This is a genomic window from Cellvibrio polysaccharolyticus (assembly GCF_015182315.1).
Lineage (GTDB): Bacteria > Pseudomonadota > Gammaproteobacteria > Pseudomonadales > Cellvibrionaceae > Cellvibrio > Cellvibrio polysaccharolyticus.
The window spans coordinates 920132-977802 of record NZ_PRDL01000001.1; the positions used below are offsets into that span (position 1 = coordinate 920132).

Annotated in this window: 33 protein-coding genes (2 of these 33 running past the window's edge); 16 read left to right on the forward strand and 17 right to left on the reverse strand. The window is 52.3% G+C overall.

Features of this window, described 5'->3' with window-relative positions; translation table 11 throughout:
* From C4F51_RS04005 to pelA, 3 genes are all read right to left on the reverse strand, one after another.
* Positions 1-811 carry the 5' portion of an alpha/beta hydrolase gene (locus C4F51_RS04005; protein WP_193907361.1) on the reverse strand. It extends 200 nt beyond the left edge of the window, so only the first 811 of its 1011 coding nucleotides appear in the window; the start codon lies at positions 809-811; the stop codon falls past the left edge of the window.
* Positions 812-881: 70 nt separating this feature from the next.
* Positions 882-2030 (reverse strand): pectinesterase family protein, encoded by a 1149-nt coding sequence (locus C4F51_RS04010; protein ID WP_193907363.1) that lies wholly within the window; start codon positions 2028-2030, stop codon positions 882-884.
* Between the two features lie 161 nt (positions 2031-2191).
* Entirely contained in the window at positions 2192-3424 is a 1233-nt protein-coding gene (gene pelA / locus C4F51_RS04015; protein ID WP_193907365.1) for a pectate lyase, read from the reverse strand.
* 330 nt (positions 3425-3754) lie between these two features.
* Between pelA and C4F51_RS04020 the strand changes: the two genes are divergently transcribed.
* Both C4F51_RS04020 and C4F51_RS04025 read left to right on the forward strand, forming a co-directional pair.
* Positions 3755-4840: a Gfo/Idh/MocA family protein gene (locus tag C4F51_RS04020; RefSeq protein WP_193907367.1), complete on the forward strand. Its 1086-nt coding sequence runs from the start codon at positions 3755-3757 to the stop codon at positions 4838-4840.
* A 491-nt stretch (positions 4841-5331) separates the two neighbouring features.
* Positions 5332-6756: a DUF4013 domain-containing protein gene (locus C4F51_RS04025; RefSeq protein ID WP_193907370.1), complete on the forward strand. Its 1425-nt coding sequence runs from the start codon at positions 5332-5334 to the stop codon at positions 6754-6756.
* Here C4F51_RS04025 and C4F51_RS04030 read toward each other — a convergent pair.
* The 10 genes from C4F51_RS04030 to dksA all read right to left on the reverse strand — a co-directional run bounded on the left by C4F51_RS04030 (position 6753) and on the right by dksA (position 18701).
* Positions 6753-8213, reverse strand: a complete 1461-nt coding sequence (locus C4F51_RS04030; RefSeq protein ID WP_193907372.1) for a rhomboid family intramembrane serine protease — start codon at positions 8211-8213, stop codon at positions 6753-6755. The genes C4F51_RS04025 and C4F51_RS04030 overlap by 4 nt on opposite strands.
* A gap of 34 nt (positions 8214-8247) precedes the next feature.
* The gene (gene panB / locus C4F51_RS04035; protein ID WP_193907373.1) at positions 8248-9075 is read right to left on the reverse strand and encodes a 3-methyl-2-oxobutanoate hydroxymethyltransferase; all 828 of its coding nucleotides are present in this window, start codon (positions 9073-9075) and stop codon (positions 8248-8250) included.
* Positions 9076-9111: 36 nt separating this feature from the next.
* The gene (locus C4F51_RS04040; RefSeq protein WP_193907375.1) at positions 9112-9795 is read right to left on the reverse strand and encodes a deoxynucleoside kinase; all 684 of its coding nucleotides are present in this window, start codon (positions 9793-9795) and stop codon (positions 9112-9114) included.
* 21 nt (positions 9796-9816) lie between these two features.
* Positions 9817-10320: a 2-amino-4-hydroxy-6-hydroxymethyldihydropteridine diphosphokinase gene (gene folK, locus C4F51_RS04045; RefSeq protein WP_193907378.1), complete on the reverse strand. Its 504-nt coding sequence runs from the start codon at positions 10318-10320 to the stop codon at positions 9817-9819.
* Positions 10321-10325: 5 nt separating this feature from the next.
* Positions 10326-11678, reverse strand: a complete 1353-nt coding sequence (gene pcnB, locus C4F51_RS04050) for a polynucleotide adenylyltransferase PcnB (protein ID WP_193907380.1) — start codon at positions 11676-11678, stop codon at positions 10326-10328.
* Between the two features lie 948 nt (positions 11679-12626).
* Positions 12627-14048, reverse strand: coding sequence for a sigma-54-dependent transcriptional regulator (locus tag C4F51_RS04055; protein WP_193907382.1), 1422 nt, complete (start codon positions 14046-14048; stop codon positions 12627-12629).
* Between the two features lie 50 nt (positions 14049-14098).
* A complete protein-coding gene (locus tag C4F51_RS04060) occupies positions 14099-17059 on the reverse strand; it encodes an ATP-binding protein (RefSeq protein ID WP_193907384.1) in 2961 nt (986 codons plus the stop codon).
* Positions 17060-17084: 25 nt separating this feature from the next.
* Entirely contained in the window at positions 17085-17267 is a 183-nt protein-coding gene (locus C4F51_RS04065; RefSeq protein WP_193907386.1) for a hypothetical protein, read from the reverse strand.
* Entirely contained in the window at positions 17264-18289 is a 1026-nt protein-coding gene (gluQRS, locus tag C4F51_RS04070; RefSeq protein ID WP_235992272.1) for a tRNA glutamyl-Q(34) synthetase GluQRS, read from the reverse strand. The genes C4F51_RS04065 and gluQRS overlap by 4 nt, the downstream gene beginning before the upstream one ends.
* Positions 18258-18701 carry an RNA polymerase-binding protein DksA gene (dksA, locus tag C4F51_RS04075; RefSeq protein ID WP_193907394.1) on the reverse strand — a complete coding sequence of 148 codons (444 nt, stop codon included), beginning with the start codon at positions 18699-18701 and terminating at the stop codon, positions 18258-18260. Before dksA ends, gluQRS begins: the two co-directional genes overlap by 32 nt.
* A gap of 345 nt (positions 18702-19046) precedes the next feature.
* Here dksA and sfsA point away from each other — a divergent pair, with 345 nt between their 5' ends.
* The 11 genes from sfsA (at position 19047) to C4F51_RS04130 (ending at position 52143) form a co-directional block, all read left to right on the forward strand.
* Positions 19047-19784, forward strand: coding sequence for a DNA/RNA nuclease SfsA (gene sfsA / locus C4F51_RS04080; RefSeq protein WP_193907396.1), 738 nt, complete (start codon positions 19047-19049; stop codon positions 19782-19784).
* A 913-nt stretch (positions 19785-20697) separates the two neighbouring features.
* Positions 20698-28641: an IPT/TIG domain-containing protein gene (locus tag C4F51_RS04085; protein WP_193907398.1), complete on the forward strand. Its 7944-nt coding sequence runs from the start codon at positions 20698-20700 to the stop codon at positions 28639-28641.
* A gap of 416 nt (positions 28642-29057) precedes the next feature.
* Entirely contained in the window at positions 29058-29585 is a 528-nt protein-coding gene (locus C4F51_RS04090; RefSeq protein ID WP_235992273.1) for an aspartyl/asparaginyl beta-hydroxylase domain-containing protein, read from the forward strand.
* A gap of 86 nt (positions 29586-29671) precedes the next feature.
* Entirely contained in the window at positions 29672-31660 is a 1989-nt protein-coding gene (locus C4F51_RS04095; RefSeq protein WP_193907402.1) for a phytanoyl-CoA dioxygenase family protein, read from the forward strand.
* Positions 31661-32024: 364 nt separating this feature from the next.
* The gene (locus tag C4F51_RS04100) at positions 32025-33188 is read left to right on the forward strand and encodes a sulfotransferase family protein (RefSeq protein ID WP_193907404.1); all 1164 of its coding nucleotides are present in this window, start codon (positions 32025-32027) and stop codon (positions 33186-33188) included.
* The gene (locus C4F51_RS04105) at positions 33181-33681 is read left to right on the forward strand and encodes a GNAT family N-acetyltransferase (RefSeq protein WP_193907406.1); all 501 of its coding nucleotides are present in this window, start codon (positions 33181-33183) and stop codon (positions 33679-33681) included. The genes C4F51_RS04100 and C4F51_RS04105 overlap by 8 nt, the downstream gene beginning before the upstream one ends.
* A 490-nt stretch (positions 33682-34171) precedes the next feature.
* Complete coding sequence (locus tag C4F51_RS04110; RefSeq protein WP_193907408.1) at positions 34172-34768, forward strand: phage tail protein; 597 nt, start codon at positions 34172-34174, stop codon at positions 34766-34768.
* Positions 34769-34862: 94 nt separating this feature from the next.
* On the forward strand, positions 34863-40847 hold the full coding sequence (locus C4F51_RS04115) for a beta strand repeat-containing protein (protein ID WP_193907411.1): 5985 nt from the start codon (positions 34863-34865) through the stop codon (positions 40845-40847).
* A 1036-nt stretch (positions 40848-41883) separates the two neighbouring features.
* Entirely contained in the window at positions 41884-42480 is a 597-nt protein-coding gene (locus C4F51_RS04120; protein ID WP_193907413.1) for a phage tail protein, read from the forward strand.
* A gap of 622 nt (positions 42481-43102) precedes the next feature.
* Positions 43103-51295 carry an autotransporter-associated beta strand repeat-containing protein gene (locus tag C4F51_RS04125; RefSeq protein ID WP_193907415.1) on the forward strand — a complete coding sequence of 2731 codons (8193 nt, stop codon included), beginning with the start codon at positions 43103-43105 and terminating at the stop codon, positions 51293-51295.
* Between the two features lie 155 nt (positions 51296-51450).
* Positions 51451-52143 carry a TVP38/TMEM64 family protein gene (locus C4F51_RS04130; RefSeq protein ID WP_193907417.1) on the forward strand — a complete coding sequence of 231 codons (693 nt, stop codon included), beginning with the start codon at positions 51451-51453 and terminating at the stop codon, positions 52141-52143.
* Here C4F51_RS04130 and C4F51_RS04135 read toward each other — a convergent pair.
* From C4F51_RS04135 to C4F51_RS04150, 4 genes are all read right to left on the reverse strand, one after another.
* Complete coding sequence (locus C4F51_RS04135) at positions 52116-52460, reverse strand: Rieske (2Fe-2S) protein (protein ID WP_193907419.1); 345 nt, start codon at positions 52458-52460, stop codon at positions 52116-52118. The two genes, C4F51_RS04130 and C4F51_RS04135, sit on opposite strands and share 28 nt — an antisense overlap.
* 5 nt (positions 52461-52465) lie before the next feature.
* Entirely contained in the window at positions 52466-53515 is a 1050-nt protein-coding gene (locus tag C4F51_RS04140) for a S1C family serine protease (RefSeq protein WP_193907421.1), read from the reverse strand.
* A 127-nt stretch (positions 53516-53642) separates the two neighbouring features.
* Positions 53643-54533, reverse strand: coding sequence for a protease HtpX (gene htpX / locus C4F51_RS04145; RefSeq protein WP_193907423.1), 891 nt, complete (start codon positions 54531-54533; stop codon positions 53643-53645).
* A gap of 510 nt (positions 54534-55043) precedes the next feature.
* Positions 55044-55322 (reverse strand): TfoX/Sxy family protein, encoded by a 279-nt coding sequence (locus C4F51_RS04150; RefSeq protein ID WP_193907425.1) that lies wholly within the window; start codon positions 55320-55322, stop codon positions 55044-55046.
* Between the two features lie 182 nt (positions 55323-55504).
* Between C4F51_RS04150 and C4F51_RS04155 the strand changes: the two genes are divergently transcribed.
* The 3 genes in view from C4F51_RS04155 to cysE are tightly spaced (at most 37 nt apart) and all read left to right on the forward strand, a layout consistent with a single transcriptional unit that may run on beyond the window.
* On the forward strand, positions 55505-56212 hold the full coding sequence (locus tag C4F51_RS04155; RefSeq protein ID WP_193907427.1) for a M15 family metallopeptidase: 708 nt from the start codon (positions 55505-55507) through the stop codon (positions 56210-56212).
* A complete protein-coding gene (locus tag C4F51_RS04160; protein WP_193907429.1) occupies positions 56209-57621 on the forward strand; it encodes an MFS transporter in 1413 nt (470 codons plus the stop codon). Before C4F51_RS04155 ends, C4F51_RS04160 begins: the two co-directional genes overlap by 4 nt.
* 37 nt (positions 57622-57658) lie before the next feature.
* Positions 57659-57671, forward strand: partial view of a serine O-acetyltransferase gene (gene cysE / locus C4F51_RS04165; RefSeq protein ID WP_235992274.1) — the 5' portion only. The gene runs 776 nt beyond the window's last position; the window shows 13 of its 789 coding nt (coding positions 1-13); the start codon lies at positions 57659-57661; the stop codon falls past the right edge of the window.

Below are 57671 nucleotides of genomic sequence, written 5' to 3' on the forward strand. Positions count from 1 at the left end.
GATACAGCACTGGCGGAGTGGTTTCGCCCACATAATAGGTGGGTGAGGCATCGTGCCACAAATCCCGTTTTTCGGCATAGTTGCCGCCGAACCAGGCGCCGGCGGCTGATTGCCCCGCCGGTAAGTCTTCGTGTTTGCGCGCTTCCGCCGAAGTGAAGTCGGAGAGGCCGTCAATGTTCAAAATCAATTGCACCGCGCTGGATACATCACTGTCCTGAGCCTGCGGGTCAAAGCGCAGCAAGTGATTGGTTACGCCGGTCAGGCTGGCAATTTGTCCGCCTGCGGAGGAACCGCCTACGGCAATGCGCGCCGGGTCAACGCCATAGTCAGCGGCGTTGCTGCGCAGCCAGCGAATCGCCGCTTTAACGTCATTCACTGCTGCCGGGTATTGTGCTTCGGGCGCCAGGCGGTAAGTAATGGTTGCTGCTACATAACCGGCTTTGGCCAGCTCTATGGCCATGGGGGTTAAATGGGTGCGATAGCCCGCCTGCCAGCCGCCGCAATGCACCAGTACTACGCCGGGCGTGGTGTTGGTGAAGCCAGCATCTGCCAGTTTTTTCGGGATGTAAAGATCCAGCTGCAATTCCCGATCACCGTAGCGCACGTAGGTGATGTCTTTTTTCTCAATAACCTCTTCGGGTACGGCGGTGCTGGCGATTCGGATCGACGGAAAGTTTTTCACGTCCTGGGCAAAACGGTTTTCAGCGGTATACGTATTTTCGTAAGCGGGCTTTGGCGCAGCCATGGCGCAGGGCGCGGCAACGCTCAGGCCGGTGAGCAAAACAAGCGAAGCCAGAGTTATCTTTTTCATTGGGCGGCTCATACAAAAGCGTCTTTATAAAGCGTAGCTCTCCATCGCTGAAGAGCTCGCCGGGTCTATATTATTTTTTCGGTTGCCAATCCTGGAAGATATTTTCCAGGGTGTAAGCGGCAGCTTCGCTATCGCTTAACTGAGGGCGTTGTGCATTAACGACAGCACCGGGGCCAGTGCTTTTATATTCAAAAAAGCGCGATTCTTCCGGGGTGAAAATTCGGCTCTTGGTGCCGTCCGGCGCGGTGCCTGACATGCTTGACCAACCCACCGGGTTAATGTGGCTGTCCATAAAGGTACGGATGAAAACTGCTTTGCCAATTGCGTCCGGGTCAGCGTAACGGCCATCGGCAAAGGTGGTGGTGGGGTGCCATGGGCGTCCGAGAGTAATGCTGTTATCCGGTACGCCATCTTCACGGGTCAGTTTGCTATCAATAAACGTCAGGCCATATTCCCGACCAATGTTGGTTGATGGCGCGGTAACAAAGCTGTGAATTTCTCCCTCTTCGAAGGTGCTGTTGCGCGGGCGGCTGACAATGGTGGATTGTTCAAACACTGTATTGGCCTGGCCGAAAATAAAATCGACGTTGCCGCTGATGGTGCTTTGGTAGAAATACGCGCGGTTGCCATGCACAAACAAGGTGTCCTGATAGCCGTGCAAACTCACCCGGTTGGCGCTGATGCGGTCACTGGCGGTATCCAGCAGCAAAGCCACTGCCTGGCTGTCGGCAACGGCATCCGGGTCATTGCGGGTTTTCTTCGCATCGTTGTCGAGAAAGTCAAAGGTGTTATCAATGGTCAGATCTTCAAGATGAATATCGGTGGTATTGATGGCCACCACCGCTGAGCCAGGTGTGCCCCAGCCATCTTCACGGTAGCCTTTGGAGTTGCCCGCATAGGTATCAAAGTGGATGACGGTTTTCGCCTCACCTTCGCCGCGTATTTCCATGTTGGGCCGGGTGATAACCAGTTTTTCTTTATAGCTGCCTGCGGTAATCAGGATGCGGTAGCGCAGGGTTTCATCTTTCGGGGCGGCATCCAGCGCGGCTTGAATCGTGGCAAAGGCGCCTGGCGCGTTACCGCCAACGATGGCGCTCTGGTCGGTGGTATGGGCATTGGCGTTGGTGACGACTGCATCCTGCTTCGCACCGCAGGCGCTCACGCCCAGCAGTGTTACCAGTAATGTCAGTGGTGCCATGGTTCGGATCATAAACAGCATGCGCGGTGCTCCGTTTTTATTAGAAAAATACGAGCCAAAGCGTCCGCCCGCTACTGCGAGCGGATATCTGCTTCGGGTCGGGGTGGTTGATCGGGAAGACCCTGATAGAAAAAGACGAATGGCGGAAGATTTTCCGCCATGGTGAAAGCATTTTTTGTAACTTATTGGCTGCTGGCAGCGCTCAGCGGAAATTGTTTGGCCCACTTCCGGTAGTGCTTCAGCGTTGTTGCCGGTGCTGTTGAGTACCAGGCATAACCGCGCAGGCGCTCGGCGGATACCTGGGACAGGTCGTAATAAACTTCCTTATTGCGGTCGCCAAACAGCCCCCGACCAGTATCTGCCTCCATAAAACGCGGCCACATGTCTTTCGCGTCACTGTCTGCTACGACCACGGACGTGCCACGCTCCCAGCGCATGCCTTCAATTTTGGTTTGTTCCAGCCAGGCCGCCGCAGAGTGAATTCCTTTGATAATCGCCGGGGATGGATTTTCCAGCGTCATCAGAAAATTCAACAGGTCCGCACTCTCGGCAGATGCCAGCGAAGCCGGTTCATAGGCGCGCGCCGCAGCGGGTTGCAGGCTTTTGGCCTCGTGCTGCGCGCCCCACAAGGTGAGCGTGCCGTGAATATCGCGCACTTGCAGCTCGGCCACATTATGCAGCGCCAGCTCCATGCTGCGATTCAATTGCTCACGCACACTGGCGTTAATAAATTCAAAGGGCGCTTTGCCCTGGCGAGCCGGTTCCAGTAACGACAGGTTATTGGTCAGCACATCGTCATTCAGGGTGATGTGATCATGGTAGCCGCCGGTTAGCGGAAAGTTTTGCGGCCAGCCGCCATTGGGATATTGGGCGGCCAGCAGCAGCGCGATACCGCGATAAAACGCCTCATCGTAACGGGCATCGCCGGTGGCATGGCGAATATAAGCGAGGAACCACAGTTGGCTGGTCGTGGCATCGTTATCGAAGGTGGGCACGTAGCCGGCTTCGGTGCCAAATGCCTGCCCGGCAGTGCGGGGTTCATGGATCATATCGGTATTTTTGGACCAGCCGCCGGATGGCGTCTGGAAAGACATAATGGCTTCTGCCTGCTGGCGAGCCTCATCGCTGGTGTACCACTCGAGGGGTTGATGCGGGTCAAAGCCGGCATTGCGCGCTTTGCCCGGCAGGTTGGCTTTTTCCAGTCCCTTTTGCTCAAGTTCCTGTAGCAATGCGTCGCTGTCTGCCTTTTTCCAGTAAGCCGACTGCTGGTGATATTCCTCCCAGTTGGCGGCGGCTTTGGGGGTGACAATATCCGCAGGCGTTGCGATTGCCGGGGCGGATGTAACCGCGGGGTCGCAGCCGTGCAGGAAAAATACTCCCAGCAGCCCTGCCAGTTTCAGGGTTGATAGTTTCATAGCGCTCTCTTGTATTGTTATGAGTGGCAGTGATGAATGGATGATCTGCCTGCTCGCAGTGTACCAGCAGGGGTGCCAAAAAATCACGGTGGCGGGACGCTGGTCTGACCCGTCAACTGTCATGAATACAGCGGAGCGTTCGGGTTTTTGTTGGCGGTTTTGGCCGATCCCGGTTTGTTTTAGTGATCTGGTGCGCAGGGCGATAACATTCGAGGTAATTTTTTGTTTAGTCCTTTGCCCCATCGCCGCATACCGGTTAAAAAAGATTGTTCAGGTCTTGCACGTGCATCCGTTAATACACCCATAAATAAAATTGCCAGGGCAGAAGCTATGAACCGACCTCCCATTTCACGCCGCGATTTATTAAAAATAATGGCCGCACTCGGCGTCGCCAGCCAGGCGCCGATACTTTTTGCCAACCCGCCTAAAAAACGGATTGGCGTTGCGCTGGTGGGGTTGGGCAGCTACAGCCGGGGGCAGCTTGCGCCCGCGCTGCAATTAACCGAACACTGCTATCTCGCCGGTATTGTTACCGGCTCGCCGGAAAAAATTCCCCAGTGGCAAGAGCGTTACCAGATTCCCGACGGCAACGTCTATAACTACGACAACATGCACGAGATGGCTAACAACCCGGCTATTGATGTTGTGTATATCGTGCTGCCCACCGGCCTGCATGCCCAATATTCGATTATCGGTGCCAACGCCGGCAAGCATGTGTGGTGTGAAAAACCCATGGCGATGAATGTCGCCGAATGCGAAGCGATTATTTCTGCCTGCAAGAAAAACAAAGTACAGCTCACCATTGGCTATCGCATGCAACACGAGCCCAACACCCGGCGGCTGATTGCCATGGCCACTGAAAAGCCCTACGGCAAAATTCAAACGATTACCGCGCAAGCCGGTTACCGATTTGGAGGCAACGATCACGGCTGGCGCTCCAACGCCAAATTGGGTGGCGGTGCCATGTACGACATGGGCGTATATCCGCTTAACGCGGCACGCTATACCGCCGGCGAAGAACCTTTGGCACTGACTGCTCGCACCGAAAGTACCCGTGCGCTTTATAAAGACGTGGATGAAACCACCATCTTCTCACTGGAGTTTCCGAGCGGTGCGATAGCCGAGTGCGAAACCAGTTACGCCAGAAGCTCCAACCTGTTGCGGGCCCAATGTGAACGCGGCTGGTATGAGTTGAGCCCGTTCCAGTCTTACAACGGCGTGCGTGGCCAAACCAGTGACGGCATCCTGCTGAACCAGCCTATCGATAACCAGCAGGCACGGCAGATGGATAATGATGCCTTGGCGATTTTGAATAATTCACCGATATTGGTTCCGGGCGAAGAAGGGATGCGCGATATTCGTATCGTGGAGGCGATCTTTAAATCCGCCAAAGAAGGCAAGCGTATTACGCTTTAAAACTTAAGGACTGCAAGCCGGTTTCAGGTTGTTGATGAGGATTGCAGGTTGCCGTCTATGCAGCAGGTGCCATTCTGTCCGTTTGCCGTCAGGCTGTTTGTTCCAAAAACGCATGACAAATTGGCAGGATAGTCAATTTGCACAGCGCAGCTGCCCGCAGGGTGAGCCACATGGATGTGGCGAATGCATCATCGTCCCTGTAGCTCTGTCGAGTCAACGGCAACTGCTCCTGCGTTGCGCCAACCGCGTTGCTCTAACTTCCGCCATCCATGGCGGTCGTCCCTGACTTATTAGCAGGATAGCTAATAAGCACAGCGTAGCTGCCCGAAGGGCGAGCCACATGGACGTGGCGAGTGACTCGACAGTTTTGGAACAAACAGCCTGACGACAAACTCGCTTGGTGCCCACAAGGGTTTGTTAGCAGTCTGCGGCTGACAAGTCTCTGCCTTCAAGGCAAAATACCGTCCATTTTCTACCAGCAGGATATGGTTATGGCGCGGATGGATTGTCAGTTTTTCCCTGATACGGCAGCAATATGGCAATGCACCGACTGTCAGGCCTGTTTGGGAGAAAAAGCCGTGCCGGACGGGCACAGCCATTGGTGGGGGCGCTCCGGCCCTCGCTGCCCCGCGTGTGAAAGTTCGCTGGTTTATCTCGGCAGCGCTACTGACGCAAAACCCTTCTGGCAAATGCTGCCGCACTTCCTCCTGTATCCCATGCACTTCCGTTCCCTGTTGGTGGCGGTGCTGATCGGGCTGATTACCCTGTTTGCCTCCGGTGGCTTGTTCACCTTCTTTCTCGTTCTCTTCTCGCTCGCGGTGGTTACCAAATACAGCCTGGCGATTATTGAACATCGCGGTCGGGGCGAAACGCTGCCGCCTTCTATGGGCGATGTACTCACCTCGGATGGACACCATCTGTTTTTAAAACAGATGGCGGTATTTATCCTGATGGGCTGTGCCGTGGCGGCGGCCGCTACGGTTTCCTCGCTGGTCGGCGTGCTGGTTAACGTATTTCTTATGCTCGCCTTGCCCGCCAGTATTATTTTATTGGCGGTTGAAAAATCTGTGCGGCGTGCTCTCAACCCTTTCGCCATGTTAAGCCTGATGCTGACCGTCGGCTGGCCCTATTTGCTGTTATGGTTTTGTACGCAAATTATTTCTGTTGCGCCGGTTTATGTTCTGCCGCTGTTGCTGGAAGTGGTGCCCGATGCGGTGGTTATGCCCGTCGTTATGATGGTGGTGGTGTATTTTGTTTTTGTACTTTACGCGATGCTGGGTTACGTACTATTTGAATACCAGAATGAGCTGGGCTATGAAACCCTGCACGAAGAAGACGAAATAGAGTTTCCGGAGTTTGAAAGAAAGCGGGTGTTGGGTGAAACCGCAGTATTAATGCAATCCGGTCAGTATGAACGCGCACGGCAAGCGTTACGCAAAGCGCTGGATACCGTGCGCGATGACCTGGAGTTGCACCAGCGCTACCACAAATTACTGGTATTGCTGAATGACGAAACCGCACTGCGTAATCACGCTAATTATTTTGTTGATCTGGCCGAGCGCAAGCTCTGTTTGGCAAAAGCGGTTCCGGTTTTATTGGATGTGCAGAAGTTGTACCCGGATTTTCAATTGGAACAATCACAGCAAGCGCTGGCATTGGCGCAATTGTTACTGGTTCACGGGCACTACAAAGCGATCATTCGTCTGTTTCACAACCGCCACAAAACCTGCCCGGACGATCCGTTATTGCCGGATGCCTACCTGATGGTGGCAGGTATTTTTCACGAGCGCATGGGCGACGATGCAACAGCCGCTGCGCTGCTGAATTTTATTGTCAAAAAATTTCCCGCTGCGGCGGGGCGGGAAGATGTTATTCGTTTGCGCCAGCAACTGACATCAATGCCAGGTAAAAACTAGCTCGATGTTACCGGTGCCGGTTGCTGGCGTTGTTTTAGCAATAACACCAGCGCCCGGGCCTGTTGGTGGTCGCCACGGCGCTGGTGGTCGTTGATAACCCGCTTTAGTAAATCGGTCAGCGCCTTGCTATTCGCCGGGTGGCTCAGCGCCATTTGCAGATAGGCTATCCCTTGCGCTGAATTGCCCTGTTGATAAAAACGATGGCTCAGCGCAGTACAGATGTTTTGTGAAAGGGCGATGGGTTTACTGGCGTTTTTTTGGTAATGATCCAGCAAAGGTAACACCACCGGTTGCCACACATTAAATGGCGTTTCTTTCGCGACAAACTGTTTTAGCAATAAAAAGGTGGTTTCGTGGTAGGGCTTGCTTGTCGGTTGTGCCGCCGCCAGTTCATAGCGAATTTGCCATGCCGCCGGGTCGGTGGGGCGCTGCTCTGATAGTTGACGGGCAAGGCTGGCAGCACGGGCAAAGTCAAAGCGACTGCGCGCCTGTTGAATTTGTCGAAGCGTTTGTTGTGTTTGCCGGTCGGCATCGCTGTGCTGCTGGTTAGCTTTGAAATCCCGATACAAGGGGCGCGATAAATACACCAGCGCTACCCCCATCAGCAGGCCGCCGATGTGAGCCCAATAGGCGATATTGTCGTCTGAGTAAAAATAGCCGTACAACTCTTTGGCGAGCCACAAAGGAAAAATAAAAATGGCTGGCGCTTTGATTTCACCGAAAACAAAAAACAGGCTGTAGAAAAAACGGATTTTCCGCAAACCGTAAAGTGCCAGGTACATTCCCATCAAACCGGACACGGCACCCGAGGCGCCGATAGTCGGAATCCATGAATCCTGTTCCTGCAGGCAGTGCAAAACTCCTGCTGCCACGCCCGAGGTTAAATAAAATAGTAAATACCAGCGGGCTTTCAATACCGCTTCAAGCGTAAAACCAAACAGAAACAAAAAAGCCATATTGCCCAGCAGGTGCATCACATCGCCATGTAAAAACTGGCTGGTAATAAATTGCCAGGGTTTTAGGTCTGCCGGTGTCAGGCCGCCCTGAATGCTGCTGATGCGGTTGCGCAGTTGTTCAAATTGTTGCCGGTCTTGCTGCCAGCGGGCGGCAATGTCCGGCGATGCCTGTTGCCAGGGCTGTTGCTGGTGCAAGTGATGATCAAAGCCGCGATCCCACACAATAGCTGATTCCAACAAGGCATCCTGCGCCGGTGCTTTCAGCTCTTGCCAATCGTCGGGAAGGCGCTTTTCATCAATAGCGTGGTGGTAGTCGAGGTAGAGCTGGCGCTCCTGCTCAAACAAGTGAGCACGCTGGTAGTGTTGTTCGGCCTGTTCTGCGATGGCATCGTCCTGGCCTTGCCAGACGACGAATACCAGCACATTAATGATGATCAGTAGCAGCGTAGCCAGGGGCGGCCTGGACCAGTCCGGTTTGTTTTCAATCGGAATAATAAACATGGACGGTCCTTGTGCTACTGATCAGTGTGACGTTTTACAGAAAAATATTCTCGTCCGACGGGAATACACCGCTTTTAACATCGGCAGCGTATTGGGCGATAGCGGCAGCAATATTGCCACCTTGTTGCAGAAAGTTTTTGGAAAATTTCGGTGCGCGTTCGGTAAGGCCGAGAATGTCATTGATCACCAGCACCTGGGCGTCTGTTTCACGTCCGGCACCAATGCCGATCACCGGCACTTTAACGCGGCGGGTAATTTCCCCGGCCAGCGATGCGGGCACGCATTCCAGTAACAATACATCAGCACCGGCTTCGGCCAGCGTTATCGCTGCTTGCAAAATCGCGCTGGCTTCCGAGTCGTTGCGGCCCTGAACACGAAAGCCGCCAAATTTATTGACGGATTGCGGTGTTAAACCCAGGTGCGCGCACACCGGAATGCCGCGTTCGCTCAATTGGCGAACGGTGTCTTCCAGCCAGGCTCCGCCTTCAAGTTTTACCATGTGCGCACCGGCTTGCATGATGCGCGCGCAATTGTGCAAGGCATCGTCCGGTGTGGCATAACTCATAAAGGGCAGGTCAGCCAGTACCAGCGCGTGACGAGCGCCACGGGCAACATTGGCCACGTGGTACAGCATATGCTCCATGGTGACCGGCAAGGTGGAATTGTGGCCTTGTACGGTCATACCCAGTGAGTCACCCACCAGCACAATCTCTATGCCGTTGCGCTCGGCAATGGCAGACATAACGGCATCGTAAAGCGCGATAACCGCAAATTTATCACCCTGCTCTTTCAGCGTTCTCAGGGTGTGGATAGTGACCGGTTTGGTCGGTGCATTGTTGGTGGCTGGTGTTCCGTAAGTCATATTGTCTCCGCCGTTTTGAGTAGGCGATGGCCGGTGTTAAAGCACCGGCACCGGGTTGTAATAATGGCGTCCGCTTTTCACGGTAACAATGTATTCCACCAGTTGTTTGAAGTGGTCACGATTGTTGGCGAGGTCGAGATCGCGAGCATTGACGATCAGCACCGGTGCGGCATCGTAATAATGAAAAAACTGGGTGTAAGCGTCGTTGAGTGCACCCAGATATTCGGTACTGATATTTTGTTCCAGCGGGTTGCCGCGTTGTTTGATGCGCTCTGCCAGGACGTCCAGCGGCGCTTGCAGGTAAATCACCAGATCCGGCACCGGCGCATCAATGGCGAACTTGTTATAGACCTGCTGATAGATATTCAGCTCATCATCATCCAGCGTCACTTCGGCGAACAGCGGATCTTTTTCAATTAAAAAATCGGCCACCCGCACCGGCGTAAACATATCGCTCTGGCGAATGGATTGCAGCTGGTTGGCGCGCTGGAACAGAAAGAAGAGTTGGGTTGGCAGTGCCGTGGCTTTCGGGTCCTGATAAAACCGGGCGAGAAAGGGGTTTTCGCCGGTTTGCTCCAGCAGCATGTCGTAATTGAACAAGCGTGCAATATTGCGAGCCAGCGTGGTTTTGCCAACGCCGATGCAGCCTTCCACCGCGATGTAGCGGGGCAGCTCCACGTGTGTGAAATCCAGTTGTAAATCTTCGAATAGGGCTTCCACCAAAAACTCCCGTTTCTGCAGTTATTCGATAAAACGTTGTAACCCGTCAGTGGGACATTTATCCAGCAAGGGTAACAATGAGGTGCCACAGGGTAACACCAGTTCAGGGGCAAGGTCTGCCAGCGGATAAAGTACAAATGCGCGCTGCGTCAAAAAAGCGTGAGGAACCGTCAGGCGAGGGTGATCAATGGTGTCGTTACCGTACAGTAACAAGTCCAGATCCAGCGTGCGCGGCCCCCAGTGTTGCAGGCGCACACGGCGGTGTTGTTGCTCCAGCGCTTGCAAGGCATCCAGCAGCGCCAATGGCTCAAGGTGCGTGCCCAGTTGTGCAACCGCATTGATGTAATCCGGTTGCTCCGGCCCTACGGCGCGACTCTGGTACAGCGGCGAAGCCTTGACCAGGCGGGTTTGCGGTAGCGCGTCCAGCTCTTGCAAGGCGCTGATAATCTGCTGTTGCGGGCTGTCGAGCTCGCCGGGCAGGTTACTGCCCAGCCCGATAAATACCCTGACCTCGTTAACCGGCATCAGGCTTATTCCTGCGGTGCCATCGGTTTTTTACGGGTAGGCGAACGTCTGCGGCGGCGGGGTTTGTTGCCCGGCTCGCGACGGTTCAGGGTTTTGATCATTTCCTCTTGCTCATCTTCGGTGGCGCTCTGGAACCGCGTCCACCAGCTGCCCAGCCCATCCAGCTGCTCGCCGGCGTCTTCACGCATTAACAGGAAGTCGTAAGCGGCACGAAAGCGCGGGTGATCCAGCAGGCGTACGGCACGCAGGCCGGCGCGCTGTGTCAGGCGCATTTGCAGATCCCAGATTTCCCGCATGGGGATAGAGAATCGCTTCGGAATGGAGGTGCGTTGCAATTGTTGCGTAACTACCTGCTGGGCGGCCTGAGCGTAGGCAGCACTTTCCGGCATGGCTTGCAGCAGGCGAGCCTTTTCGCGCTGCAGGGCGGGCCAGAGCAGGGCAGCATAGAGAAACGCCGGGGTAACGGTTTTCTCTGCGCGAATGCGCTTGTCGGTGTTGCTCATGGTCTGTTCAATCAGCCGCAGGCTGAACTCATCACCGTCTGCCAGCGCGGCATGCGTGCCGGGGAAGAGGTTGGCCAGCAGGCCGTACTCACGCAACAAGGTGAAGGTTGCCAGTGCCGAGCCGCCCAAAAACAGCTTCAAAATTTCTTCAAACAGGCGGGATTCGGAAATGTTTTCCAGCAAATGCCCCAGCTCGCGAACCGGTTGCGCGGTCGCCGGTTCAATGGCAAAGCCCAGCTTGCCGGCGAAGCGTAACGCCCGCAGCATTCTCACCGGGTCTTCCTTGTAGCGGGTTACCGGGTCGCCAATAATGCGCAAGGTGCGCGACTTCAGGTCTTCCATGCCGCCGGTGTAGTCGTACACGGCAAAATCATTGGGCGAGTAATAGAGTGCATTGACGGTGAAATCGCGGCGCATGGCATCTGACGCCAGGGTGCCGTAAACGTTATCTCGCAACAGCATACCGTCCTGGCTGCGCTTGCTTTCCGGGTTGTCATCGCTGGCACCGCGGAAGGTCGTCACTTCAAAGACTTCACGTCCCATGCGTACGTGCACAATCTGGAACCGCCGACCGATAATGCGCGCACCGCGAAACAGCCGCCGGATTTGTTCCGGTGTGGCGCTGGTGGCTACGTCAAAGTCTTTCGGTTTGCCTTCCAGCAACAGGTCGCGTACACCGCCGCCGACCAGATAGGCCTCATAACCGGCGTCTACCAGTTGCTTGATGACTTTAATCACGGCCGGGCTGATGTTCTTGCGGGAGATGTTGTGGTCGTCCCGGGAGATCACGCGCAATTTGCCCTGGGTGCTACTGTTGGATTTGGGAGATATGAAATTTAACAAGCGTTTTAGCATAGAGGCGTTTGCCTGAAGGGGTCGGTTATTGCCTGGAGATTGTGCCAATCATAGATGGCCCGGTACGAATGGGTCGCAAGTCTAGCACGCCGTTGCACAACGGGGAACCAAGCATCTATTTCTGCCGGCCAGCCTTGAAAACCCGGGTCTCTATAAAGCAAAACGGGAAATCTTTCGATTTCCCGTAAGGTGGCAGCACAACAGAGTGCCTTGTGGCATTAAATGGGGTGCGTCCGTGCCCATATCCAAACTTCGCTTGCTACCCACCCTATGCCTAGTCAGTCTTTCTTCCGCTTTTGTTTTCCTGTCTTTTCTTTCTTATTTTTTAGCGCAAATAAATTCTTATTCGTCTTTTTGTTAGTAAAAATTTTCTGTTCTTATTATTTCTTGTTGTTATGTTCTTGTTCAGTTTCTTATTGTTTGTTGTTCTTATTATAAATTTCCGTTTCTTATTATTTCTTGTTGTTATGTTCTTTGTTCAGTTCTTATTGTTTGTTGTTGTTATGTAAGTAATCCGTTTCTTATTGTTTGTTGTTGTTATTAGAATTTTTTTCTTATTGTTTGTTGCTGTTATGTATGGCGCATATATAGCATGTCTTGTGCCAATATTGAAAAGTTCAATAATTTCAATTGGTTAGTATTTTTTTGAAGGTAAATATAGCGAAAGGTTATTTCCAGAAGTTACATATTTCCGGGAGGTTTGTTACTGGGGTTGTTCCAGGTAACAGAATTGCGGGGTAACAGTGCGGTATCAGTAAGTGACACCTGGCATCTTTTACAGTTCCCTTTGTCGTGAAAATCATTTTAAGAGGTGAACCGGGGTAACAGTGTCGCTGTGATAGTGGGCCACTTTGGCCAGCCGGAACAGCGGGCGTGAAAATAAAACCTGGGCTGCAAAAACAAAAAACGCGGCCGGAGCCGCGTTTCAGGAAGAGCAGGTTTGGCGGATTATTTTGCCAACGACGATGCCGAGGCGGCGCGGGTGCGAGGAATACCCAGGCGTTGACGTCGCTCCCAGAGGCATTTGCGGCTCACGCCCAATTTACGGGCCAGCTCGGTTTCACTCATGGAATCCTGATGCTCCAGCACAAAGCGCTGGAAATAATCCTCCAGAGAGAGATCTTCACCGGCATCCTGCGGTTGGCCGCGCAGGTTACGGCCGACGCTGGTGCGCGCCGCAAAGGCCAGGTCACCCTCTTCGTCTTCTTCAAAGGGCGCAGCGTCCATATCAATAGAAAGCAGCTCGCTGCTGATCTCCCGCTCGTCTTCACAGAGAATGACGGCGCGCTGCATGGCGTTTTCCAGTTCGCGCACGTTACCTGGCCAGGTGTAGGTGGTAATTGCACGAATGGCGTCGGCAGAGAGTTGCAGTAACGGCTTGCCAAACTGGGTGCAGTAACGCTGTAACAGCGATTCTGCGAGGGTAATGATGTCTGTACCGCGCTCACGCAGCGGTGGCAGTTCCAGCTGAACCACGTTGATACGGAAATAAAGGTCTTCGCGGAACTTGCCTTCTTTGGCCAGCTTGCGCAAATCGCGGTGGGTTGCTGCTACCAGGCGCACATCGACCTTGCGCGACTCTACCGAGCCCAGCGGGCGTACTTCGCCTTCTTGCAATACCCGTAACAGGCGCGCCTGGGCTTCCAGTGGCAGTTCGCCAATTTCGTCGAGGAACAGGGTGCCACCGTCAGCAGCTGCAACCAGACCTTCGCGGTTGGTGGCAGCACCGGTAAAAGCGCCTTTTTCGTGGCCGAACAGTTCGGATTCAATCAGGGTTTCAGGAATGGCGGCGCAGTTTACCGAGATCATTAAATGATTGGCGCGCTGGCTTTCTTCGTGCAGCGCACGGGCCACCAGTTCCTTGCCGGTACCGGTTTCGCCGTGCACCAGTACGGTGGCGGCGGTGGGCGCGACTTTGTGAATGCGGTTGTAGAGATCCTGCATGACATCGCTGTTACCGATCATGCCGGCAATGGCGTGGCTGGCAGTCTGGGTAGACTGGCTGGCGAGTTTGCCCGCTTTGGCTTTGCCAATAACCCGTTTGACCGCAGTTACCATCTCGTCGTGGTCAAACGGCTTGGCGATGTAATCCACTGCGCCCATGCGCATGGAATCGACCGCAGAGCGCAAACTGGCATAGCTGGTCATTATCAGCACCGGGATATCGCCGGCCAGTTTAATCAGGTCGGTACCGGGCGCGCCGGGCAGGCGCAAGTCGCTGATGATCAGGTCAAAGTCTTTCAACTGGTAGCGGGTTGTCGCTTCCTTGACCGATGGCGCTTCACTCACCTCGTATTGATTCCGCTCCAACAATTTGCGAAGGGCTGTGCGAATGATGGTTTCGTCTTCAACAATCAGTATCTTGCTCATAGGTCACGTCTTTCCAACTGCAGTCGAATAGGGAATATCCTAAAGGGCATTTATTCCAAAGCGTCCAGATAGCGGGGCAGTTTGATAATAAACTTTGCTCCGCGGCTATGGACTGTATCAGCCGGGCTGATAATTTCCAGAAACCCGCCATGGTCATCCACAATGCTATATACCATGGCAAGGCCGAGGCCAGTGCCCTCTCCGGGATCTTTGGTTGTAAAAAAGGGTTCGAAAATCTGTTCGATATGTTCCGGAGGAATGCCTGGGCCTTCGTCAGTAATGGAAAATGTAATGCTGTACTCATCTTCCTCGCTGGCAAGCATAACACGCCCTTGCTCGGGACTGGCATCCCTTGCATTGGATAGCAGGTTAATAAAAACCTGGATCATGCGCTGTGTATCACCGGCCACAATGGCATTGCTGGCGATATCATTAATAAACAGTACCTGATTGCGGTCTTTCTGCAATGACAGCAGGCTTATTGCCTCATTGGCACAGTTGCGCAGAACCACGGCATGAAAATCACTTTTGCGATTGCTGCCGGTGTGCGAGAAGCTCATTAATGACTGCACAATCCGGCTAACTCTATCGGTTTGACTGAGAATCTGCTCCGCAGTTTCAAGAATTTCCGGGTTTTCCGATTCATAGCGCAGGTTCTGCGCGAGACAGGCAATGCCGGTAATCGGGTTGCCAATCTCGTGCGCTACACCGGCCGCCAGGCGGCCTACCGAGGCCAGGCGCTCGCTGTGTACCAGCTCCTGCTCGAGCAATTGGGTTTCGGTGACGTCTTCCAGCAAAATAACCTGATCATAAACCCCGGCGTTAATGGTGCCTTCAATAGCGGCTTTGTGCAGGCTGACCCAGTGCGGGCGGCTGTTCAGGTCAATTTCGCGGCGGTAATAATGGGCTTCGCTGCTGTTGCAGAAATCCACCAGCAGGCTGCACCAAGGCTCGGCAATGTCTTCCAGGTAAGAACCGATGACGTCTTCGCCGGGTGTATTGGTGAGGCGCGACATGGCGTGGTTCCACATCAGAATTTCCCGGTCCAGCCCCAGAGAGCAAACTGCCATGGGTAATTCTTCCAGCGTTTTACGGTGGTACAAGCGCAGGTTGTTCAGCTCGGCAGCCATACCGGTCAAATGGTCGCGGGTTTGCGCCAGGCGGCTCTCAATCAAATTGATATCTACGCCGTCGCGAGTTTCTGCTTCCTGGAAGGGAATGTATTTGTCCATGATTTCGCTGGCAACGTGAATCCCCATCAGGCTGGACAGGTTGCCTTCTATCTGGTCGCGCAAGCGGCGCAGTGCATAGGGGCGGCGTTCAGACATGGCAAGCCCCAACTCATTCAGCGCAATTTCCACTTCCCGGCTGGCAGTGACCTTGCCCAGCGGGCGTGCGAGGCGGGTTTTGAAATCGGCCGCAGAGTTGACATCCAGTGCCTGGCGCACCGGGTGGCTGATTTCATCGGCAGCACATTGGTCGGCGTTGTATTGTTCATCGTCGGTCTGGCGGGTGATCAGCGATACGCCGATAAAGATCAGGGTATTGGCACCCAGAGACAGCAGGGCGACCTGGCTCCAGTAATCGTTACCGACCGGAATCGGCTCGGCGAACAGCGGTAAATCCAGCGCATTGATACCGGTCAGTGCCGGAATCAGCAAGCCGAATGCCCAAATCAGTGTGCCCACCGACAGGCCGGCAATCACACCGCGGCGGTTGCCGCGCGCCCAGAAGGTGATGGCAAAGGTGCAGGGCAAAAATTGCAGGGTTTCGATAAAGGCCATCAGCGCCAGATTGGTGAGGCTGTAACGGCTGTCGAGAATCCAGTAAAACAGGTAGCCACCGAAGAAAATGGCGGCAATCAGAATGCGGCGCAGCCAGAGCAGCTGGCGGTAAATGTCGTGCCGGGCGCGCAAGCTGACGCTGGGCAACAGCCAGTGGTTCATCACCATGGTGGCCAGCGCCAGGGTAATCACGATCATTGCGCCGGTTGCCGCTGACAAGCCGCCGATAAACGCGAGCACTGTCAGGCTCGGGGATTCAAACAGAATCGGTACGCCCAGCGTGAAGTATTGCGCGGGCAGTGGAACCGCCAGTTCAAAACCTGCCCACAGGATAGGAAACACCGGTAACGCCATCAGTAACAAAAACAGCGGAAATGCCCAGGTAACGATGTGCGAGTTACGCATTAAAGGGGTTTCTGCCAGGCCCATCTGGAAAATGTGCGGCATGGTCACGGCGGTGGCAACAAATACCAGCAGCAGCGTGTGGGCAGAGCCGTCGCGGATCGGAGTATGTAATAACGCGAGATTTTCCGGGTGTTCCGCCAGCCAGTTATCCAGCCCTTCCATACCGCCAAAAATACCGTACACGGCGACCAGACCTACCGCGCAGAGCGCGCACACTTTGATCAGCGATTCAAAGGCCATGGCGGTAATCAGGCCGCGATGTTGCTCGCGGTTGGAGCCGAACAGAATGGTAAATGCCGCCAGAATCACGCAGTAACATAACGCCATCACGTCTTTAAAGGTAAGGCCGGTGCCTTCCAGGGGGAGTGAGGGGTTACTGCTGACGGTAAGGATGTGCATGGTGTCGGCGATGGCCTGAATTTGCAGCGCCATCAAGGGCAACATGCCGCACAGCATGCCGAGCGTGGTCAGCGCACCCACGCCATGGCTGTGGTAGCGAAATACCAGCAGGTCAGCGAGGGTGTGCACCTGGTGTCGTCTGGCCAATTCTGCCAGCGGCGCCAGTGCCACCGGGGCAAACAGAAACAGCGCACCGGTGCCGAGAAAATAGGCCAGCGCGCCGTAGCCGTAGGAGAATGCCAGATCAATAACGCCGTAAAATACCCAGGCACTGGCAAAAATGCCCAGCGATAAAATGTAGGTAATCGGGTGCGAGGTAACGGATTCGGGAATCCAGCCGCGTTCGGTTATCCACGCGATACCGAACAGGGAGAGCAGGTAGATGATGCCAATCAGGGCAACGTGTGTCAGTTCAAAGGTCATGGGATCGGAGGCCGAAATGCGAAAGTCAGGAAATGTCCTGGCGCTTGTTGCGCCGTAGTTGCACGATAAAGGCGATCACAATCACCAGTACCCAGACCAGATAGGGGCGATACCATGGCCCCTCGGGATGAATAACCCAGGAAAACAGTGTCGGCGAAAAAATATACGCAATCAGCATCAGCAAAATTACGAGGCGCTGGTTATTCATAAATGCGGGTATTCCTCGCCGGATAATAATGGGGAAAGCGCTTCGCGTGGCATTGCCGCCACTTGTTCCCGCTGCCAGTGCTGCACGCCCCACGCCAGTATTTCAGCGACTGTCGCGGTTTTTAATTCGGGTGGGGGGCGTTGCCCGAGAAAGGCAAGCGCGTACCATAAATTGCCGGACGCTTTTTGTCCATCCAGCGGCAGTGCGAGATTTTGTTTGCTCAGCTTTTGCCCGTGCTGGTTGATGGCCATGGGCACGTGCCCGTAAAGCGGCGCCGGGCGATGACAAATATTAAAGAAGGCGATCTGGCGGGCGGTCACCGGTAACAAATCCAGCCCGCGAATAATATGGGTAATGCCCTGCGCCATATCATCGGCCACCACCGCCAGTTGATAGGCAAATAGTCCGTCTTTGCGTTTAAGTATCTGGTCGCCAGCCTCAAGCCGTAAATTTTGTATCTGTTGCCCCTGAAAAAGATCCGTGAATTCCAGCCTGTCATCCGGCAGGGGTAGCGTATCGTAAAGTTTCAGGCGCAAGGCGTGGGGGTGGCTGGTATCCACAAGGCGGGTTCGGCAGCGTCCGTTATAAATGCCGCCCATGGTTTGCAAATCCTGCCGGGTGCAATCGCAGCGGTAAATAAGGTGTTGCCTTTGCAAGTCGTGGAGCAAGGTTTCGTAGGCTGCGTGACGCCGGCTTTGAAAAACCACCTCACCGTCCCACGTTAAACCGTGTTGTTCCAGTGCCTGCAAAATGGCATCGGCTGCACCAGGTTGTTCCCTGGGCGGATCAAGATCTTCCATGCGTACCAGCCAGGTGCCGCGGCAGGCGCGAGCATCAAGAAAGCTGGCGAGAGCGCTGACCAGAGAGCCGAAGTGTAAAAGACCGGTAGGAGATGGCGCAAAGCGGCCAATATAAGGCGTGTTTAAAAAGGCGGGAGACGTTGCTGGCATAAAATAAAAGCGGGCACGTTTGTGCCCGCTATAACCGGCATTAACCGCCGATTTGTTTTTCCTTGATTTCATCGAGTGTTTTGCAGTCGACACACAGGGTTGCTGTGGGGCGAGCTTCGAGGCGACGAATACCGATTTCAACACCGCAAGCGTTGCAGTAACCGTAGTCGTCCGCTTCGATCAACTCGAAGGTGCTATCAATCTTCTTGATCAGCTTGCGCTCGCGGTCGCGGGTGCGCAATTCAAGGCTGAACTCTTCTTCCTGGCTGGCGCGGTCGGCCGGGTCAGGGAAGTTGGCGGCTTCATCTTTCATATGGCTGACGGTGCGGTCAACTTCTTCCATCAGCTCCATTTTCCAGTTCAGAAGCAATTGTCTGAAATGCTCCTTTTGATCCGCATTCATGTACTCTTCGCCTTTCTTCTCTTTATAGGGAACGAAAGGACGCAAGGCGAAAGTTTCGGTGTTAGCTGAGTTTTTCGGCATAATGTGTGCCTCTTTATGACTTCCTGAAACGTGCGAATCGGTCGGCAAAGACCCGTTGATCAATGATTTTTGCCCTCTACACCGGCAGCGTTTTCACAAGGTGATTTGACGCCATCGATATTAAGAAGGGGACGCAAGCTACCAGATTACACACCCCTGTGCCAGTACTTTTTCCGGCTCTATCGCTTTTCCGTGACGCGGTGTGATTCCCGGTTTGGCAAGCTCCTGGCAATATAGTTACAAATCCCTGTTTCTGCTGGATTTTTTGCAGAATAAATAAGTTTGCTGATGTTTTTTGCGCGTCATGTCTCCCATCTATTCGTTCAAATATGGAATACACCCCTTATGACCTCCTCTGATTTCGGCCTGGGCTGGCAGCAAGCCACGCTGTTGCGGCGTTACAAACGCTTTCTTGCCGATGTGCGCTTGTCGGATGGCAGTGAGATCACGCTGCACTGCCCCAATACCGGCTCAATGAGAAATTGCGTGCTGCCCGAAACGCCTTGCTGGTACTCGGTATCTGACAACCCCAGGCGCAAGTATGCCAATACGCTGGAGATTGTTACCACACCCGGTGGGCATCTGGCTGGTATTCATACCGGGCGCGCCAACGGTTTGGTGAAGGACGCCATTCTCAACGGCACTATTAAAGAATTGCAGGGCTATTCATTGATTCGCCAGGAAGTGACTTACGGGCAGGAAAAGTCGCGCATCGATTTTTTGTTAACCGGTGCGGTGCATGACCCTCGCGATTGTTATGTAGAAGTTAAAAGCGTGACCTTGATGGAGGCGCCGGGGCAGGGCATGTTTCCTGACGCGGTCAGCCAGCGAGGCAGCAAACACCTGCGGGAATTGGTAGCCATGGTGCAACAGGGGCATAGGGCGGTGTTGGTGTATTGTGTTCAGCACAGCGGCATCCAATGGGTTGAACCGGCGGATGCTATTGATCCTTTATATGGCAAAACACTGCGTGAGGCGATGGTAGCGGGGGTTGAGGTTTATGCCTACGCAGCTCATCTGGAGCCGCAACAGAGTCTTGTTGTGTTAAATGATTCGTTGCCATTGGTGATTGGCAAGGTCTAGATCGTACCACCAAAAGCCTGGCCTGCTCTCCGCCCCTTTTCGCGGGGTGTTGCCTGGCTGTGCTTGCAAGGTGATGTGACGTGATGCGTCATCGAGGTGCTTTCAGGAGGGCTTCGGCTCCTTTCGGGGCAAGGGAGTTTATGCTTTGTGAATGTTTTCGTCGGTTTTGTGGCGGTTTTATTGTTTTATTTTTTTGTTTAATTTTTTTGTCAAAATAACGTCTTTATTTTTTGTTTTCAGCATCGATAAATTTTATTTTCAGGCATTTTTTTGTTGAAAAAATAAAGGCACGGTTCCGTTATTAGCAGTGTTTTCCGGTGCAAACGGTTACTTTTTGAAAGTTAAATAAAAACGCTATCCATGGTCATTTTTTTGTTGGTTAATATCCGTGCAGTCCGGGTATAATTCCTGCATCTGTCATCAATTTGTATGGCTCTTCCGAATAAAGTGCATTCCCCTGATTGCTATTCCTGAATCTGTTCCGGGCTTTTGGTCCTGGCGGTTTAAGGCGTCGGTGCCCGACGAAAGCAAAACCCTGTAATTTCCGGTAATTGAAATATTAATAAGTACTCTGCAGGGTAGGGGTAGTGGCGGCTGCCAGCTGGTTAGCAAATCCGGCCAGATTTGAAAACGTATCTTTTGTTGGTTTCTAGCGAAGTCCGGATGTCTTGTTGAGGTTTTTTATGTCGTTGTTTAATGGCAGCTATGGTGCGGGCTATAAATTTTTAGAGGTCTTTGTGGTAAAGCGACCTATCTTTTCGGCCGTTTTTTGTTGTGCCGGCGTTGTCGTCGGGCGAGTTTTTTTAAAGCGCTTTTTCAATGCTTGCTATTGGCTCTTCTTATCTATATTGCATTCACTCACTCCGCCTGCGTTATCCCGGCAAGCTCTGCACCTCAAGGGAAACTAATTACTATGACTCATAACTTGTTTGCCTGGCTGTCTTTTTTCACACCCATGGCCCGTTTGCGCCAACTCCACCATTCAGTTCTCTGTTTCGTGCTGCTGGTTTTATCGCTATGGTCCGCTCCTTTTGCTGCCGCTGCTTCCACATCTGCTGCCTGTGATGCGATTAATGCCCAGTTTGGCACTTTGCAGACGATTGCGCCTGATCCTAATGTTGTTTATCCATCGACGCACCCCTCGGGCGCGCAGCCTGGCCGCCATCTCAACGATTACAGTTATTCAGGTTTTGCCGTTGGAGAGACTATCAACATAGTCGCCTCATCCAGTGGGAATGGGGGACATGGTCATGACTCCAAGCTTGTCATTTGGGATTCTGTTTACAATCCGATATTTGATGCCAGTAATGTCAGCGGAGTTAATTTCAACGAAAACGCTTCGCATACGTTCACTCAATCAGATGTGGATAATGGCCTGAACGATCTTCTTGTTGCAGTTGATGTGATTAATACCGATAACCATGGGCTGACGCTAACGCTGCAAATCAGTTGTTCTTTTGGTGTTGTTCCCCAGCAGACAACTTTTTTCGGCACGGCTGATTATTTTTCTGCAACATCCGTAGCTGGCGTTTCAGGTTTCACCGTTCCTGATATTGTTGGCAGCGGTTGGGATTTCACCGTTTTTTCAAACAATAATGCTGTTGATGCGACCATTAATGTTGAAGCTTATATGAACCAGACTCATCTGGCTTATGGCGCATCCAATAATGGTGCAACCGCGATAACAGGAATTCAGCTTAAGCCCAACGCGCACAAATTATTTGATCTTAAATCTGTCGATGTAACGATAGATCAGGCGAACGGAACGAATGGCTCTGCATCAATACCCATGCAATTGATTGGTTATAAAGATGAGGTTGCCGTTGCAGGCGCAATGCTTGTTCATCATGTTACGAATGCGTCAGGCCCTGGCACACTGGTAGCCTTCGATGTTTCTTCCAATGCTGCTTTCATCGGCATAGATTCATTCCGTGTAACGCCAACCGGTTCAGATATTACCTACGCGATAGGTGTCGACAACATTATTGCTGAAAACTTCAGGGATCCACCTGCTGCTAATAACTCACCAACCAGCGAAGTATTCGATTTTGAAACCGCAACCGGTGCTATTTCCGGCGCTGAAACAAATACCTTTTATCAAGTTAGCGATAATCTCAGTACCCATTTTGGCGAAACTGTGCGTTTAAAAGTCGTTGCGGATACAACGTTTCTGACAAATCATGAAGCGCTCAATACACCGGCAGACGGCGCACTTTCCGGTGATACCAGCCTGTGGGTTGACTTTATGGAGACCAAATTTTGGACTTTTTCTCTGGATAACGATTTTGTGTTCGATCTGGATTCCTTCAAATTGCATGATGATAACTCTAATGGTGGTGACGTGCTTGTCATTACCACCAACAAGGGTGGAGAGTTGGTAATCAATTCTATAGGTTCAACAAATACTTTAACCTATATGATTGTCTCGGCTGCGACAGCCAATGATCCTGATCTCTTCAAAGGAATTAGCAGTTTTACTATTACTTCGCCCGTAGGCTCTGAGTATGAGGATTCTTTTGTTATTGCAGTGGATGACATTGCCGTGTCTAACGTTACGGCGCCTTCAGCCTCCACGGCGCCAACGATTACATCGCTAAATATCATCTCTGGCTCCACCGCAGGCGGTACTGTTGTTACGCTTACCGGAACCAATTTTACCGGCGCAACGGCTGTTACTTTTGGTGGTGTTGCGGGTACGGGTCTTGCCGTTAACAGCGATACGTCCATTACTGTAACAACACCAGCTGGTACAGCTGGTGCGAAAGATGTGGTGGTGACGACACCTGATAGCTTGGTCACATCAAACGGTTCGTTTACCTATATTGCAAACGCACCACTTCAGGGTGTTACGACATTTGATCATTCGGCATCGACAATCATTTTAGCTAGTGGGAATGGAACCAACACGGCCAGTGTCACCAATATGCTATCCAATGGTTGGGACGTGGCAGCTACCTATGAAGCTGCTACATCAACTGCCAATTTAATTCGTTATTCACATAACACAGGTATCGGTTCGACTCCAAATTGGAGTGGCGCCTTACAGTTAGTTGGTGCTGCTGATCTGCTGTCATCTGTAAAGTTTAGTTCCAACGATGGTTCAAGCTTTTCGTTAATGGAAATTAACATTTCAAATACTGAAACCGCCACCGGATATTCCGGTACTATAATCGCTACTGTCACAGGTTATAAAAATGGAGTTACCATTCCAGGTGCGGCCCTGTCGGTACTCCTCCCACAAGTCGACATCGTATTAAGAGCTTATACATTAGTTGATGTTACGGGTAATCCTGCATTCAACAATGTGGACAGTTTTTCAGTTGCCTTCTCGGACGGACATGATCGGTTCTTGTTCGATAACTTTAAGATCGGACCAGTCATTACAGGCTCACCTGCACCGACTATCTCAAATATAACTCCCGCTTCCGGTAACACCATAGGCGGCGCGCCCGTCACCATTACTGGTACAAATTTTACCGGTGCAACATCCGTTACGTTTGGTGGGGTTGCAGGTACTGGCCTTACCGTCAACAGCGATACATCCATCACCGTTACTGCACCTGCTGGTACAGCCGGTGCGAAAGATGTAGTGGTAACGACACCGGGTGGGTCGGTCACAGTGACAAGTGGCTATACCTATGTTGTACCGGCTCCCACAATATCTTCTATAGCGCCTGCTTCCGGTTCCACCGCAGGTAATACATCTATCACTATCACTGGCGCCAACTTTACTGGTGCAACAGCTGTGACGTTTGGCGGAGTGGCGGGGACTGGACTTACGGTTAACAGTGATACATCTATCACCGTAACAACACCAGCGGGTACAGCCGGTGCGAAAAATGTGGTGGTAACGACACCGGGTGGGCCGGTCACAGTGACAAGTGGCTATACCTATGTTGTGCCGGCGCCAGCTATATCTTCTATATCGCCTGTGTCCGGCTCCACCGCAGGTAACACGTCTATCACTATCTCAGGCACTCATTTTACCGGTGCTACAGAGGTAACTTTTGGTGGGGCGGCAGGTACCGGCCTTACGGTTAACAGTGATACGTCTATCACCGTAACAACGCCTGCTCATTCAGCCGGTGCGAAAAATGTGGTGGTAACGACAGCTGGCGGATCGGTCACATCGACGGGTGGTTATACCTATGTTGTACCGGCACCAACCATATCGTCTGTATTACCTGTTTCCGGCACCACTGCGGGTGGCACTTCTATCACCATTACCGGTAGCAATTTTACCGGCGCAACAGCGGTGACTTTTGATGGTGTCGCGGGCACTGGTCTTACTATTAATAGCGGTACGTCCATCACCATAACGACACCTGCGGGTACAGCCGGTGCGAAAGATGTGGTAGTGACTACCTCGGGTGGGTCGGTGACCTCCATCGGTGGATATACTTACACTGCTGCACCTGCAGCGGCTCCGATCTTTGATGAAGCGCCTGCTATCACCAATATCTCAACGAGCCGTTTGGATTTGTCCGCGAGCCTTGATAAGGCGGGTCGGTTCTATTATGTCGTGCTTCCCGACGGTGCTCCTGCGCCTACAGCCGCTCAGGTTAAAGCGGGCACTGCGTCCACGGGTAACCAGGCGTCCCATTCGGGTAGTGCGCTGATTTCTTCATCACCTTTCAGTCATCGCTTTACTATTTCGAATCTGGTTTCGGGCACAGCTTACGATATTTATGTGGTCGCAGAAGATAACGCCTCTCCCGCTAATGTGATGGCATCTCCAGTGAAACTGCATGCGACGATGTCTACGTTGAATGCACTGTATTTTGATGATGGTAGTGAAACCATTACTGGCTTGACGGGCGTAAGCCCTGCGGAATTTACCGTCGAATTTAAGCTGTATTTAGACTCCGCAACGCCCGCCGGTAATTGGCCTGCGATTTATCGCGGCGGCGATGTAGGGATTTATCTCGAAGGGGATAACTCGGTTTCCTTGTGGCTTGCTGATGGTAGTCACTTTGAATCGCCTGCCGTATTGCGAAGTGATGCCTGGAACCACGTCGCTATGACGTACAGTGTGGCAACGGGCTTCAAGATATACATCAATGGGGTACTGGATTACGAGGAAAGTCGGGACTTATCTGGAATGGATATTTTGCCGCTGGTTGACGTAACCATTGGTGGTGGCCTTGTAGAATCCGCCCTGGATGATTTCCGCATATGGAATGTGGTACGCACGGCGCAGCAAATCAATGACACCAAAAATTCCGAGCTGACACCAACCTATCCCGCCAGTTTGGTGCGTTATTACGATTTTAACCAGGGCATTGGTGGTGCCGATAACACGGGCTTTACTTCTCTGGATGATCGCACGCGCAACGGTGCTTCCGGTGTATTGAACAACTTCAACCTGATCGGTAATGAATCCAATTGGATTGAAAGCAACTCATTGCTTTCCACTCCATTCATCACATCTGTTGCGCCTGCAACCGGCTCTTTGGACGGCGGCGATACCGTTGTGATCACCGGTGAGTTTTTGACAGGTAGCACCGCTGTTACTTTTGGTGGAGTAGCAGCCACCAGCTTCAACGTGGATAGTGCAACGCAAATTACGGCGGTTGCTCCTTCTCATGCCGCTGGAGTTGTGGATGTAAGTGTGACCACCGCCGTTGGTACGGTGAGTTCCACAGGTGCCTTTACTTACGGTGATGCGCCAACGGCGCCGACTATAGAGACAGTCACCGCAGGCGATGGACAGGTATCGGTTGCCTTTACAGAACCCGTTAACAATGGTGGTTTTGCGATTACCGATTATATTGTGACAGCCAGTCCTGGCGGAGCTACCGCAACCGGTGCAGGTTCGCCGATTACCGTGAGCGGTTTGACCAACGGCACCAGCTATACCTTCACTGTGGAGGCAACTAACTCCATTGGTACAAGTTTACCGTCAGCAGCATCAAGCCCTGTGAAGCCAAATGCTGCGCCAGTAATCAGCGGAACACCGGCCACCAGCGTGAATCAGGATACAGCCTACAGCTTCATTCCAACGGCGAGCGATATTGATGTCGGTGATGTACTGACTTTCAGCATCACCAATAAACCGATGTGGGCGAGTTTCGATTCTGCGACGGGCCACTTGACTGGTACACCCGTCAAGGCAGATGTTGGTGTAACGACCGGCATCGTGATCAGCGTATCCGATGGTACTTTGTCTGCATCACTGCCAGCCTTCAATCTGGAAGTGGTCAATGTCAACGAAGCTCCGGTCATCAGCGGCACACCTGCAACCAGCGTGAATGAAGATGTGGTTTACAGCTTTATTCCGACGGCTACCGACCCGGATGGCGATGTACTGACGTTCAGCATCACCAACAAGCCCTCATGGGCTGCGTTTGATACCGCCACCGGTACCTTGACCGGCACACCTGCCAAGGCAGATGTTGGTGTAACGACCGGCATCGTGATCAGCGTCTCCGATGGTACTTTGTCTGCATCACTGCCAGCCTTCAATCTGGAAGTGGTGAATGTCAACGAAGCTCCGGTCATCAGCGGCACACCTGCAACCAGCGTGAATGAAGATGCGGTTTACAGCTTTATTCCGACGGCTACCGACCCGGATGGCGATGTACTGACGTTCAGCATCACCAACAAACCGACCTGGGCTGCGTTTGATACGGCCACCGGTGCCCTGACCGGTACCCCCGTCAAAGCTGATGTGGGTGTAACCACCGGCATTGTTATCAGCGTATCCGATGGCAGCTTGTCTGCGTCACTGCCAGCCTTTGACCTGACGGTTACCTCCGCCAACACCGCCCCGGTGATCAGCGGCACCCCGTCAACTACCGCTGAGCCGGGTAACGCCTACAACTTTACCCCGACGGCCTCCGATCCGGACGGTGATGCTCTGACCTTCAGCATCACCAACAAACCCGCCTGGGCTGTGTTCAACACCACCACCGGTCGTTTGAGCGGTATTCCGGACACCACCGACAACGGGACTTACAGCAACATTGTCATCAGTGTCTCCGATGGAACACTGACGGCCAGTCTGCCAGCATTCAGTCTCACCGTAGCTGCTGATGATGTGGATACCGACACCCCGGTCGTCACCGCCCCTGCACCGGTCGTGTTGAATGCTTCCGCGCTCTACACCCCGGTTACCCTGCGTCAGTTGCTGAAACTGGATGCCAATGCGGATAGCGCAACCCTGCAAGCGGCACTGGCGGCACTCACCACCGGTGGTGGCGAAGCCTGTTGCACCACCTTGCCGGAAGGGTTGAATGACAATGCCGTAGTGTTGTTATCCCCCGGACGTCATGAGGTGGTATGGACAGCAACCGCCGCCAATGGCCAAACCGCTTCGGCAAAACAAACCGTGAACATCCGTCCGCTGGTCTCGTTCGCCAAAAACCAGCAAGCCCTGCGTGACAGCGTGGTGCGTGTGCGGATTCTGCTGAATGGTGTATCCCCGGTGTATCCACTGGCGATACCGGTCACCATCGACACCGCCACCACGGCGGCGGAAACGGAATACACCCTGCTGGAAACGGTAGCCATGTTCAATGATGCCGGTCAGACCGAGGCGCACATTGATGTACAGCTGCACGCCGGTGCCAACGGTGGCGACAGTGAACTGGTGCTGGGCCTTGATGACCGCAGCAGCAACCCGGCGGTTATCACCGGTGACCTGTTCGACATCAACAGCGGTGCTGCCAACCGTCATGTCATCAGCCTGCGTGAAGGCAACATCGCACCGGAAGTGTCACTCACCCTGAATCAGGATGAGCGCAACACTATCCTGGTTGCCCGCACCGGAGGCGATGTCACCGTCACGGCGCAGGTCACTGACCTCAATGCAGGCGACACCCACAGCTTCGACTGGAGTGGTACCGACAACGTACTGGCGGATCTTGATGGTAGTGCCGCCAACAACACCCTGGTCTTCGACCCGGCAGCATTGAATGGTCGTTACCAGGTGCAAGTGAAAGTGACCGATTCGGCGGGCGCCAGTGAAACCACTGACCTCTACTTCCGTGTGGTAGAGCAGTTACCGGTACTCGACCCGAACAAGGACAGCAACGGCAATGGTATCGACGATGCGACCGAAGGCTTTGGCGATGCAAACGGCAACGGCATACCGGATTATCTGGACAGCATGCCGACCGACAACGTACTGCCGCAGCAAATCATTGAAACCAATACTTACCTGCTGGAGTGTGACCCGGGTGTACTCTGTCGTATCGGTCGCTTCGCCCTGATGGGAGAAAGCGGTGGTGTGGAACTGCTGGACAATGATTTTACAACCCTGTCGGATCTGTCCCGCGATACCACCCACAAACCGGTCGGCGGTATCTTCGACTTCGAAATCAAACACCTGCCGCTGGAAGGTCAAACCATCCGTGTGGTGATACCGCAACGCGAAGCCATTCCCGCTGAAGCGGTCTACCGCAAATACCACAACGGCAGCTGGAAAGACTTCGTCAGCAATGACAACAACCGGCTGCATTCTGCACCGGGCAACCCGGGCTTCTGTCCACCGCCGGGCGATGTGCAGTGGGAGTCAGGTCTGGTTGCCGGTTACCTGTGTGTGCAGTTGACGCTGGAAGATGGTGGCCCGAACGATGCGGACGGTCTGGTGAACAAAGCGATTGCCGACCCGGGCGTTGTCAGTGTTCGGATACAAGCCGAACCGCCGGTTGACCCGGAGCCCCCCGTTGATCCGAAACCGCCAGTGAATCCGGAGCCACCGGTAAAACCGGAACCGCCGGTCAATCCGCCGAAGGGTAAAAAGAGTGGTGGTGCATTCGGGGTGATGGAAACCGGAGCGGCTTTTTTGCTGTTACTGCTGGCTCACAACCGTCGTAGATCGGGTAGCCAAAGCAAACGCGCAAGCCACCACTGAGTGCCAGTAAAAATCAGTGTATGGTCACAAACCTGCACTGATTTTTACTGATAGATTTGCAGCCTGGAATCAAAGCCGATCTCATTGAGGTCGGCTTTTTTGTACTGTAGCGGAGGTTGCCGGTTTATAACGCGTTATTACAGATATGAAGAAATAATTTTTCCCGTTGTGAATCAGAATGTTTTTTTATACAGCAATAATATTGGCACATAAGCGTGCTTGTTCTTCGTTGTCCAGGAGAGTAATTTATAGCGACTGTTTTTATCTGTTTTTTCCGAAGGTTTAAAAGAGGGATTTTTTATGTGTGCTCATTTCGCTTTCGACTGCTGTAAGTAAGTTCCATCATGTTATCTGTCAGCTGGCCTGTCCCTGTAATCTCTTTTGCTCGTATCTCATGTCCGGTCTCTTTACCTGCGTTGCAGGAAGACCTGCATCGCCTGTTGCAGGAAACCTGGGTTGACCATGTCAATCGACGGGATTACCAGGGCGGTTGGGATGTCTTGCCTTTACGTTGTGAGCGGCAGCATCAGGACGCCCATCCAATATTGCAGGGTTATGCCATTCAGGAAGGGGAAGACTGGATCAATTTACCCGCACTTAATCAATCGCCGGCCATGCTGCAATGCGTGCAATTTTTGCAATGCCCGGTCAAGGCTGTTCGATTGATGCGCTTGAAGGCTGGCTCTCATATCAAGCCACATCGCGATCACCAATTATCGCTGGAGCATGGTGAGGCGCGTTTGCATCTGCCGATTTTTACCGGAGAGCATATTCGATTCCGGGTAAATGGGCAGACAGTTCCCATGAGTGCAGGAGAGCTGTGGTATATCAATGCCGATCAGGAGCACGAAGTGCATAACATCGGTGAGCAGGACCGCATCAATCTGGTTATTGATTGTGGTGCGAATACATGGCTGAAAAATTGTGCGGGTGCCATGTCCTGATTTTTTCGATGAAATAATAACGTCATAACGCCGGATCATCTTTGCCAACTATTCAAGCGGCAGGGTGTAATCATAAGGAAAAGAGCATGGTAAAAAGTCAGGCCGCCCTGAAAATGGAAAATTTGCCAGATCTGAACGTGTTTGCGCAATGTATTTTACAGGCCGTGGATGCGCCCTCGGCAAAGTCTTGCATTGACCCGATGCTGCAAACTTTCTGTCATCATCTTGATGTTGATCTGCACCCTGCTATGTTTGTCGATGAACACTATACCGATACAGAATATGGCAAAGCAGTATCCACAATAACAGCGGCACAATGTGCAGAAGACTACGAACGCGGCCGGGTATTTATTCAAGGTGTGTGCCAGGCGGTTCAGGATCAGCTGGCGAGTAAAGACAAGGCGCCGGTGCGACTGTTATATGCAGGCACCGGCCCTTTTGGTTGGCTGGTATTGCCATTACTTGCGTTATTTACCGCTGAACAATTACAAGTCACAGCTATTGATATTCATGAGCAGTCACTCGAAAGATTTCGCAAGCTCTGTGAGGATTATGGTGTGGCAGATCGTATTGCCGCCTGGGTTTGTGCAGACGCCTGTTGCTGGAAAGCGGAATCACCCCCGGTTTTCGATATTATCCTGTCAGAAACCATGAAGTATTTATTGCAACAGGAACCTCAAGTTCGAATTTTTTCCTGGCTGCAACAGTACCTTGCTCCCGCCGGTGTACTCATTCCCGAATCGGTAATATTAGGTTTGACACTCTTATGGAAAGAGGAATCCTCTCAGCAAATTTATCTGGGCGAAGCATTCACGCTGAACTGTCACTCCGCAAGAGAAATTGCAAACGGTAATGAGCAGATTTTGTCCCGGTCCTTTTCGCTTCCGGACTTCGAACCGGGTCCTGTGGATCTGAAGTTGTCCACGCATATTCAGGTATATCGGAATCATCGGCTGGCGGAATACCAGAGCCAGTTAACGCTTCCCCAATTCAAAAATCGCTTGATGATAAAACCCGGCTCAATACTCACCAGTCGCTATCAAATGGGCAGCTATCCGGATCTTGTGATTGATTATTGCGAGCATGTCATTCCCCTGAGTGAATCTTCGGATTTATCCGCTGGCGGTATTTTCCATCTTCACCGGCTTTGGCAGAAAACCCGTAACCAACACCTGGTTCAGGCATCTCTCCCGGAGGATGAATGGTGGTTGGATCGCGCCGTGCTGGATCTGTGCGGTATTGGCCTTGAGCCGGGTATGCAGATGCTTTATCAGAGTAATCGGCTGAGTGATCTGGTTCGTGCAGTTGACCAATTAAAACTGACCGATGATGACAAAATTCATATCAATGAAACATTGATTAAATTGATAGAAGGGAATCCGCACGAAATTCCGGAGGTGCTATCGAAAGAGCAACTGGCCTTCTGGCAGGCAAATGGCTATTTGGTGGTGCCGGGAGTGTTATCTGCAGAGCAATGTGAAAATAGTCGCCAGGTCATATGGGAATATTTACAGGCTGATCCGGAAGTGGCGAATAGCTGGTATCAATCACCTGAGCGGATGCAGAAAATAATGTTGCAATTATTTCGCCATCCAGTGCTGGATGAAAATCGGCGAACCCCGTTAATTCGTAACATATTTGAGCAACTGTGGCAGCGGACGGATCTGGCAATGAGCACTGACAGAGTCAGTTTTAATCCGCCGGAAACTGCATCCTGGCAATTTCCCGGGCCGGACATGCATTGGGATATGCCTTTGCAAGCGCCGGTTTCTTTTGGAACCCAGGGGCTTATTTATTTAACGGATACTTCGAAAGAGCAGGGCGCATTTTGTTGTGTGCCCGGTTTTCATCTGGAGATAGACGCGTGGTTGCAGCAACAAAACAAGCCGGATGTCGAGTTGCAAAAACAAAACTGGTCGGAATGGTTGATAAAACCGATAAGCGGCAAAGCGGGAGACCTGATTATCTGGCATCATGCGCTACCCCACGGAGCAAGCCGGAACAAAGCGGCATCCCCCCGTATGGTGCAATATATCAATATGTATCCTCTGGCTAACGGCGACAGTGCCTATTAAAAATAGTGCCAGGCTACATTTCGTTCGGGGTTTCTGTCATCACAACTCGCCAAGGTAACGCTGAGTTGTGGGCCAGTGATAAAACCGTGTTTTTTGGTTTCAGCTAATGTGTTTGATAGTTTGACCGACAACATGAAATAGGTGGTTATAGGTTGCTTTGAATATATTCTTTTATATTGTTGTTCATTGATAACAGGGAAATTGGTTATTTCTTATTCGAGCAGATATAAAATAGACTCATCTCAATACATCTGGTAAAAATTCCAGCTTTATCCAAAGCTGTTTGGCCGGGTGAAGTGAAAATTGGAACGCCACCACTATGGATGTGTAGAGCACCGTCAAAATGACAGGAACTGGAATATAAATGGCCATGGATTTTTCGGCAGCTTATAAAACACTTGTCACATCGCCACATCAGGTGACGCTATGTGCTCGGGAGACCACACTTTCCGGTTTGCTGGAAAAAATACGTGATTGCTTCGGAGAACCGGCATTAACGGATGAACAAACGCTGGAAGTTTTGGCTCATTGCAATGGGGCTATGCTGGAATCGGTGCCGAACCTGTTTGATGCCGGGTGGATGCCCTATCGTTACCATGCGAAAACAAAAACACTTTCCTGGTGTATACCCCAGGGACATCCTGAAGAGTCTTTTCACGAGCAGTATATTGATCGCTGCCGTCAACAATGTTTGTTTAATCAAATTGTCAGCCCTCAAACACTTCTGGCGGGGCTGTCTGGTGATTATGCGACTCATCCCCCGCAACCTGCCGGTTTCATATTTCATTTATCCCGTTGTGGTTCCACGCTGATATCCGGCTGTCTTTCCGAGATGAACTCCACCAGCGTTTTGTCTGAGTCACCGGTGTTGACCGGTGTTCTTTTGGATACCTTTTTAAGTGTCAGTGAAAAGAAAAAAATCTTACTGAATCTTATCAATCATCAAGGGCGTTTATATGCAGGAAGGCGGCAGGTCATTATTAAATGGAATGCCTGGGACATTTTTCTGTGGCCGCTGATTCATTCTATTTATCCGCAAGTACCAACCGTATTTCTGGTTCGTAACCCGATAGAAGTTCTCGCCTCTCATCAACGAATGGCTGGGCGCCACATGTCTGGTGATACATCCATGTCATGTCTGGGCGGTGTATTTCTCGGTATGCGTGAGAGTGAAGTGCCACTCGACTTTCGTATCCGGGTTTTGAGTGAGTTGATGAGCAGGATGTTGGTGGTTGCCGGTGAGAAAAATGTCATAGTAATGGATTATGCTGAACTCGGTGAGGAAAAAATAATAGAGATTACCCGGTTATTTGGGCTGCCATTGATCGCGGTAGAGCGAGCGCGGTTGCGCCAGCGGATGGGGTTTAATTCCAAAGCAGCAGGGCAGGTTTTCAAGGCTGACGGAGAGCAAAAACGCCGCTTGTTTGACGTTGGGGATGCGGAGAAAATTCAAGCCCGGTTGTCGCCGCTCTATCGTCAATTGCTGGCTCGCACAACAAATATCGAACCGGAGTTTGACAATGCTTGACCGGTTGTTGCTGCCCACTGAATTTACGCTGCGTATTGCTGATGAAAGTGACCGTGGTTTTATGATCGCGTTATTTCGTTCGGTCCGGCCGCATCTGTTTATGATTGATTTACCCTCTCAGCACCTTGAGTTACTGGTTAATCATCAATACCAACTGCAACAGAACACCTACAAGATGCAATGGCCTTGTGCAGTTACCTTTATTGTTCAATATCGAGGTGAATCTATTGGCAAGGTTGTTCTTCATGAAGAAAAAGACCTGCTGCATATTATCGATATTGCGTTAATACCGGATCAACGCGGTAAAGGGTACGGAACCGCAATATTGAAGTCATTTTCAAACATGGCGGACCGGCACGCAATGCTGCTGCGGCTATCGGTTGAGCGTGATAACTGTCGGGCTAAAAAACTGTATTTGGCACTGGGGTTTGAGGTTTTTGAAGCGGGCGAATTTTATCTGGCGATGAAGCGCGAACCGTCTCTGACCAGTTAAATACAGTGAGGGGATTTACTTTTCTTTTTTGTGATGTTATACGCGGTAATATAATTGATAGTTTGATTGCGATAGTGTGTTTGCCTTGCAAGTTCAATATTTTGACATAGTGATTCTGTTGTTTTTTTGGCGAATTTTTTATTTTTCGTTGGGCTTGTTTTGTTTGTTCAAAAAATTGACATTCTGTCGGTTGGTCAGCTTCCCGGCCGTTAATGATTTGTCGCTCTTCAGCTTGAGTGTCTAACTCTCCCTCCAAACTGAAGGCTGTTTGAAGAAAGATGTATCGCTTTTTTGAGGTTCAATTTGTAAGCGCTTTCTCTCAGTTTTCACCTGGTATTTTCTGAGCGAATAATAACCGGCTTTGCCGGATTGATTTTTGTGATACCCGTAATGCGTCAATACATTGTTTGTTGTGGTAACAGGCAATTTTTTTGTGTGTCTGGAAAACGGCTTTCCGGTTTCCTTATTTTCATTATCAAGGAGAAAGATTATGTCTGAACCGTTTCTCGGTGAAATTGTGATGTTTGCGGGCAACTTCGCCCCACGTGGATGGGCGTTTTGCAATGGGCAATTACTGCCAATCCAGCAAAATTCTGCGCTTTTTGCAATTCTGGGTACTACCTACGGTGGCAATGGCCAATCGACCTTTGCCCTGCCTAATTTACAGGGGCGTGTGCCGGTGCACCAAGGTCAAAGCCCCGGTACAAGCCAATACACCTTGGGTGAGGTAAGTGGGACTGAAAATGTAACATTGACGATCAATGAATTGCCTGCGCATAACCATACCGTTGCATTGAGCGGGACCGGTGATGTCAATGTTGCATTAGGGGCATGCACTACTAATGGCAGTGTTCCTACCCCAGGGCCAACAACTGTGCCTGCAAAAGTGCCTGGTGGGCTGTCTGGAGTCAATGCGTATAGCACTACACCGGATACCACGCTTTTGCCAGTACATACCACAACAACCGTCAATGTGACTGGCAATACGGGTATTGTCGGTAACAACCTGCCGGTTCCGATTGTGCAACCTTATGTAGTAGTTAATTTCATTATCGCAATTGAAGGCGTTTTCCCCTCACGTAATTAAGCTCAAACGATTGTGGGATGTGGGGCTCAAGTCAAGCAGTGCGCAAGGGATGCGCACTGTTTTTTGTTGAAAAAGTCATTAATGGGGAAGCATTATGTTGCGGGCTACTTATAAAATAATTCATGTGATCAATAATCTGGTTGCCGGATGTTGGCGTTATGGGGTCAGATTATTTTTAAGTGGTTTGGCCATTTTGGTATCTTTTAATGTCTATGCTGCTACTCCTTTGGATCAGAATTTTGATGCGCTGGCGCCCGGTTATCTAACGAATGCTGGCCACACTATCGCCGGTGCAACTTATACATTGGTGACCCCTGGTGGCGGAGCGGTTGTTGCGTTGTTTGGCGACCCATACGCGTTCAGTATTACGCCTGACGTTAATGATAATGCTGTTGTATTTAACTCTGACGGAAATACCTTTATTCAAGGGCCTTTGGATGCAAGGATAACCTCGGCGGATGGTTCAGAATTTCGCATTGTGTCAATGGAGATTGACACTGGCCTTGTAAATGAAGCAGATCACGTGGGCGATCCAAACCTGATAGTAGGGGGCTACCGGAATGGCGACCTGGTAGTATCGGATACCATCGATACCCGTTCTTCGGACTCATCAGGTTCTGTGGCTTACGCAAAAAATGCAGATGCGGGTTTCGGTGGTGTGCTGACGTTTAATTCCGATTGGTCTTACATTGATGAAATTCGTTTTATCGGGCCCGATAATACACTTTATGTAATCGCAATAGATGAGCTTGATTTTGAACCTGGCATTCCGCCTGATTCTACTTCCCCTACAGTAACGTCCATCTCTTCCAGTACCCTGAATGGCACCTATAAGGTAGGTTCTCCAATCAGCATCCAGGTGAATTTCAGTGAAAATGTGATTGTGGCAGGTGGTACGCCGCAATTAACCCTGGAAACCGGCGCTACCGACAGAACGATCAACTATACCAGCGGCACCGGCAGCAGCACCTTGACGTTTACGTATACCGTACAGGCGGGCGATGTCAGTGCTGATTTGGATTACACTACGACCACTGCCCTGGCTTTGAACGGTAGTACTATTCGTGATGCGGCTGGCAACAATGCCATCCTTACACTTGCCCCCCCTGGTGCGGCAAACTCTTTGGGTAATAATAAAGCGCTGGTTATTGATGGCGTGGTGCCCACAGTTACCTCAGTAAATTCCAGTACAGCAAATGGAACCTATAAGATTGGTGATGTAGTCAGTGTGCAGGTCAACTTCAGTGAAGCGGTAACCGTGACCGGCACTCCACAGTTAACATTGGAGACGGGGGCAACCGACCGGACAATCAACTATGCGAGCGGTACTGGCACCTCTACGCTAACATTTAACTATACCGTTCAGGCTGGGGATACTTCCAGTGACCTGGATTATGTAGCTACCAGCTCGCTGGCATTGGGCGGGGGAACTATCAGGGACGCTGCGGGTAATGACGCGACTTTGACCCTGGCTTCACCGGGTGCAGCCAATTCATTAGGTAACAATAAAGCCTTGGTTATTGATGGTGTTGCACCTTCGGTATCCAGCATTGTGGTAAGCGGGAGTCCAATGGCGGCCGCTACCAGTGTGAATTTCACTGTGATCTTTAATGAATCGGTGACCGGCGTTTCAACCGATGACTTTGCATTAGGAATTACTGGAACTGCCAATGGCACCATTGTCAGTGTTTCCGGGGCTGGCTCCAGTTTCACGGTTACGGTGAGTGGTATTGTTGGCAACGGTACTATCAAAGTAAACCTCAATGCATCAACCAATATTGCCGATGCGGCAGGTAATGCTGGTCCGGTAGCGTTTACCAGTGGCTCATCCCATACAGTTGCGATTCCAACAGTAGCTAATGCGCCAACGATTGGTACGGCAACAGCGGGAGCCGGGCAGGTTTCTGTAGCCTTTACGACCCCTGTAAATGATGGCGGTTCTGCAATCACAGGTTATACCGTGACCTCTAATCCGGGAAATATCACTGCCGGTGGTAATGGCTTTACAACATCGCCGATTGTGGTGACTGGCTTAACTAACGGTACTGCCTATACCTTTACAGTGAAAGCAACCAATGGGGTCGGTGACAGCGTTGCTTCCGTTGCCTCTAACCCGGCAACCCCCAAAGGTAATCAAACCATTACCTTTCCGAATCCCGGTGCCCAGAACTTTGGCACTGCACCTGACTTGGGTTCGACGGCCAGCGCTACATCCTCACTTACAGTGAGCTTTACCTCATCCACTACTGGTGTTTGTACTATTACTAGCGGTGGTGCCCTGACGTTTGTGACGGCCGGTAGCTGTACTATTGATGCGGATCAGGTAGGCAATACGGCTTGGAATGCAGCCACTACAGTAACCCGGACTTTTACTGTGAATGCGATAGTTCCTGATGCACCAGCCATCGGCACTGCCACTGCAGGTGATACTGAAGCCATGGTGACATTTACTGCACCAGCTGGTACGGGTGGTTCTGCGATTATGGCTAACGGTTACACAGTCACCGCTAGCCCCGGCGGTGCGACCGCCACGGGCTCCGGTTCACCCATTACCGTAGCGGGTTTGACTAATGGTTTGGCCTATACCTTTACGGTGACAGCTACCAACTCGGCAGGTGAGGGTAATCCCTCGGTGGCTTCCAACTCGGTAACCCCGGCCGCACCGCAAACCATTACCTTTGGTAATCCGGGCACACAAAATTTTGGTACTACACCTACGTTGACGGCGACCTCATCAGCGGGTGGTGGATATCCGATTTCTTTCACTTCATCGACTACCGGTGTTTGTACTATTACTGCTGGTGGTGCACTGACCTTTGTAACTATCGGTAGTTGTACGATCAATGCGGATCAAGCGGGCGATAGCAGTTACCTGGCCGCCCCTCAAGTTAGCCAAACATTCACTGTTACTGCCGTTGTACCGGGAGCGCCGACCGCAGCTACTGCAACCGCGGGCGATACCCAGGCTTCGGTCGCCTTTACTGCTCCGGTATTTATTGGGGGCGCTGCGATTACAAGTTATACCGTTACCACAAGCCCCGCTGATGTTGTTCCAGTAAACGGTGCAGCTTCACCCATTATCGTAACCGGGTTGACTAATGGTGTTGCCTATACCTTTACCGTAACGGCTACCAACTCGGCGGGTACAGGTTCGCCATCGGCGGCTTCCAGCTCGATTACACCAGCGGCTAGCCAAACCATTACCTTTGTCGCTCCTGGTGCACAAAACTTTGGTACTACACCAACGCTGTCAGCAACGGCGGATTCCGGTTTGACACCAGTGTTTACTTCTTCAACATCCGGTGTTTGTACTATCACCGGAGCAGGTGCACTGACCTTTGTGACTGCTGGTGCCTGTACGATTAATGCAGATCAAGCCGGTAATGGCAGCTACTTGCCTGCTACCCAGGTGACTCATAGCTTTGCGGTTAATGCCGTAGTGCCCGGCGCTCCAACGGCGGCGACTGCCAGTGCCGGTAATGCCGAGGCATCTGTGTCATTCACTGCACCGGTATTTACCGGTGGCGCAGTGATTACTGGTTATACCGTTACGGCTAACCCCGGTGGAGCGACTGCGACGGGTGCTGGTTCACCAATTATTGTCACCGGTTTAACCAATGGCACGCCTTATACCTTTGCTGTGAGCGCGATTAACGCAATGGGAACTGGCGCGGTATCGGCTGCTTCCAACGCAATAGAGCCTAATGGCGCACCAACCATTAGCGGTACGCCAGCTCTTGGCATCAAGCAGGAGGAGGCCTATAGTTTTATTCCAACGGCAGTAGACACAGTGGGCGATACCTTAACCTTCAGTATCACTAACAAACCAACATGGGCAGCATTTGATACGGCAACAGGCGCATTAACCGGAACGCCAGTCAAAGCTGATGTGGGCACCACGACAGGCATCGTAATCAGTGTAAGTGATGGCACTCTGAGTGCCAGCCTACCGGCCTTTGATCTGGTCGTGGATAGCGTCAACGATGCTCCTGTTATCACGGGTACCCCAACTACCAGCGTGGATCAGGGTGTTGCTTACAACTTTACCCCGACGGCCTCCGATCCTGACGGTGATACACTGACCTTCAGCATCACCAACAAACCCGCCTGGGCCGTGTTCAACACCACCACCGGTCGTTTGAGCGGTATTCCGGACACCACCGACAACGGGACTTACAGCAACATTGTCATCAGTGTCTCCGATGGAACACTGACGGCCAGTCTGCCAGCGTTCAGTCTCACCGTAGCTGCTGATGATGTGGATACCGACACCCCGGTCGTCACCGCACCGTCCCCGGTCGTGTTGAATGCTTCCGCGCTCTACACCCCGGTTACCCTGCGTCAGTTGCTGAAGCTGGATGCCGATGCGGATAGCGCAACCCTGCAAGCGGCACTGGCGGCACTCACCACCGGTGGTGGCGAAGCCTGTTGCACCACCTTGCCGGAAGGGTTGAATGACAATGCCGTAGTGTTGTTATCCCCCGGACGTCATGAGGTGGTATGGACAGCAACCGCCGCCAATGGCCAAACCGCTTCGGCAAAACAAACCGTGAACATCCGTCCGCTGGTCTCGTTCGCCAAAAACCAGCAAGCCCTGCGTGACAGCGTGGTGCGTGTGCGGATTCTGCTGAACGGTGTATCCCCGGTGTATCCACTGGCGATACCGGTCACCATCGACACCGCCACCACGGCGGCCGACACGGAATACACCCTGCTGGAAACGGTAGCCATGTTCAATGATGCCGGTCAGACCGAAGCGCACATTGACGTACAGCTGCACGCCGGTGCCGGTGCTGCCGACAGTCAACTGGTGCTGGGTCTGGATGACCGTAGCAGCAACCCGGCGGTTATCACCGGTGACCTGTTCGACATCAACAGCGGTGCCGCCAACCGTCATGTCATCAGCCTGCGTGAAGGCAACATCGCACCGGAAGTCTCGTTGAGCCTGAATCAGGATGAGCGCAACACCATCCTGGTCGCCCGCACCGGAGGCGATGTCACCGTCACGGCGCAGGTCACTGACCTCAATGCAGGCGATACTCATAGCTTCGACTGGAGTGGTACCGACAACGTACTGGCGGATCTTGATGGTAATGCCGCCAACAACACCCTGGTCTTCAACCCGGTAACCTTGAGCGGCCGTTACTTTGTACAGCTCACCGTCACCGATTCGGCGGGTGCCAGTGAAACCGCCGACCTCTACTTCCGTGTAGTCGAACAGCTGCCGGTACTCGACCCGAACAAGGACAGCAACGGCAATGGCATCGACGATGAGACCGAAGGCTTTGGCGATGCGAACGGCAACGGCATACCGGATTACCTGGATGCCATGCCGACCGACAACGTACTGCCGCAGCAAATCATTGAAGCCAATACTTACCTGCTGGAGTGTGACCCGGGTGTACTGTGCCGTATCGGTCGCTTCGCCCTGCTGGGAGAAAGCGGTGGTGTGGAGTTACTGGTCAGTGATATGGAAGCCGCCTCGGATTTACCCGCTGACTCGACCCATCAGGTGGTGGGCGGTATCTTCGATTTCGAAATCAAACACCTGCCCGTAGAAGGACAAACCATCCGTGTGGTGATACCGCAACGCGAAGCGATTCCGGCCGAAGCGGTCTACCGCAAATACCACAACGGCAGCTGGAAAGACTTCGTAAGCAATGACAACAACCGGCTGCACTCTGCACCGGGCAACCCGGGCTTCTGTCCGCCACCGGGCGATGCGCAGTGGGAGCCAGGTCTGGTTGCCGGTTACCTGTGTGTGCAGTTAACGCTGGAAGACGGTGGCCCGAACGATGCGGACGGTCTGGTGAACAAGGCGATTGCCGACCCGGGTGGTGTGAGTGTTCGGGTGCAAACCGAACCGCCGGTTGACCCTGAACCGGAACCGCCAGTGAATCCGGAACCGCCGGTAAAACCGGAGCCACCGGTCAACCCGCCGAAAGGGGGCAAAAAGAGTGGTGGTGCTGTCGGGTTGATGGAAACGGGAGCGGCTTTGTTGTTGTTACTGCTGGCTCACAACCGTCGTAGAACGGGCGCCCAAAGCAAAGGGAAAAACGCAAAGCGCAGCAACAATTGAACGGACGCAAACACTAGCCGGTTCCCGGTTGCTGACAAGGGGTGTAATGGCGTACCGCCGAGCCCCCCGAAAAAGCATGTTGTTTGTTAAAAAAGAAAAAGCCGATCTCTGTGAGGTCGGCTTTTTTTGCTGTTTAACCGCAGCCTCCTCCCATTTCAATATTTTTCTTTCCGCACGATGAGATACCTGCTGCAACAAGAACTGCAGGTCAGCATTATTCACCCCACTTGCAGCAGTGTCTGGCGTCTTCAAACTGTTTGATTTCGTAACAAGTAACCTTAAGCGCAAGCATTGACGGGATAAGTATGCCAGCAATATAAAAAATCCATTTCGTTAATGATTGGCTTATACAAAAAGTAATGATGCGGGCAGCAACTTTTTGTGCATTTTAATGATGGCAGGCAAGCCCGAAATCCTGGTGGGGCTACCGGTTGAGCGCGATAACCCTGGGACTAATAATTTGTACTTCACCCTGATTTTAGGCTTTTGTAGAGGGTGAGTTTTATCGCGCAATGAAGCGCGAAGCGTTTCTGTTCAGTTAAATTCAGTCGGGGGATTTACTTTCCTTTTTTTGTGATGTTATATGCAGTAATTTAATGAATAGTATTGTTGCGATAATGTGTTTGCCGGGAAAGTCCAATATTTTGACAGGATGTCTCTGTCATATTTTTGGCGAACTTTTTTAAAAATTTCGGTTTCGATTGGTCTGTTCAAAAAATTGACTTTCCCCTGTGGTTGATGCTCTGTGCAGCTGTTAATGATTTGTCGTTCTTCAGATCGAGTGTCTACCTATCCCTCCAAACTGAAGACTGTTTGAAGAAAGATGTATCGCTTTTTGTAGTGTTCAATCTGTAAGCGCTTTCTCTCAGTTTTCATCTGGCATTTTCTGAGCGAATAATAACTGGCTTTGCCTGATAAATTTTTGTGATACCCGTAATGCGTCAATGCATTGTTTGTTGTGGCAACAGGCAACTATTTTGCGTGTCTGGAAAACGGTTTTCCGGTTTCCTTATTTTCATTATCAAGGAGAAAGATTATGTCTGAACCGTTTCTCGGTGAAATCATTATGTTTGCCGGCAACTTTGCACCGCGTGGCTGGGCTTTTTGCAATGGGCAATTACTGCCAATCCAGCAAAATTCTGCGCTTTTTGCAATTCTGGGTACTACCTATGGTGGCGATGGCCAAACGACCTTTGCATTGCCCAATTTGCAGGGGCGTGTGCCTGTGCACCAAGGTCAAAGCCCCGGTACAAGCCAATACACCCTGGGGCAGGTAGGCGGGACTGAGAATGTAACACTGACGGTAAATGAATTACCCGCGCATTCCCACTCAGTAGCATTGAGTGGGACCGGTGATGTCAATGTTGCATTAGGGGCATCCACGACTAATGGCAGTGTTCCTACCCCAGGGCCAACAACTGTGCCTGCAAAAGTGCCTGGTGGGCTGTCTGGAGTCAATGCGTATAGCACTACACCGGATACCACGCTTTTGCCAGTACATACCACAACAACCGTCAATGTGACTGGCAATACGGGTATTGTCGGTAACAACCTGCCGGTTCCGATTGTGCAACCTTATGTAGTAGTTAATTTCATTATCGCAATTGAAGGCGTTTTCCCCTCACGTAATTAAGCTCAAACGATTGTGGGATGTGGGGCTCAAGTCAAGCAGTGCGCAAGGGATGCGCACTGTTTTTTGTTGAAAAAGTCATTAATGGGGAAGCATTATGTTGCGGGCTACTTATAAAATAATTCATGTGATCAATAATCTGGTTACAGAACATCGGTGTTTGTATTGGTGCAGGTTATTGTTAAGTTGCTTGGCGGTTTTGATGTCTTTTAGCGTCTGTGCTGCCACTCCTTCGGATCAGAATTTCGATGCGGAGTCTCCGCGTGTCATGACTGTCTCCGGCGAAACGATAACGGGTGCAACCTACACATTGGTGACGCCTGGTGGCGGAGCGGTTGTTACGTTGTTTGGCGACCCATACGTGTTCAGTATTACGCCTGACGTTAATGATAATGCTGTTGTATTTAACTCTGACGGAAATACCTTTATTCAAGGGCCTTTGGATGCAAGGATAACCTCGGCGGATGGTTCAGAATTTCGCATTGTGTCAATGGAGATTGACACTGGAGTTTTGAATGAGACATATAACTTGGGAGATCCAAACCTGATAATAAGAGGCTATCTGAATGGGGGGTTAGTAGCATCGGATACCATTGATACCCGTTCTTCGGACTCATCGGGTTCTGTGACTTACACAAAAAATGGGATTGCGAATTATTTTGGTGGTGTGCTGACGTTTAATTCCGATTGGCAATACATTGATGAGATTCGTTTTATCGGAACAAATAATACACTATATGTAATCGCAATAGATGAGCTTGATTTTGAACCTGGTGTACTGCCTGGGCCTTCTATCACCTCCGCCACCTATAACGGCACTACTGGTGTGATAGTGGTAACCGGTACTAATTTCACTGGAACAGGCGGTGCTAACAATGATGTGATCGCTAACAAATTTACCCTGACCGGTGAAGGCGGTGTTACCTATACGCTGACTAATACCTCCAATGTTGAAATTGGTTCTGTCACTACTTTTTCGCTGACCCTCAGTGAGACTGATAGAGTGGCGATCAATCAAATTGTCAACAAAAATGGCATCAGCTCTACCGGCGGAACTACCTATAATCTGGCTGGTGCCGCTGGTTTTATGGCTGATTCGGCGGCAACAGCCGACCTTGCGGGTAATGGCATTACAGTTTCCAGTGTTCCGGTTCCTACAGTTACCTCTGCTACTTATGATGCCAATACAGGGGTATTGGTAGTAACCGGTACTAACCTGAAGAAGCGCAATGGCGCAGCCAACGATATTGTTGCCAATAAGTTCACCCTGTTGGGGCAGGGCAACAGTACCCGTACCTTGACTGATACGGCCAATGTGGAGATTGGTTCCGACACCAGTTTTACCTTAACGCTTAGCCCAACAGATAAGGCTGCCGTTGCTTCTATTCTCAATAAAAATGGCACCAGTGCGCTTGATGCGACGACTTATAATTTAGCCGCTGCGGAAGATTGGGCGGCGGGTGCGGATGCAGTGGTAGCTGTTGCGGATACCACAGGCAATGGCATTACGGTGAGCGGTGTCAATGCTGCCCCGGTCATTACTAACCTTAACGGTGACAGTGTGGCGTGGCCGGATGTTGGTAATACAGTAACTCTGGACGCTGGTGGTAATGCGACGGTTACTGATATCGAGTTGGATGCCAGCAACTGGAATGGCGCCAGCCTGACGGTGCAGCGTGGCAATACCCCGCTTGTGTCGGATATATTCAGTTTTAACGAGTCCGGCTTTAGCGTTAGTGGCGGTAACCTGCAAACGGGTGGCTCAACTACCTTCGGTACTTTCACCAATGCTAACGGTGTGTTGGCAATCAGCTTTAATACTAATGCCACTAATACCCTGGTGCGCGATGTGGTTCGCGGTATCCAGTACCGTAACGACACACCTGCTGGCCATGCCACAATCCGTTTCACACTGAGCGATGGCAACTCGAGTGTCGCTGCCGACGTGAACGTGACCACCGATTTCATTTACGTTACCAGCGCTACCGATACAGCCACCATCAACCTGGCTAATGGCGTGAGCTTCAGTGAAGCAATTGCGATTGCCGCCGCACACCTCACCGGTAACCAGACTATTGTGATCGCTTCCAGTTTGGCAACTCAGACGGTATCGACCTCTGCTGCCAGCACGCTGAACGAGAATCTGACCCTGAACCTTAATTCCGCCAGCGGCGTGACCTTGAGTGGTGGATCACTGGCTATCGCGCCGGGCGTTACCTTGACTGTCACCAATGGTGCGACTGATACAACAACTTTTACGACCGCTCTGACTGGCCCGGGGTCGTTCACCAAACTGGGGACAGGCACCCTGGTGTTAAACGGTACCAGCACGACTTACACGGGTTCAGTTACTGTTGGTCAGGGCGTATTGACTGTCGCCCACAACAATGCGTTGGGTACCACTACCAATGGCGTGACGGTTAGCAGCGGTGCCAGTCTGCGTGTAGCTAATGGAATTACCATTACTGATGCACTGAATCTGAGTGGCGCTGGTGACAATGCGTCCGGAGCGCTCCAACTTGCCTCCGGTGCAGCCACAGTGAGCGGCAATATTAATTTGTCGTCAACCGTTGTCAGCATCAATTCGGCAGGAACACTCAGCCTGTCGGGTATCATCAGTGGCACCAATTTAGCCTCAACCGGCACTGGCAGCCTGATCCTGTCTGGCACTAATACCTATGGGAATACCACGGTATCCGCAGGTACGCTGTCTGTCGCCAATGATAATAATCTTGGTTTTACTCAAATCACGCTGGCCAGTGGCACTACGCTGGCGGTGACGGGTGCAACCACTATCGATAACGGCATTACGCTGACGGGTGCAGCGACCATCAGCAACACTGCCAATGTCACCATCGACGGTGTTATCAGCGGAGGTCACAACCTGACCAAGACAGGATCAGGTGTGCTGACGCTGGCAAGAGATAATACCTACGCAGCCACCAATGTTGATGCCGGTACCCTCAGTGTTTCAAGTGATAACAACCTCGGCTCTGGTGCTATCACTCTGGCAGCGGGTACAACGCTGGCGATTAACGGCGCAACTACCATCGATAACACAATTGCGCTGACGGGTGCAGCGACGATCAGTAGTACCGCTAATGCCACTATAGACGGCGTTATCAGCGGTGCGCATAACCTTACCAAGACTGGATCTGCCACATTGACCTTGGCGGCAAGCAATACTTATAGCGGTAACACTATCGTATCAGCAGGTGGATTGACCTTAACCGGCGGTTCATCTATTGGCGACGGCAATGCCGTATCAGTAGCCAGCGGAGCCACCTTAACCTTGGGCGGTGGTAGCGAAACTATAGGTTCACTTTTAGGTGCCGGAAATGTGGTATTGGGCTACAACCTTACAATGGGTGGTAATAACGCCAGTACAACTTTCTCTGGTGTCATTTCAGGTACAGGCAATGGCATTACCAAAATTGGGAGTGGTACATTCACATTATCTGGCAGCAATACCTATACGGGTAGTACCACTGTTAGTGCCGGTACTTTAGCGCTCAGTGGCGGAGCCGCAATTGATGATACCAGCGCTGTTACTGTTTCAAGTGGCGCCACTCTCTCCCTGAACGCAAGTGAGACTTTAGGGTCATTGGCCGGTGCAGGGATTGTTTCTTTAAATGGTTTCACTCTTTCATCCGGTGGTAATAACAGCAGCACAACTTTCTCCGGTGGACTTATCGGCAGTGGCGGCTTCGCAAAAACGGGTAGCGGTACTCTGACATTGTCGGGTAGCAACAGCAGTACCTTTACCGGCGACACTACCGCTTCCGGTGGCGGTACTTTAAGTGTGGCGAGTGATGATAATTTGGGATCGGGAACGCTCAGCATCAATAACAGTACGCTTGGCATTACCGGTGCCACCACTATTGATAACAGTATTGCCCTCACCAATGGCGCGACTATCAGTAACACCCCAGCAGTGACCTTATCGGGTGCGATTAGCGGTAGCGGTAGCCTCTCGAAAGCGGACAGTGGGGTGCTTTCATTATCTGGAACAAGTAACTATGGCGGCAGTACCACGGTATTGGCTGGTACTTTATCCGTAGCAGGTGCATTAAACGGCACTTCAGGGGTAGCTGTCAGCTCCGGTGCGACCCTTACTGGCTCGGGCAGCGTCACTAATCTGGTCGTCACTAATGGCGGAACACTGTCACCAGGTAATAGTCCGGGTGTGTTTACCGTGAATGGCAACTTGCAAATGAATTCGGGCAGCACTCTTGCTGTTGAAATCAATGGCGTAACCGCCGGTACTGAGTACGATCAAGTGATCGTTAACGGCACAGTGAGCCTTGCGGGTAATTTGGTAGCCAGTCATGGTTATTCGGCCGGGCAGGGCGATAGTTACACGATTATCGCCAACGATATGGCGGATGCCATTACCGGCACATTCAGTGGCTTGGCCGAAGGTGCGACCCTCACTGCCGGTGGTAACGGTACTGTGTTAACCGCCAGCTACACTGGTAGCACAGGCAATGACTTCACCCTGACTGCGCCGCTGAACGCCGCGCCCGTGATCGGCAACCTGAATGGCGACAGTGTCACGTTTATCGAAGACAGCCTCCTGGTACTTCTGGATGCAAATAGTGATGCAACAGTAACTGACAGCGACTCGACTGATTTCGATGGCGGCAATGTTACTGTCTCCATCATCAACAACCGGGTTAACACCGAGGATGTTCTTTCAATCCGGAATGAAGGTACGGCAGGGGGCCAAATTGGCACCTCCGGTTTGAATATCACTTACGGCGGGACTCTTATTGGTACACGCACAATCGATGGTGGTACCGAGAGCAACGATCTGGTTATTACCCTCAATAGTGCGGCTACCCCAGAAATTATTCAGGCGCTGGTTCGCAACCTGACCTACATCAACACCAATACCACTGAGCCTACCACCTACATTCGTAGCGTGGAGATAACGGTCAACGATGGCGATGGCGGCACCAGCAGCGGTGCGATTATTGATGTAGCTATTGTTGCTGTAAATGATGCTCCAACATTATCAACTACCGGTGCAACACCCACCTTCACTGAAGGTGGGTTGCCGGTAAGTTTATTCAGCGGAACCAGTGTAAGCACGGTGGAATCTGACCAGTTGATCATAATGCTTACAGTGACGGTAACTAACGTCACCGAGGGCAGTGATGAGGTCATACATTTCGATGGTAGTGATATTCCGTTGACCAATGGTTTTACGGATACATCATTGATTCATGGTGTTGACATCAGTGTTGCCGTAACAGGCTCAACAGCTACCTTGACACTTGTTCGGACGGCTGGCCTTTCATCTGCACAGACGTTGGTCGATGGAATGACTTATGCCAATCGCAGCATAAACCCGACGGTCGCAAATCGTGTGATTACCATTACGTCATTGCAAGATGATGGCGGCACTGCCAATGGCGGGGTGGATACCGCCATCCTCAATGCGTCAGCCACCGTTACCATTTCTGCGGTGAACAGTGTTCCTGTGGTTACAACTACCTCGGGAGTAACGGCGTTTACTGAAGGCAATAATGTTGTTTCTACGCCAGTGGTGATTGATGCCGGTATCACTGTCAGTGATGATGACAACGCCACGCTGGCGTCAGCTACTGTAAGCATTACCGCTAACTTCCAGGCCGCTGAAGATGTGCTGGCCTTCACCAACGACAGCAGCACCATGGGCAATATCAGTGCAAGTTACGATGCGGCTACCGGTGTTCTCACCTTAACGTCCAGTGACGTCACCGCGACGCTTGCTGAATGGGAAATTGCGCTCGCGGCGGTGACTTACACCAACAGCTCGGAAACACCTTCGGAAGCAACTCGTGAAATAAGCTTTGTGGTGAATGATGGCGTAGATTCAAGTGTTGCCAGCACCAAAGAAGTCAGTGTTACAGCGGTTAACGATACGCCCATTATCTCCGGTAACCCTCCGGTCTCCGTCAATCAGGATGCTGCTTACAGCTTCACGCCTGGCGTAACCGATGTGGATTCGGTGGTGTTCGTGTTCAGCATTATTAACCAACCGTCATGGGCTACATTTGATCCGGCCACCGGCACATTGAGCGGCACACCGGGTAATGCGGATGTTGGCACTACTACCGGCATCATCATCGCTGTGAGTGATGGCACAACCTCAACCAGCTTGCCTGCGTTTAACCTGACTGTTGCTAACGTCAATGACGCACCAGTCATCAGTGGTACTCCGCTCACCAGTGTTAATCAGGACGTGCTTTACAGTTTCACGCCAACGGCAAGCGATATTGATGTCGGTGATGTACTGACTTTCAGTATTAACAAAACCCCCAGTTGGGCGGCTTTTGATCCTGCCACCGGTACCCTGACTGGCACACCCGTCAAAGCGGATGTCGGTGTAACGACCAGCATCGTCATCAGCGTCTCCGATGGTACTTTGTCGGCATCACTGCCAGCTTTCAATCTGGAAGTGGTCAATGTCAACGAAGCTCCGGTCATCAGTGGCACCCCGGCCACCAGCGTCAATCAGGATGTGGTTTACAGCTTTATTCCGACGGTTTCCGACCCGGATGGCGATACGCTGACGTTCAACATCACCAACAAACCCTCATGGGCTGCGTTTGATGCTGCCACCGGCACCTTGACTGGCACACCCGTCAAAGCGGATGCTGGCACTACGGCCGGTATTGTGATCACCGTAACGGATACGGGAGGGCTGTCTGCATCACTGCCAGCCTTCAACCTCACCGTTGTTGCCGACGCCAACCGTGCCCCGGTGATCAGCGGCACCCCGTCAACCACGATTGAGCCGGGTAACGCCTACAACTTTACCCCGACGGCCTCCGATCCGGACGGTGATACTCTGACCTTCAGTATCGTTAACAAACCCGCCTGGGCGGTGTTCAACACCACCACCGGTCGTTTGAGTGGTATTCCGGACACCACCGACAACGGGACTTACAGCAATATTGTCATCCGCGTATCCGATGGAACACTGACGGCCAGTCTGCCAGCATTCAGTCTTACCGTAGCTGCTGAGGATGTGGATACCGACACCCCGGTCGTCACCGCCCCTGCACCGGTCGTATTGAATGCTTCCGCGCTCTACACCCCGGTCACCCTGCGTCAGTTGCTGAAGCTGGATGCCGATGCAGATAGCGCAACCCTGCAGGCCGCCCTTGCAGCGCTGACCACCGGTGGTGGCGAAGCCTGTTGCACCACCTTGCCGGAAGGGTTGAATGACAATGCCGTAGTGTTGTTATCCCCCGGACGTCATGAGGTGGTATGGACAGCCACCGCCGCCAATGGCCAAACCGCTTCGGCAAAACAAACCGTGAATATCCGTCCGCTGGTCTCGTTTGCCAAAAACCAGCAAGCCCTGCGTGACAGCGTGGTGCGTGTGCGGATTCTGTTGAATGGTGTATCCCCGGTGTATCCGCTGGCGATACCGGTCACCATCGACACCGCCACCACGGCGGCCGACACGGAATACACCCTGCTGGAAACGGTAGCCATGTTCAATGATGCCGGTCAGACCGAAGCGCACATTGACGTACAGCTGCACGCCGGTGCCAACGGTGGCGACAGTGAACTGGTACTGGGCCTGGATGACCGCAGCAGCAACCCGGCGGTTATCACCGGTGACCTGTTCGACATCAACAGCGGTGCCGCCAACCGTCATGTCATCAGCCTGCGTGAGGGCAACATCGCACCGGAAGTCTCGTTGAGCCTGAATCAGGATGAGCGCAACACTATCCTGGTTGCCCGTACCGGAGGCAATGTCACCGTCACGGCGCAGGTCACTGACCTCAATGCAGGCGATACTCATAGCTTCGACTGGAGTGGTACCGACAACGTACTGGCGGATCTCGATGGTAGTGCGGCCAACAACACCCTGGTCTTCAACCCGGTAACCTTGAGCGGCCGTTACTTTGTACAGCTCACCGTCACCGATTCGGCGGGTGCCAGTGAAACCGCCGACCTCTACTTCCGTGTAGTCGAACAGCTGCCGGTACTCGACCCGAACCAGGACAGCAACGGCAATGGCATCGACGATGCGACCGAAGGTTTTGGCGATGCGAACGGCAATGGCATACCGGATTATCTGGACTCCATGCCGACCGACAACGTACTGCCGCAGGACATCAGCATCACCGGTGCTTACTTGCTCGAGTGCGAGCCAGGCGTGCTTTGCCGTATTGGTCGCTTTGCCCTGATGGGAGAAGGTGGTACCCAACTGCTCGACAGCGACCTTGACGGTCAGCCGGATCTGAAAGTTGACAGTGGTTACCGCCCTGTCGGTGGCATCTTCGACTTCGAAGTGCGCCACCTGCCGTTGGCCGGTCAGACCATTCAAATCGTGCTGCCACAGCAGGCGGCCATTCCGACAGATGCTATTTATCGAAAATACAGTGACGGTGCCTGGAAAGACTTCGTAACCAATGACAACAACCGGCTGCACTCTGCACCGGGCAACCCGGGCTTCTGTCCACCGCCGGGCGATGTGCAGTGGGAAGCTGGTCTGATAGCCGGATACCTGTGTGTGCAGTTGACGCTGGAAGATGGTGGCCCGAACGATGCGGACGGTCTGGTGAACAAGGCGATTGCCGACCCGGGCGTTGTCAGTGTTCGGGTGCAAACCGAACCGCCGGTTGACCCTGAACCGGAACCGCCAGTGAATCCTGAGCCCCCGGTAAAACCGGAACCGCCGGTCAATCCGCCGAAGGGTAAAAAGAGTGGTGGTGCGTTTGGTTTGATGGAAACGGGAGCGGCTTTGTTGCTGTTACTGCTGGCTCACAACCGCCGCCGGTCAGTCTCCAAAGCGCGAAACAACAACCGCTGATGCGTTAACTTCAAACGCGTTGATCCAATCTGAAGCCGACCTCCATTGAGGTCGGCTTTTTTATGCGTGAAGCTTCTCTCGCTTCCGCTTTCAGATCAGCGCGCTGGCGAGGTTGTGCGCTACTATTTCTATCTCGGGTAACGAAAAATACGTTCATGAAAGATCTGATCCGCCTGGCCATCATTATGGCCGCCCTGTTTGGCTTTACGTTTTTCCTGATCAATCTGACTGGCATTTTAACGTTGGATGACATTGAGGCGGCTCTGACCTACGTGAGCCAAATCCACCCGGTATGGGTGTTTTTGCTGGTGGCGGGTTTACTCTGGGTAGATTTATTACTCTCCATTCCCACCATGGCCGTCAGTCTGTTGGCCGGCTATTTTCTGGGCTGGTCACTGGCGGTTCCCGCGGTTTGTACCGGGTTGATGCTGGCGGGTGGTTCTGGTTACTGGCTGGGGCGGCGTTACGGGCTTCGGTTACTTTCACGCATTACGCCTGACCCGGTAAGGCTGGAGGCGATGACCGCGATATTCAGTCGCTACGGTATTGTGACCCTGATTGTGTGCCGCGCCCTGCCGATGTTGCCGGAAATCAGCTGCTGTCTGGCTGGCGCAACCCGCTTGCCCATCTCGCGTTTTCTGCCTGCGTACCTGATTGGTAGCGTGCCCTATGCCATTGTGGTCACTTACGCCGGGTCTATCAGTTCGGTAGATAACCCCTGGCCGGCGCTGATTATGGCGGCGGTGCTGTCCCTGGTGCTGTGGGGCGGCGGGGCGTTGTTGCTGTGGTACCGTCGGCATCGTTTGCGTAACCGGCCGGTTTACGCCGGCCCTGAACCCAAACCCTGAATCTCGGGAAATACACCGCCGTCAATAACGGTAAACGCAATTGGGATCAGCGATTGCCCCCGGCAGGGGCCACTGACACAAAGGCCGGATTCCGGCAGGAAAAGCGCACCGTGGGTTGCGCATTGAATCAACTCGCCGCTGGCATCCAGAAACTGATGCTCAAGCCACTCCAGGGAAATGCCCCGGTGCGGACAGCGATTTTGATAAAGATGAATAACGCCGTACTGGCGCACGGCGAAGATGGCGAGATGGTTGATGATGAACCCGCGACTTTCCCTGTCAGCCAGTTCATGCTCATAAAATAATGGCGTATTCACGTTGTTCAGGAGCGCGCCGGCGCTGCCAGCACCACGGATTGTTTCAGCGATTTTCCCTGCCGCACAATATGCAGCGTTACTTTATCGCCCGCTTTGTGTTTCTCCAGCGCACTCATCAAGCTGTCGTTGGTGGGCGTCGCCTGTTTGCCGATACCGACAATCACATCACCCAGAATAATTTGCCCCCATGAGTTGCGCTGGGCGCCCTCCAGCCCGGCATTGGCAGCGGGAGAATTGGGTTCCACGCGTAAAATCGGGATACCTTGAATACCGCGTTGATGCGCCCAATGTTCCGGTGCCAGTGCAACGCCAATCACCGGACGAACAATGCGGCCATGGGTAATCAGCTCGGGCACCACCTCTTTCACGGTATTCACCGGAATGGCAAAACCGATGCCGGCACTGGCGCCGCTGGGGCTGTAAATCATGGTATTTACGCCAATCAGCTCACCGCGGGAATTCAGTAGTGGCCCGCCGGAATTACCGGGATTGATCGCCGCATCGGTTTGAATCACATTGGATATTTTGCGCTTGTTGGGTGACTCGATTTCGCGCCCCAGCGCGCTGACGACACCGGTGGTGAGCGTTGCATCCAGGCCAAACGGATTACCAATCGCCAGCACCTTGCGGCCCACTGACAACTGTGAGGAATCGCCAAGCGGCAAGGGCGTTAACACACTGGCCGGTGCGTTAATTTTCAATACCGCGATATCGCGTTCGGGAGCGCGCCCCACCACTTCAGCAGGCCAGGTGCTTTGATTCTGCAAGGTAATTTGAATTTGGCCAGCGTTTTCGATGACATGGTAATTGGTAACGATGTAGCCATCACGGTTCCACACAAAGCCGGTGCCCGAACCGCGGGGCACAGTCATCAGGTCAAGCGAGCGGGGGTTACGAACAACTTGTTGATTGGTTACAAAAACCACACTGGGGCGGGATTTTTCAAAAATCTGGATGGTGTTGCGCTCGTCATCCGTTGCAAAATCATTGGCAGCGGCTTTTTGAATGGTAAATATTCCTACAATGGCCAAAACGATAAATGACCAGATACGCATAGCATCCTCCATCAATTGCAGAGCTGACACATGCGCTTGAACTATCGGCAGTCAATCAGTGAGGGAGAAAGCGCATCGCAGAGTTCAAAAACCGCCTGCAGGGCGCAGGCGGGATAACAGGTTTTAATTACAAGCCGCGTTTCAGCGCTTCAATACGAACATCCAGTGGCGGGTGGCTGGAAAACAATTTGCCCATGGTTTGCTTGAAGCCACCGCTGATACCAAACGCTTTCATACCATCGGGCATCGGGCTTTCCACGCCGGCATTCACTTCAGCTTGCAAGCGTTGCAGTGCGCGGATCATCGAGCCGCGATCAGCCAGTGTGGCACCGGCGTGGTCAGCACGGAATTCGCGGTAGCGGGAGAAGGCCATAACAATCATCGACGCCAGAATACCCAGCACCATTTGCGCAATAAACGTGGTGATCATAAAGCCGATGCCGTGACCGTTTTCATTTTTCAGAATGACCCGGTCAACGATGTGGCCAATGATGCGGGAGAAGAACATAACGAAGGTGTTAACCACGCCCTGAATCAAGCTCAGGGTAATCATATCGCCGTTGGCCACGTGGCCAATTTCGTGGGCCATTACCGCGCGCACTTCATCGCGTTCAAAGCGTTGCAGCATCCCCAGGCTTACGGCAACCAGCGCGGCATTGCGGTTCCAGCCGGTGGCGAAAGCATTGGCTTCCTGCGCCGGAAAAATACCGATTTCCGGGGTTTTGATACCGGCCTTTTGTGACAGCTCTTCTACCATGCTGACCAGCCACTGCTCGTCGGCGTTGCGCGGGCGCTCAATGATTTGTACACCCATGGTTTTTTTGGCAATAAATTTGGACAGCAGCAACGAAATCAGCGAGCCGCTGAAACCGAAAACCGCACAGAAAATCAACAGGGATTGCAGGTTCAGACCACCGGAGGCGTCCAGATAATTGCCCACGCCAAAAATGCTGAGCACAATGCTGGCAACAGCAATAACGGCGATGTTGGTCAATAGAAATAGGCCAATACGTAACACAATAATTCTCCTGCAAGGATCAATAGGGTTGTCCATAGACAACGGCAGGAGGAAATATGCGTACTCAACGGCATAATTTCAATGGAAAAACCGAACAGATGGTAAAAAATAACCGGAATTGAATAAAAAGCAGACGTTTGGCGGTAGTAGAAAGAAAAATGGCCACCCTTTTCGGGGTGGCCCAAGCAACCGTGGTTAGCCAAGAGTCGTAGACTCTCAAGGAGAAGATCCGGTAATCCGCTTGCAGGAAGATTACCTTCACATCGACTGCATCACCGGAGAAGAAGTTCAGCAGCTGATAGAAATAGTAATAGTTATCATTTGCAGGTGCAAGTGCTTTTTTATCTTAAATCGTAAATATTTTCAATTTGGCGCATTTCGCTTTTTTGTAGTTATTTAAGCCCTGAATTTCCGGGCTTCTTCAGTAAAAAGGAAATAAAGCGCGCTTTTAATATTTGTAATAAAACTTGCAAGCCGAGCGCTGAAGGGCAGTTATCGCCGCTTCAGCGCTCAGGCTTCGTAGAGATTTTCCTGGCCCGCTTCGGTCACCAGTTCTTCTTTGAGGCCCGGTGGCAAATCATTCCAATGCACGTCCATCAATGCACCTTGCAGGGCATACAACATGACTTTGGAAACATTGATATCCCGGGCTTTGATTTTTCGGTAGGCTTCCACCGCACCGGTGCGACGTAATTCATCGCAGGTGTTGATGCCAACGGCGTGAAGAATATTAACGGACGCCATGCCCAGATTTTTTAATTGAAGTAACTCGCTATGACTGATTGTCATGAGATGCACGCTCCGGTTTATTATTACTTTTATTGTTTGAGTGGCAGGAGTAAATCTCCATTTACTGCCATCGGCCATATTACATACTTCCGGCAGGAGCGCAAATTTTTCAGGGCACAGCGGAGATTTTCCCGCGCAATTGTGAATTATTGCCAACATTTTAAAAAAACAGGACGCGCTGCATGAGCCATTCCCTCCCTTCCGATGACGCTTTTTTGCCGGAAGCTTGCCAATTATTAACACTGGATGCGCCGTCTTGTCTTATCCAGCCCGAGGCAGCACAGCCATTTTTGTCGCTCTGTTCTTCCGCCCGTGAGGCCGGCTTTGACATCGCGGTTGCCAGTAGTTATCGCAGCGTTGAACGGCAATGTTTAATCTGGAATGAAAAACTCACCGGGGTGCGGCCGGTGCTCGATTTGCAGGGTAATCCGCTGGATATTTTCCGCTTGAATGAATATGACACTGTGATGGCGGTGTTGCGCTGGTCGGCACTGCCCGGCACTTCCCGTCACCACTGGGGGACGGATCTGGATATTTATGATCGTGCAGCGGTGCCGGACGATTACCGCGTGCAGTTAACCTGCGAAGAATGTGAGGGCAGTGGGCCTTTTGCTGCATTTCACGCGTGGTTTGATAAGAGCCTTGCACGCGGAGAAACATTTGGTTTTTATCGCCCTTATGCGGTTGACCGTGGCGGCGTTGCGCCGGAGCCATGGCACATCAGTTATGCACCGCTGGCGTCGCGGTTTTCCCGGCAATTAAATAAAGACGCACTGCGTGCGCTGATTGCAGGCCTGGATATCGGCGCCAAAGCAACGGTGTTGGCGCATTTCGATGAAATATATCAGCGTTTCGTGGTGGTCGATGTGCCAGAAGGAATTCAGGTATGAGTAACATCGCGTCGGAATCTTCCTCAGCAATACCCGAGCCGTCGCCTGCGATAAAAGGCAAAGGCGTTTTTAGCTGGATGCTATTTGACTGGGCGGCGCAGCCTTTTTTTACGGTCATTATTACGTTTATTTTCGGCCCTTATTTTGTGTCCCGTCTGGCAGAAAATCCGGTGGCGGGGCAGGCCGCCTGGGGTTACACGGTCACGGTATCGGGTGTTGTTATCGCGTTGCTGTCACCCTTGCTGGGTTCTATTGCTGATGCTTCCGGGGCGCGCAAACCGTGGATTGCCGGTTTCGCCATTATTAAAATTCTCAGCCTGGCGGCCTTGTGGTGGGCTGCGCCGGGTTCGTCATTGCTGCTGCCGGCCTTGTGCATTGTGTTGGCCACCGTGGCCGCCGAGTTCTCGATTGTTTTTAATGATTCGCTGTTACCGGGTTTGGCGCCTGCGTCGCGCACGGGTCGAATTTCCAATCTTGCCTGGGGGTTGGGTTATGCCGGTGGTTTGGTGGTGCTGTTCAGTGTGCTGTTGTTACTGGCTGCCGATCCTGCAACGGGCAAAACCTTGTTGGGCATCGCGCCGCTTTGGGGGCTGGACCCTGCGGCCGGCGAAGATGCGCGCATTACCGGCCCTTATGCGGCACTCTGGTATTTGATTTTTATTTTGCCGATGTTTTTGTTTACGCCGGATCACGCTGCCGGCCTGCCTTTACGGCGAGCGATATCGGCCGGCTTTAACGAGCTGCTCGGAACGTTTCGCGCGATGCGCGAACGGGCGATTATTTTTCGCTTTTTAATTGCCCGCATGATTTATCAGGACGGCGTAAACGGTTTGTTGGCGTTGGGCGGTACTTTTGCGGCGGGCATGTTCGGTTGGCAAACCCTGGAAATGGGGCTGTACGGCATCATGTTATTAATCGTTGCCATTGGTGGTTGTTATATGGCCAGTCGGCTTGCGGTGAAAACCGGTTCCGAGCGCGTGATTGTGCTGGGTCTGGTGTGTTTGACGCTGGCTTGTATCGGTATTATTTCTACCGGGCCGGGTTACACACTATTTGGCTGGTGGCAATTTGCCGAGGTGAACGGCGAAGGTTTGTTCAGCACCGGTGCCGAAAAAGCCTACGTAATTTTTGGTATGCTGATCGGCCTGGCGTTTGGCCCGGTACAGGCATCCTCCCGCTCCTGGTTGGCTGACCGCGTTTCAGCCGATGAAGCCGGGCGCTATTTTGGTTTGTATGCGTTATCGGGGCGGGTGACGTCTTTCCTTGCGCCTTTGTCGGTTGCCACCATTACCTGGTACACGCAATCGGCACGCCTTGGGATGTGCGCCCTGATTGTATTTTTGCTGGTCGGGCTGGCGCTGTTGTTATGGGCCAACGAAAAAACGCCTGCACACGAGGCGAGGTCGTAGTAATGCAGCCGCGAATGGGAAACAGGAATTGCAGCGATTGAATAATCAGA

Bases quoted from the DNA above. Each gene is read 5' to 3' on its own strand.
- C4F51_RS04010 (WP_193907363.1), bottom strand. From the start codon at position 2,030: ATGCTGTTTATGATCCGAACCATGGCACCACTGACATTACTGGTAACA.
- pelA (WP_193907365.1), bottom strand. From the start codon at position 3,424: ATGAAACTATCAACCCTGAAACTGGCAGGGCTGCTGGGAGTATTTTTC.
- C4F51_RS04020 (WP_193907367.1), top strand. From the start codon at position 3,755: ATGAACCGACCTCCCATTTCACGCCGCGATTTATTAAAAATAATGGCC.
- C4F51_RS04025 (WP_193907370.1), top strand. From the start codon at position 5,332: ATGGCGCGGATGGATTGTCAGTTTTTCCCTGATACGGCAGCAATATGG.
- C4F51_RS04030 (WP_193907372.1), bottom strand. From the start codon at position 8,213: ATGTTTATTATTCCGATTGAAAACAAACCGGACTGGTCCAGGCCGCCC.
- panB (WP_193907373.1), bottom strand. From the start codon at position 9,075: ATGACTTACGGAACACCAGCCACCAACAATGCACCGACCAAACCGGTC.
- folK (WP_193907378.1), bottom strand. From the start codon at position 10,320: ATGCCGGTTAACGAGGTCAGGGTATTTATCGGGCTGGGCAGTAACCTG.
- pcnB (WP_193907380.1), bottom strand. From the start codon at position 11,678: ATGCTAAAACGCTTGTTAAATTTCATATCTCCCAAATCCAACAGTAGC.
- C4F51_RS04055 (WP_193907382.1), bottom strand. From the start codon at position 14,048: ATGAGCAAGATACTGATTGTTGAAGACGAAACCATCATTCGCACAGCC.
- C4F51_RS04060 (WP_193907384.1), bottom strand. From the start codon at position 17,059: ATGACCTTTGAACTGACACACGTTGCCCTGATTGGCATCATCTACCTG.
- C4F51_RS04065 (WP_193907386.1), bottom strand. From the start codon at position 17,267: ATGAATAACCAGCGCCTCGTAATTTTGCTGATGCTGATTGCGTATATT.
- gluQRS (WP_235992272.1), bottom strand. From the start codon at position 18,289: ATGAAATCAAGGAAAAACAAATCGGCGGTTAATGCCGGTTATAGCGGG.
- dksA (WP_193907394.1), bottom strand. From the start codon at position 18,701: ATGCCGAAAAACTCAGCTAACACCGAAACTTTCGCCTTGCGTCCTTTC.
- sfsA (WP_193907396.1), top strand. From the start codon at position 19,047: ATGACCTCCTCTGATTTCGGCCTGGGCTGGCAGCAAGCCACGCTGTTG.
- C4F51_RS04085 (WP_193907398.1), top strand. From the start codon at position 20,698: ATGACTCATAACTTGTTTGCCTGGCTGTCTTTTTTCACACCCATGGCC.
- C4F51_RS04095 (WP_193907402.1), top strand. From the start codon at position 29,672: ATGGTAAAAAGTCAGGCCGCCCTGAAAATGGAAAATTTGCCAGATCTG.
- C4F51_RS04100 (WP_193907404.1), top strand. From the start codon at position 32,025: ATGGCCATGGATTTTTCGGCAGCTTATAAAACACTTGTCACATCGCCA.
- C4F51_RS04105 (WP_193907406.1), top strand. From the start codon at position 33,181: ATGCTTGACCGGTTGTTGCTGCCCACTGAATTTACGCTGCGTATTGCT.
- C4F51_RS04110 (WP_193907408.1), top strand. From the start codon at position 34,172: ATGTCTGAACCGTTTCTCGGTGAAATTGTGATGTTTGCGGGCAACTTC.
- C4F51_RS04115 (WP_193907411.1), top strand. From the start codon at position 34,863: ATGTTGCGGGCTACTTATAAAATAATTCATGTGATCAATAATCTGGTT.
- C4F51_RS04120 (WP_193907413.1), top strand. From the start codon at position 41,884: ATGTCTGAACCGTTTCTCGGTGAAATCATTATGTTTGCCGGCAACTTT.
- C4F51_RS04130 (WP_193907417.1), top strand. From the start codon at position 51,451: ATGAAAGATCTGATCCGCCTGGCCATCATTATGGCCGCCCTGTTTGGC.
- C4F51_RS04140 (WP_193907421.1), bottom strand. From the start codon at position 53,515: ATGCGTATCTGGTCATTTATCGTTTTGGCCATTGTAGGAATATTTACC.
- C4F51_RS04150 (WP_193907425.1), bottom strand. From the start codon at position 55,322: ATGACAATCAGTCATAGCGAGTTACTTCAATTAAAAAATCTGGGCATG.
- C4F51_RS04155 (WP_193907427.1), top strand. From the start codon at position 55,505: ATGAGCCATTCCCTCCCTTCCGATGACGCTTTTTTGCCGGAAGCTTGC.
- C4F51_RS04160 (WP_193907429.1), top strand. From the start codon at position 56,209: ATGAGTAACATCGCGTCGGAATCTTCCTCAGCAATACCCGAGCCGTCG.